37 protein-coding genes and 1 pseudogene are annotated in these 52,022 nt (G+C 68.7%); 14 read left to right on the top strand and 24 right to left on the bottom strand.

Translation table 11 applies throughout. The features are described from left to right. Nucleotides 1-102: 102 nt before the first annotated feature. Nucleotides 103-2,250: pseudogene (locus ACIBTS_RS44490) on the bottom strand (type ISP restriction/modification enzyme); the annotation flags it as partial. Between the two features lie 1,375 nt (nucleotides 2,251-3,625). Between ACIBTS_RS44490 and ACIBTS_RS44485 the strand changes: the two are divergent. Continuing rightward, the gene (locus ACIBTS_RS44485) at nucleotides 3,626-4,018 is read left to right on the top strand and encodes a hypothetical protein (RefSeq protein ID WP_399326998.1); all 393 of its coding nucleotides are present in this window, start codon (nucleotides 3,626-3,628) and stop codon (nucleotides 4,016-4,018) included. A 5-nt stretch (nucleotides 4,019-4,023) separates the two neighbouring features. After that, nucleotides 4,024-4,692, top strand: coding sequence for a nucleotidyl transferase AbiEii/AbiGii toxin family protein (locus ACIBTS_RS44480; RefSeq protein WP_399326996.1), 669 nt, complete (start codon nucleotides 4,024-4,026; stop codon nucleotides 4,690-4,692). Nucleotides 4,693-5,009: 317 nt separating this feature from the next. Here ACIBTS_RS44480 and ACIBTS_RS44475 read toward each other — a convergent pair whose 3' ends face one another. Next, nucleotides 5,010-9,515: a sacsin N-terminal ATP-binding-like domain-containing protein gene (locus tag ACIBTS_RS44475; RefSeq protein WP_399326994.1), complete on the bottom strand. Its 4,506-nt coding sequence runs from the start codon at nucleotides 9,513-9,515 to the stop codon at nucleotides 5,010-5,012. Between the two features lie 365 nt (nucleotides 9,516-9,880). Between ACIBTS_RS44475 and ACIBTS_RS44470 the strand changes: the two genes are divergently transcribed. Next, nucleotides 9,881-11,329, top strand: coding sequence for a hypothetical protein (locus ACIBTS_RS44470; protein WP_399326992.1), 1,449 nt, complete (start codon nucleotides 9,881-9,883; stop codon nucleotides 11,327-11,329). 50 nt (nucleotides 11,330-11,379) lie between these two features. On the opposite strand, the gene ACIBTS_RS44465 is transcribed toward ACIBTS_RS44470, so the two are convergent. The 7 genes from ACIBTS_RS44465 to ACIBTS_RS44435 all read right to left on the bottom strand — a co-directional run bounded on the left by ACIBTS_RS44465 (nucleotide 11,380) and on the right by ACIBTS_RS44435 (nucleotide 25,153). Further along, a complete protein-coding gene (locus ACIBTS_RS44465) occupies nucleotides 11,380-12,468 on the bottom strand; it encodes a tyrosine-type recombinase/integrase (RefSeq protein ID WP_399326990.1) in 1,089 nt (362 codons plus the stop codon). Between the two features lie 59 nt (nucleotides 12,469-12,527). Further along, complete coding sequence (locus tag ACIBTS_RS44460; RefSeq protein ID WP_399326988.1) at nucleotides 12,528-12,734, bottom strand: helix-turn-helix domain-containing protein; 207 nt, start codon at nucleotides 12,732-12,734, stop codon at nucleotides 12,528-12,530. Between the two features lie 235 nt (nucleotides 12,735-12,969). Continuing rightward, nucleotides 12,970-13,599 (bottom strand): tyrosine-type recombinase/integrase, encoded by a 630-nt coding sequence (locus tag ACIBTS_RS44455; protein WP_399326986.1) that lies wholly within the window; start codon nucleotides 13,597-13,599, stop codon nucleotides 12,970-12,972. 593 nt (nucleotides 13,600-14,192) lie between these two features. Next, on the bottom strand, nucleotides 14,193-14,546 hold the full coding sequence (locus ACIBTS_RS44450) for a hypothetical protein (protein WP_399326984.1): 354 nt from the start codon (nucleotides 14,544-14,546) through the stop codon (nucleotides 14,193-14,195). A 346-nt stretch (nucleotides 14,547-14,892) separates the two neighbouring features. Continuing rightward, nucleotides 14,893-21,183, bottom strand: a complete 6,291-nt coding sequence (locus ACIBTS_RS44445; protein WP_399326982.1) for an AAA family ATPase — start codon at nucleotides 21,181-21,183, stop codon at nucleotides 14,893-14,895. 335 nt (nucleotides 21,184-21,518) lie between these two features. Beyond that, a complete protein-coding gene (locus tag ACIBTS_RS44440; protein WP_399326980.1) occupies nucleotides 21,519-22,859 on the bottom strand; it encodes a class I SAM-dependent RNA methyltransferase in 1,341 nt (446 codons plus the stop codon). 146 nt (nucleotides 22,860-23,005) lie between these two features. Next, nucleotides 23,006-25,153 carry an APC family permease gene (locus tag ACIBTS_RS44435; RefSeq protein WP_399326977.1) on the bottom strand — a complete coding sequence of 716 codons (2,148 nt, stop codon included), beginning with the start codon at nucleotides 25,151-25,153 and terminating at the stop codon, nucleotides 23,006-23,008. 437 nt (nucleotides 25,154-25,590) lie between these two features. Between ACIBTS_RS44435 and ACIBTS_RS44430 the strand changes: the two genes are divergently transcribed. Together ACIBTS_RS44430 and ACIBTS_RS44425 are read left to right on the top strand one after the other, a co-directional pair. Further along, complete coding sequence (locus tag ACIBTS_RS44430; protein WP_399326975.1) at nucleotides 25,591-26,259, top strand: potassium channel family protein; 669 nt, start codon at nucleotides 25,591-25,593, stop codon at nucleotides 26,257-26,259. Then, nucleotides 26,259-26,936 (top strand): potassium channel family protein, encoded by a 678-nt coding sequence (locus ACIBTS_RS44425; protein ID WP_399326973.1) that lies wholly within the window; start codon nucleotides 26,259-26,261, stop codon nucleotides 26,934-26,936. The genes ACIBTS_RS44430 and ACIBTS_RS44425 overlap by 1 nt, the downstream gene beginning before the upstream one ends. A 172-nt stretch (nucleotides 26,937-27,108) precedes the next feature. Here the strand turns inward: ACIBTS_RS44425 and ACIBTS_RS44420 are convergent, their stop codons facing one another. The 7 genes from ACIBTS_RS44420 to ACIBTS_RS44390 all read right to left on the bottom strand — a co-directional run bounded on the left by ACIBTS_RS44420 (nucleotide 27,109) and on the right by ACIBTS_RS44390 (nucleotide 33,847). Next, on the bottom strand, nucleotides 27,109-27,873 hold the full coding sequence (locus tag ACIBTS_RS44420) for a DUF3159 domain-containing protein (RefSeq protein WP_399326971.1): 765 nt from the start codon (nucleotides 27,871-27,873) through the stop codon (nucleotides 27,109-27,111). Between the two features lie 3 nt (nucleotides 27,874-27,876). Then, on the bottom strand, nucleotides 27,877-28,275 hold the full coding sequence (locus tag ACIBTS_RS44415) for an OB-fold nucleic acid binding domain-containing protein (RefSeq protein ID WP_078890401.1): 399 nt from the start codon (nucleotides 28,273-28,275) through the stop codon (nucleotides 27,877-27,879). A gap of 90 nt (nucleotides 28,276-28,365) precedes the next feature. Next, nucleotides 28,366-29,082, bottom strand: a complete 717-nt coding sequence (locus ACIBTS_RS44410) for a response regulator (RefSeq protein WP_399326969.1) — start codon at nucleotides 29,080-29,082, stop codon at nucleotides 28,366-28,368. Then, entirely contained in the window at nucleotides 29,076-31,643 is a 2,568-nt protein-coding gene (locus ACIBTS_RS44405) for an ATP-binding protein (RefSeq protein WP_399326967.1), read from the bottom strand. The genes ACIBTS_RS44410 and ACIBTS_RS44405 overlap by 7 nt, the downstream gene beginning before the upstream one ends. Nucleotides 31,644-31,948: 305 nt before the next feature. Continuing rightward, nucleotides 31,949-32,713, bottom strand: a complete 765-nt coding sequence (locus ACIBTS_RS44400; RefSeq protein ID WP_079659015.1) for a DUF3710 domain-containing protein — start codon at nucleotides 32,711-32,713, stop codon at nucleotides 31,949-31,951. Nucleotide 32,714: 1 nt separating this feature from the next. Continuing rightward, a complete protein-coding gene (gene dut / locus ACIBTS_RS44395) occupies nucleotides 32,715-33,266 on the bottom strand; it encodes a dUTP diphosphatase (protein WP_319670379.1) in 552 nt (183 codons plus the stop codon). After that, complete coding sequence (locus ACIBTS_RS44390; protein WP_399326964.1) at nucleotides 33,263-33,847, bottom strand: PaaI family thioesterase; 585 nt, start codon at nucleotides 33,845-33,847, stop codon at nucleotides 33,263-33,265. Before ACIBTS_RS44390 ends, dut begins: the two co-directional genes overlap by 4 nt. A 58-nt stretch (nucleotides 33,848-33,905) precedes the next feature. Between ACIBTS_RS44390 and ACIBTS_RS44385 the strand changes: the two genes are divergently transcribed. After that, the gene (locus tag ACIBTS_RS44385; RefSeq protein WP_399326962.1) at nucleotides 33,906-34,370 is read left to right on the top strand and encodes a DUF3093 domain-containing protein; all 465 of its coding nucleotides are present in this window, start codon (nucleotides 33,906-33,908) and stop codon (nucleotides 34,368-34,370) included. Nucleotides 34,371-34,388: 18 nt separating this feature from the next. Here the strand turns inward: ACIBTS_RS44385 and ACIBTS_RS44380 are convergent, their stop codons facing one another. From ACIBTS_RS44380 to ACIBTS_RS44365, 4 genes are all read right to left on the bottom strand, one after another. Further along, nucleotides 34,389-35,453, bottom strand: coding sequence for a hypothetical protein (locus ACIBTS_RS44380; protein ID WP_399326960.1), 1,065 nt, complete (start codon nucleotides 35,451-35,453; stop codon nucleotides 34,389-34,391). Between the two features lie 13 nt (nucleotides 35,454-35,466). Then, the gene (locus ACIBTS_RS44375) at nucleotides 35,467-35,763 is read right to left on the bottom strand and encodes a DUF4193 domain-containing protein (protein WP_003993510.1); all 297 of its coding nucleotides are present in this window, start codon (nucleotides 35,761-35,763) and stop codon (nucleotides 35,467-35,469) included. Between the two features lie 396 nt (nucleotides 35,764-36,159). After that, nucleotides 36,160-37,392 carry a sensor histidine kinase gene (locus ACIBTS_RS44370; RefSeq protein ID WP_399326958.1) on the bottom strand — a complete coding sequence of 411 codons (1,233 nt, stop codon included), beginning with the start codon at nucleotides 37,390-37,392 and terminating at the stop codon, nucleotides 36,160-36,162. Between the two features lie 6 nt (nucleotides 37,393-37,398). Then, complete coding sequence (locus ACIBTS_RS44365; protein WP_003993508.1) at nucleotides 37,399-38,052, bottom strand: response regulator transcription factor; 654 nt, start codon at nucleotides 38,050-38,052, stop codon at nucleotides 37,399-37,401. 417 nt (nucleotides 38,053-38,469) lie between these two features. Between ACIBTS_RS44365 and ACIBTS_RS44360 the strand changes: the two genes are divergently transcribed. Next, complete coding sequence (locus ACIBTS_RS44360; RefSeq protein WP_173877665.1) at nucleotides 38,470-38,643, top strand: hypothetical protein; 174 nt, start codon at nucleotides 38,470-38,472, stop codon at nucleotides 38,641-38,643. A gap of 85 nt (nucleotides 38,644-38,728) precedes the next feature. Here ACIBTS_RS44360 and ACIBTS_RS44355 read toward each other — a convergent pair whose 3' ends face one another. Both ACIBTS_RS44355 and ACIBTS_RS44350 read right to left on the bottom strand, forming a co-directional pair. Next, the gene (locus ACIBTS_RS44355; protein ID WP_399326956.1) at nucleotides 38,729-39,544 is read right to left on the bottom strand and encodes an inositol monophosphatase family protein; all 816 of its coding nucleotides are present in this window, start codon (nucleotides 39,542-39,544) and stop codon (nucleotides 38,729-38,731) included. 8 nt (nucleotides 39,545-39,552) lie between these two features. Continuing rightward, complete coding sequence (locus ACIBTS_RS44350; RefSeq protein ID WP_399326954.1) at nucleotides 39,553-40,680, bottom strand: ferrochelatase; 1,128 nt, start codon at nucleotides 40,678-40,680, stop codon at nucleotides 39,553-39,555. Nucleotides 40,681-40,852: 172 nt separating this feature from the next. Between ACIBTS_RS44350 and ACIBTS_RS44345 the strand changes: the two genes are divergently transcribed. From ACIBTS_RS44345 to sepH, 3 genes are all read left to right on the top strand, one after another. Beyond that, nucleotides 40,853-42,091, top strand: coding sequence for an MFS transporter (locus tag ACIBTS_RS44345; protein ID WP_399327000.1), 1,239 nt, complete (start codon nucleotides 40,853-40,855; stop codon nucleotides 42,089-42,091). Continuing rightward, nucleotides 42,051-43,379 (top strand): D-arabinono-1,4-lactone oxidase, encoded by a 1,329-nt coding sequence (locus ACIBTS_RS44340; RefSeq protein WP_399326952.1) that lies wholly within the window; start codon nucleotides 42,051-42,053, stop codon nucleotides 43,377-43,379. Before ACIBTS_RS44345 ends, ACIBTS_RS44340 begins: the two co-directional genes overlap by 41 nt. 439 nt (nucleotides 43,380-43,818) lie before the next feature. Then, nucleotides 43,819-44,856 (top strand): septation protein SepH, encoded by a 1,038-nt coding sequence (gene sepH, locus ACIBTS_RS44335; protein WP_399326950.1) that lies wholly within the window; start codon nucleotides 43,819-43,821, stop codon nucleotides 44,854-44,856. Nucleotides 44,857-44,983: 127 nt separating this feature from the next. Here sepH and ACIBTS_RS44330 read toward each other — a convergent pair whose 3' ends face one another. Next, nucleotides 44,984-45,835, bottom strand: coding sequence for a sulfurtransferase (locus ACIBTS_RS44330; protein ID WP_399326948.1), 852 nt, complete (start codon nucleotides 45,833-45,835; stop codon nucleotides 44,984-44,986). A 220-nt stretch (nucleotides 45,836-46,055) separates the two neighbouring features. Between ACIBTS_RS44330 and ACIBTS_RS44325 the strand changes: the two genes are divergently transcribed. Together ACIBTS_RS44325 and ACIBTS_RS44320 are read left to right on the top strand one after the other, a co-directional pair. Beyond that, nucleotides 46,056-46,862 carry a VOC family protein gene (locus ACIBTS_RS44325; protein WP_399326947.1) on the top strand — a complete coding sequence of 269 codons (807 nt, stop codon included), beginning with the start codon at nucleotides 46,056-46,058 and terminating at the stop codon, nucleotides 46,860-46,862. Nucleotides 46,863-47,560: 698 nt separating this feature from the next. Next, the gene (locus ACIBTS_RS44320; protein ID WP_399326945.1) at nucleotides 47,561-48,586 is read left to right on the top strand and encodes a 6-phosphofructokinase; all 1,026 of its coding nucleotides are present in this window, start codon (nucleotides 47,561-47,563) and stop codon (nucleotides 48,584-48,586) included. A 66-nt stretch (nucleotides 48,587-48,652) separates the two neighbouring features. Here the strand turns inward: ACIBTS_RS44320 and ACIBTS_RS44315 are convergent, their stop codons facing one another. Continuing rightward, complete coding sequence (locus ACIBTS_RS44315) at nucleotides 48,653-49,543, bottom strand: universal stress protein (protein WP_399326943.1); 891 nt, start codon at nucleotides 49,541-49,543, stop codon at nucleotides 48,653-48,655. A 326-nt stretch (nucleotides 49,544-49,869) separates the two neighbouring features. Between ACIBTS_RS44315 and ACIBTS_RS44310 the strand changes: the two genes are divergently transcribed. Both ACIBTS_RS44310 and ACIBTS_RS44305 read left to right on the top strand, forming a co-directional pair. After that, the gene (locus ACIBTS_RS44310; RefSeq protein ID WP_319670366.1) at nucleotides 49,870-50,154 is read left to right on the top strand and encodes a DUF1540 domain-containing protein; all 285 of its coding nucleotides are present in this window, start codon (nucleotides 49,870-49,872) and stop codon (nucleotides 50,152-50,154) included. 215 nt (nucleotides 50,155-50,369) lie between these two features. Continuing rightward, nucleotides 50,370-51,422 carry a class I fructose-bisphosphate aldolase gene (locus ACIBTS_RS44305; protein ID WP_399326941.1) on the top strand — a complete coding sequence of 351 codons (1,053 nt, stop codon included), beginning with the start codon at nucleotides 50,370-50,372 and terminating at the stop codon, nucleotides 51,420-51,422. Nucleotides 51,423-52,022: the final 600 nt, after the last annotated feature.

The raw sequence follows: 52,022 nt of genomic DNA, 5'->3' as shown, positions 1-52,022 counted from the left end.
CCCCGCTACGACGTCGGCAAGACCGTCAAACGCCCCGAGACCCTCAAGGCCATCGGCCGCCCTGGCAGATCCTGGTAGATAAAGAACAAGCTGAGTTACCGCACCGAAAACTCCTTGGCCGAAGTGGAGTTCCAGACGGTCGGAGTCGTAGACGAAACTCTCGGGTAGTTCGTCCCTGCCGACCTGTCTCCGGTACGTGATCGCCGGCTGTGCGGTCGTCCAGACCTCCTGGGGTCCGCCGGGCCTCCCCGCCACCGGGTCCACGAGTCTCTCTCCGAAGGTGGAGGCCCAGATCACCTTCCGCCCGATGTGCAGCGCCTCCGACCACAGCGTGGCGTCACCGGTGAGCGGTACGCGGACGCCGACGGTGGTGAGTTCGTCATCGAAGCGGGACCGGAAACCAGGGTGGGCCGTGATCGCGGCGATGTACGCGAGCAAGTCCTCGGCGGAGACAGCCAGACCGCCGAAGGAGTTACGAAGGTGCTGGAGAAGGCCGGGGGTCACATTGGGGGTGCCGTCCTTCTGCAGGAAGGGGATCACCCTGCCACCACCCCAGCCGGCGAAGTGATGCATGTCCGGCATCAGCGCGGTGAACAGCGTGGCGGGGCCGTCACCGAACCGTTCTGAGTGCAGCTCCACGATGTGTATCTGGCCCTCGGCCCGGTTCTCCCACAGCTCCGGCGAGCACCTGTCAAGAACTCTGTTGTCCGGGATGATCCACTGCCGATCGAAAGGGCGGAAGGCCACAGGCACCGGCTCCGGACACTCGGGACCCGCCTCCAGCATCGACCGCCTTCGCTGTGCCGATCCCGGGAGCGGCTTGACCGGCCGGTCGATGGTACGGCCGCCTTTGGTCTCCCTGAACAAGGCACGCTTCTCGGCCAGGTCCGTCTCGGCGGTCAACCTCCCCCACCGGGAGCGCAGCGTATCGGGGTCCGCGGAGTAGACCCACGTCCGCTTGGGCAAAATGCCGGGCACTGTCCATGGCAGCAGATCATCCAATGCGGGATACGTATCCCATGCTCCGATGGCCGCAGGGGTGAACGGAGCATGGGCATCCTGACGCACCGGGCGCCACTGGTCACTGTCCGGCCCGAGAGCCTCGAGCTGTGCGTACTTCTCCTCACGAGTGCTGCCGTCCAGGGCGACGTACCTGATACGGGCAGGTTCGGTGTCGGCTCTGCTGCGGACGAACACGGCGATCGTCAGTTGCTGCTGAACGCCCTCGAAGAGGCGCGTCCGTAAAGGTGGCTGGATGCCCTCCGGGCTGAGGTCGATGATCCAGCCCTCGGAACAGGTCTCACGCAGGTACTTCCTCATCCCTCGGAATCCGGGCCCGCTGAGGAAGCCCGCGGTACTGATGAAGGCGACGATTCCGCGGTCCGACTCGGAACGGTGCTGTTCGAAGACTTTGAAGGTGGCCCAGCGCCAGAAGTAGACGTACAGGTTCTTGAGCTTGTTCTCGTGTACTCCGTTTCTGCCACCGAGGCGGAAGGCATCGAGCAGGGGTGCTTTGTCATCCCCCTCGCGCCCCTTCTCCACCCAACCGCCCTCCCCCTCGGCTCTCTCCCGGTCCGGGGGGTTACTGATCATGACAGTGACCTTCTGCTCGCGCTTGATCCAGTCCGCCTTGCGGGTGTTCTCGACCAGAGGATCCCCATCGGGCAGGAACGTGAAGAGCGTGGCCCTCTCGTAGGGGTCTGCGAGGGTGTCGGCGAGATGGAGCCGCAGATCGCCGAGTTGAGTGTCGGTGACTTGCTTACGGAGGGTCTGGGTGATTCTCATCTGGGCGACCGCGTAGGCGGCCATCTGACGCTCGAAGCCGATCAGCCGTCCCGCCAGCTGTTCCACCGCTTCGCCGCGGAAACCCTCCCCGCGGCGGGAGCGTTCTTCGGCGACCCTGTCGATAATCTCGCTGAGGAACGTGCCGGTGCCCATGGCAGGGTCAACGATCGTCACCTGCTCGTCCGCGAAGCCCTCCACACAGCCCAGGCGGGTACGCAGGACGGCGTCGGTGAAGCGAACCATCTCCTTCACCAGACGGGGCGGGGTGTAGTACGTGCCGGAGCGTTTACGCAGCTCGCGGTCGTACTCCTGGAGGAAATCCTCGTAGAGATGAACGTGGGCGTCGGGCGTCCGGGCTCGGATCGCCTCCCAGTCGACAGCGTCGATGACCTGCACGAGCGTGTCGATTCGGCGGGCGAACTCGGCGTCCACCGTCTCCGTCAGCAACTGCAGGGCCCGCCCCATGACCGTGTTCTCGGCCTTCAACTCACGTGCAACATCAACGAAGTTGCGGTCGGCGAGCGGTACGTTCTCGATACGGGCCAGCAGCAGGGCGAAGGCGATCGTCTGGGTGTAACGGTCGGCGAAGAGGTGATCGGGGTCTTGCCCATCGGTTGAGGGGAAGAGCACCTTGCTCCAGTGGTGTGCCAAGGCGGTGAACGGCTTGGGGACAAGTCGTCGGCTGCGAGTACCGTCTGGCGTTCTGCGTTCGAGGGCGAGCTGCTCCAGCACCTCCTCGCGCAAGTACTGACACAGCGGAGCGATAGACGACACCAACTGGCCAACAGTCGTGATGCGTCGGGGCTGCCACCCGAGAAATTCCCGCAACAGATCCCGAAACGCCGCTCCATCGGCTGCACTGATACGCAACCGGCTGCCGGACCGGTACAGATCACCTTCGAGCCGAACCGTGCGCAGAGGCCGCGACCCGCCTCGGTACAGACACCAGGTGTGACCGTTGCTATACAGCACGTTCGGCAGCCGGCGCATCAGCTCCCACTGCTCCCGGTCCCGCTTCGTGAAGCCGTCAGGCGTGACGTCGTGCCCCGGGGCCTTCAGCTCGAGGAACCCGGTGATGCGCCCCGATGTCTCCACCGCGTAATCCGGACGCACCCGGGCCTCGGGCAAGGAATACTCAGGATGAAGGCGAGGACGCAGCTTCCAGCGCGCCCCGAATGTCTCCACCAGCTTCGCCACCGGCAAGCTGATGGACGCCTCCGTGTCGCTGACCCGCAGACGCTCCCTGCACTCGGACCCAAAGTCCGACACGAGAGCCCGTATCCACTCCTCCGGCACCTTGTCCCCTCCAAGCTGTGGACGCGGACGGTGGATCACCGCAGACACAGCTTGTTGGAGGCGAAACGACCGGCTCAGTGCGCACGGGGGGCGCGCGAGGGGCACGGACGGCGCGTTCCGTGACCGCTGGGAAAAGAGGGGCGGATGTCGGTCGGGAAAAGACCGCCAGAGCCCCCTTGACCGCCCCCTCAGGCGGGAAGGCGCTCTCGGGACGCCATTCCCGATCTACTACGGAGGTGCTGGACTCCTTCCTTCATTCCGTCATCGCAGCGATTGACGGTGTGCGAACCACCGAAGGCGAGCGGACCCTCTGCCCCGCCTCTCGAAAGTCCTACCGATGCTTGCCGCCATACGCATCAACCCGCTGAACGGACGACCCCGAGGACGGGACCAGCACGCCCGGTGGACTGCCAGGAGTCAGCACCGCTCACGGAAGAGCAGACTGCGGGCAACCAGCTCACCGGGGGGATCCGCCCCCGCTCGCTCCGGACGCCGGCTCGCACTTCATGACTCTCGCAACGTCTCCGGCCGCCATAATGGAGTCATGCCCTCCAGCCCACAACACCCCGCACCCACCCCGAGGGACGTCTCGGACGCGGACGCCAAGGACCTCGCGCTGTACCGGGAGAAGTTCCGCCGCCGTCTGCCGGAGTCGCTGGACGAACTGCACGGGCCGGCCCACGGTGTCGTGGATCTGCCGCTGCACATGGCCTGGTCCGGGATGACCTCATACGACCTGGACAAGCCGCGCCAGCGTATGGGCCTGTACCGCACCGTCCTGCACGATGGCCTGCACGACGACCTGCCCCGCTACCTCAACCAGGACCTGCTCCTCCAGCTGTGGCCGGTGCTGCGCACCCTCGTCGGCCGCAGCGTGCGCGCGGTATGGGAAGACGCCTTCCCCCAGCTCGCCTCCCGCACCCGGGCAGCCGCGTGACGGACATGCCGGAGCTGCACACGCGGCTCCTGGCGGATGTGATCGCGCTCGGTTCCCCGTATCCACTGGTGCTCACCGGTGGATACGCCGTGCGGGCACACCGCCTCGTAAACCGCCCCAGCCAGGACCTCGACGTCGCCACCGAGAACCCGGCGCCCATGGCCGATATTGCGGCCACGCTCCGCGCCGGCCTGGAAGCCCGCGGCTGGAAGGTGCACGCGCTGGAGACTGCCCCGCTGTCCGCCCGCTTCACCGTGTCCGAACCGGCCACCGGGCAGGAATGCGAAGTCGACATCCTCAAGGAGATCTTCTGGCGGCCGGTCGCCCAGAGCCCGTACGGGCCCGTCCTCGCGGAGGAGGACGTGATCGGGACCAAGGTCCGCGCCCTCGCCGACCGTGGAGCGCCCCGTGATCTGATCGATGTGTTCGCAGCCTCCCGCCGCTGGACCAATGCCGAGCTCGAGGAGTTCGGCCGTCGGCACGCTCGTGGCCGCTTCGAGCGCGAGGATCTGCAGTCGAACCTCACGGGCGCCGAGTGGACCGACGACGAAGCCTTCGCCGCCTATGGACTCGATGACGCCAACATTACCGCTCTCCGCGCTTGGGCCGTGGAGTGGGCCGACGACCTCGCGACCCGTCTCCTCGAAGAGGTCGATGATCCGGACATCGACTGATCACGTCCGGATGAGATCGCATCTGCAAGCGATCAGGAGCCGAGAAGTGAGTAGGTGGGACAGCAGTAAGTTACGGGCTTTCCCACGCCAAGCACGCCGGGCAAACCCCGGAAGATCAGTCGGAGATCAGGCTGCCCCCCATTGGCGTCGCTGATCAGCTGGAGCCGACCCGCGTGCGTCCCCACGCGCTCCGCCTCCATGGTCTGGCCTGGAAGTCGGCGTGAACAGGTCAGCGTGCCGTGTGCGCCATGCTGCAGGCGCTGCGCCCCTGCCCGCCCCGTGGTCCCCCGGTTCCCGGGACGTCACGGCCAGCTGGCCTACCTCTCCTCCTCGAGTTGGTACACCCGGCTGTGCGCGCCCCTGACGCCCGTGACCGTCACACTGCTGCTCGGACGGCAAGTCAGTTGTTGGAGCGGCTGCGGGATGATGCGTACGGAGACGGGGCCGGTTCCGGCCTCCAATCCGGAGACGATGACGAGGAAGAAGTCGTCGCTCTCCGTTGCTCGCTGGAACTCCGCGGGTGTCAGCATCACCGTGTCCGGCTCGGCGTCCTTATATGCCTTGAGTTCGTAGAACCGCGAGAGTGCGTCCACCGCGTCGGCGCCGAGGCCGCGTTGGGCCCGTAGGTCACGCAGCCAGTCGTCGTCGGTGGCGAGTGCCTTGCGCACCACGTCCAGAGCCACCTTTTCCTGCTCCGTGCCCGTGTAGGGGCGCGGTGGCGTGTGCTGTTGAGGGATCGCCGATCCGGCGCGGGGCTGCGGCAGGCCGGACGTACCCGAGGTGTACCCGCTCGGCCGTGCGCTGGGCGCGCCCGCAGCCGAGGGCTTCGGCGGCGTGATGATACCGCTCGGATCGACGAGCCGGAGCCTGCCGGGGTCGACGAGCCTCCGCGGTGGAGCGGCGGGGGGCACAGGCGGGGCTGACGGCCCGGCGGGCGGTGGTGTGCTGGGGGCAGGCAGCAGGATCACTGCCGTCGGTGGGGTACCGGGCACTGTGCCGGCCTGCGCTTTGAACGCGGTACGGCGTTGGTCCACCTCGTTTCCGAGTTCCCGAAGCCGTCGTTCGCGTTCGGCCTCCGCCGCTTCCCGGTCGCGCCGCACCTGGTCGTCGGCAAGGCTCAGTTGTACGGCCGTACGGCCCTTCTCGGCCTGGTCACACGCTGCTCCCCAGGCGAGGGCCACCTCGCGGCGGCTGCCCGGAAACCGGGCGGCGATCGACCGGCCCACCCCAGATGTGCGTGTCAGAGCGGCAGTGTCACGGACGTACAACGTGCCCGAGGGCCAGTCGATCCCGGCGTCCACGGGTACGTGCACCGTCTCGCCCGTGTCCGGAAGATCGAGGCAGCAGGCCAGGTGAGGGGCGATGCATACAGTCAGGTCAGCCAGCTGGTCCCACGAGCAGTCCAGGGACTGGGCAACGCTCGCGGCGTTGCGCTGCAGGTCCTCGCGGAGGTGGGTGACGGCTGACCGGACCAGCGCTGTGGCGTCCGGGTCCGCCGGGGCCGGGCCAGGGCTGTACACGGTGACATGCTCTGCGGCGAGCTCGCTCACGCGCAGGGCTCCGATCAACGGTCGGAACTGCTCCAGTTCGGCTCCCGGGCACCACACCGCACGTTCCCGGCCCAGCGCCTCGGCTACCACCGGGTCTTCGACGGCGTACACGGGCCGCTTGCTTCGCCAGCCCTGGCTCGTCCAAAGGGGGAGGCGTCCCAGGTGCTTGGCCGTCAACGCGCCGGGATGGGTACGGCCCAGAGCGGCGAGCATCTTCAGGGTCTCCAGGACGATGGACTGGGTCGTCCCGTCCGGCTCGTCCCGACCCTGCTTCCGGTCCCGCTGGGCCAGCTCCTTGATCACGGCCGTGGCGTCGTCCACAGTCGGCAGGCGCACTGCGAGCCGCTGCCAGAACTCCTCGCTGCCTGGAAATGTGGGAGCGAACGCACGGAGCGGGCCGAAGAGCGGCGCTCCGCGCAGGCACTGGCTCGGCCGGCACCAGCCGGAGTCCGTGAGGACGAGGCCGCTCCCCTCGCCGAATGCCCGAAGGACCGAGCCCAGGGACATCTCCCCCGAGGCTCCCGCGCCACGGCCGAAGGCGCGCTCGGCCAGGGCTTGGTAGAGGATCAGTGCCGCGGGCACATCCCTGTCGCCGCCCTCTTCCTCCCGTCGGCGCAGGCGCTGCAGACATTCCACGAGGTCCTCGGTGCGGGCCTCCGCAGAAATGCCCAGGGCGCGCAGCACATCACTGCGTCTGCCGACCAGTTGCTGGACCTCGGGATGGAGGAATCGCTCGTCGTCCGCCCCGTACACCGCGACCGTGCCGGTGGTCCGCATGCGGAGTCGAGCCGGGGCAGACAGTGCGCCGTTTCCGGCGTCCAGCCATGGTGTGTCGCGCAACTGCCAGAGCCAGAACGCTGCAGTTCTGCCCCGGTTCTGCCATGCGTAGTAGTCGTAGACGGCATCCACCTCGTCGTGGTCGGAAAAGCGGCTCCATGCCCGCCCGAGGACGTGAAACAGCGCTGCCGCCCTGCGCCTGCGGAGCTGCGGGTCCTGCTCCGCCGCTATGCTAGAGGCGACGGCAAGTAGGTCGGGGCTTTCGTAGTCGTCGAGCGTGAAGGTCGCTTCCAGAACTCGCAGGGCATCAGTGCGTGCTCGAGGTCCCGAAATGACTTCCGCCGGCAGCCCCTTCGGGCTCTGCGTGAAGCGTTCCCGCGCCCCCGGGTGCCTGCGCAGCCTGGGCGCGGTCTCCGCGCCCAGGAGCCTCAGGAACTTACGGGCTCCCATCCCGGCGCCGCCGCGCTGCAGGACCTCGGCGTACCGGGGCCGCAGCCACACCAGCCCGGCCGTGCGACCGGCGGCGAAGGCGAAGCTCTCCTCGCGTTCCGAACTGTCCAGTCGGGCGGGTAGGTACGCCCGGGCGGGAGCGACGTCGATGTCTTCACGTTTTCCGGCCCGGTCGTAGCGATGCCCCTGCAGCCGGATTGCATGGCCCACGTCGCGCCCCAAGGTTTCACGTTCGTGGTCCGGCACGCGTGCGAAGCCGTCGCGTAGTTCGATGAGCTGGTCATCTGTGAGCCGCAGTACATTCGGGCCGCCGCTCCCCGCCGCGCCGATGGCCGCGAGGCGCCGGATCACGGCCACCGCGTCCGCGTCGGTCAGCAGCGCCTCCCGCTTACGGAGCCATGTCCTCACCGACCGCGCCTCGTCGGTGTCGGCGAGGAATACCGGATGGATTTCCCGGGAGAATCCGAGACTGGCGCCGAGGCCCCGCGGGGCGTCGGTGTACACCGCTGGTTCCGCGGGCCGGGGCACACGGTGGCGGCCCCCTGAGCTGTCTACGAGCCAGCGACTCGACAGCAAGGAGGAGTAGATATTCGAGGCAAGTCCCGCCGCGGCGAGGCGGATGTTCGCCTGCGGCGACCGGGTTTCGTCGTCGAGGAGGCGTAGCGCGTCGTAGAGGCCCACCGTCACGGGAACCGCACTGTCGTGGTTCTCCCAGTCCGCCAGCACCTCGCGCCATCGGCCGTCCTCGTCCCGCGCCACCTTGGGCAGCACGGCGGTCCGCTCGGCGACGCGGGAGATTTCTTCTTCGGTGACCACGCCCACCAGCGTCTCGTCCTCCACCGCGAGATCATCCAGGCCGAGCGGCCCGTACCCCGGGATGTCCAGGACGAGACCGTGGGACACGCCCGCCCTGGCACGGTCGAGGAGTAGTCGCTCCAGCGCGGCGACCGGGTCTCGGGAGTCGCGCATGTCGTCGGGGAGCGGCACGGCGCGCCAGGCCCGTGCCGGATCCCGCCGGAACTGCCACAGGGCGGCGGCCGTCCACAGGTCGCCCACCAGTTCATTCAGTGCGCGGTTCCACGGGGTGTCGTCGAGCGCCTGACGGCTGGCGATGGGATCGAACTGGGCGCTGATACAGAGGGACAGAGCGGTGTCCGCGACCGGAAGGCCGGCGTAGATCCGCCCGACGTCATCGGGTCCGAGAGGAAGAGCCACAGCGATTGCGGTGGTGGACCCCACCGCCTTGTGAGACCGGGTGATCCCGGAGGGGCTGGGAACGGTCGTACGGCAGACCAGCCACCGGGACCCGTCGCCGGCGCGTGCCTCGCCGGTCTCCACGTCGGCGCTCTGCCCGCCCACCACGGCCTCGAACGGCTCGCCGATCTCTCGGTCGAGCGCCAGCCGGTGCCGGACACAGCCTTGCTCGTCCAGGTGCGTGACGCTGCCGACACTGCCGAGGAAGAGCAGCGCGCTGTCCCCCCACTCGGCAAGCCACGCGTCCACCTCGTCCGCGCCGAGCACGCCCGGCTCCAGCGGAACCCGTAGAACCGTCCAAGTGTCGCTGGCGAACCAGTCGGGCGCCGGGAACGGCTCGGCCACGGAAATGTCCGGATCCCCGACGCGGAACCGGTAGTGCCCACAGTGAACTTCCAGATGCTGGGAGAGGGACTGGAGGGTCATCAGGCCAATCCCGAACCTGCCGGTGGAATCCGCCTGCTCTGCCTTGCTTGTCAGCCAGGGCATCGCCAGGGCCAGAACGTCCGGCAACCGTACGGGGCTGCCGTTGTGGGCGACGAGGAGTTCCCGTCCCCTCGTCAGAATGCGTACGTCCGTGGCGCCGAGGTCCTCGGCGTTCTGCACGATCTCCGAGAGTCCCTGGAGACGGTCGCTCGACAGATTGCCTGCGTGATCTCGGGTACGTCTCAGCGCGTGCCGCACTTGACCGTCCAGTCCGGCGAACCGGCTACCGAGTCGCTCGACCGCCGCCTCAGTCGCCGCCTCACCCTCCGGCTCCGGTACGACGGCTCCTTCTGGGATGCCTTCCATGGAGAAGAGCACATCGGCGGACGCAATTCCCCGCTCCTCCAAGGCCGTTCGACGCACCGCTTCCCCCGTGCTCATCCCTGTCCCCGCTTACCTCGGCGCTCCCCCACGACACAGGGTAATGAGCCCAGCGCAATCAGCGCATGCCAACGCAAGGACCCTGCCGCCATACGATCCGAGCCCAAAGAGCAGCCCCGGCACGCTGTTCGACGGGTTGAGCCCGGCAAGCCACCTACACCATTGGCTGACCTCAACACGACCAGGTTCGGGTGGTGGAACCCGAACGGGCGACGGGAAGCGCTCCGAGGCTATTCATCGGCCCTACCTTGGTGGTCTGCCCGCAGCTCGTCGAGGTGGAGCCGAAGCTCGTGAAGTACACGCTGACTGAACAGCAGGCTGCCATGCTCCGCCAGATCGCTGCAGCGTCCAGTGCCGTGCCCATCGCTCCCAAGAGTTCGAACACGGCTTGGGCCCTTGAGCAGCGTGGGCTGATCAAGCGGAGCTGGCGCGGTAGCGGGCACGTCGCAGTGGTGACGTCGGACGGCCGCTACTTCCTCAAACACGGCAAGCATCCCAAGGATGTCCAAGCCGAGAAGGAGCGCTTGGCCGGTGATGCCGAACAGGCCAAGCGTGCGCCTGCCGATGGAGCCGAGCTGATCACTCGACTGCAGTCCGCGACTACCTGGAAGCTCACCGTACCTGATCCGGGCCCGCAGACCCGGGGGCGGTGGCGGGCGGCCTTCTACGACGCGCTCCATCACGATCATGTGCCAGGAGAGCTCAAGCTACGCTGGACCGGACGGCAGCGTGGCGACTGCGTCTTCACGCTGGTCGACGAGGAAGCCGAGAGAGCTGCGCAACCGCCGCCGGTACCGACCATCGACGTCCCCGACGTGCTGGGCCGTCCCCATCAGCTCGTCCGTGCCACGCGCAAGGCCCTCGGCAGGTCCAAGACCGTAGTCGACACCCGCGGGACGCCCGAGGTCATCCCTCTGCACGTGTCACGGGAGCAGGCCGACCGCGCCCTGCGGATCATGCACGCGCTCCTGAGCGAGGCGGAAAGCCGCGGCTACCAGGTGGAGACCCGGACCGATCTCCATCGCGGCCAAGCCGAACACCAGATGGTCATCGTCATCCGCGGACACGCGCTCCCGCTCGCGATCACAGAGCAGACGACCAAGGTGCCACACGAGCCGACCGCTCAGGAGATCCGCCAACAGCAACGCAATCCCTGGACGCGTATCCCCAAGTACGACCACGAGTTCAACGGACGCCTCGAGCTCGGTGCGCCTGCCAGAAGCTGGTACCAGCATTCGTACACCTTCAGGGACAGTGCACGGTGGACACTGGAGTCCCGCCTGGGGCACCTTCTGCACGATCTCGAGCAGCGTGCCGCTGCGGCCGAACGCCGGCAGCGGGAAGAAGAACTCCGCAAGGCCGAGCAGCGACGCCGCTGGTACGCGGCTGTGGCACAGGCCCGGGAGCGTCAAGTCGAGCGACATCGAGCGAAAGTCCTGGTCGAGCAGGTGAAGGCACGGCATCGGGCCTACGAGATCCGCGCCTTCTGCCGCGCGGCCCGTACGAGAGCCGACGGCGCGTCCGCTGCGGCGGAGGAACTGGAGTGGCTGCAATGGGCCGAGGCGTACGCAGACCGGATTGATCCACTGTCCGCTCCGTTGGCCGCTCCGTTGGATCCGCCAGCCAGCCGTGAGGCTATGCGTGATTTCCTTCAGGGCGATCTCTACACCCATCCCTGGCCGTTCGACAGCAAGGGGTGCTGGACGCCGCCCGAAGAGGATGTTGCACGGCCCTCCTGATCAGGCAAGCGCCTCCGCCCTGTCCGTGAACGGACAGGGCGGAGGATCATTCATGCGGCGATGGTGAGTGGAACGTCCAAGCGCTCCCAGGCACCAAAAACGGCCTTGTGCGCGTCCGGTTGAAGGTGAGCGTAGCGCTGGGTCGTCTGGAAGCTCTCGTGGCCGAGGAGGTGCTGGACCTCGTAGAGCGAGACTCCCTTCTGGACCAGCCACGAGGCGCAGGTGTGGCGCATGGAGTGCGGCGGGTAGTGCGGGACGAGTTGCTGCTCGCCGTCGGTGTCGAAGTAGTGGGCGGCTTCGACTGTGGGCCACCAGGTCTGCCGGCGCCAGTTGCTGTCGGCGAGGAGCCGACCGACACGGCCCTTGGTGATGGTAGTGAACACCACGGCGTCCCGGTCGAGCCGGTGGATGTGGCGTTCGAGGGCCTCCAGGACGTGAGGCGGGAGCGGGACCTCTCTACGGCTCTTGGAGCTCTTGGGGTACTCCTTAATGCCGCTCTTGCTGTTGACCTCCACCACGAACAGGCGCGAGCGGCGCTGGTCGATGCGGTGGCGATGCAGGCCGGAGAGTTCTCCCCAGCGCAGTCCGGTATAGAAGCCGAGCAGGCACATCGTCCGCCACGCGGCGGGGAGTTCGTCCAGGATGCTCTGCGCCTGGTCTAGCGTGAACCACTGCGGCGGCTTGACCGCGATCTGGGGCAAGTCGATGTTGCGGCACGGGGTTACCGCCAGGACATCGTCGTCGACGGCCGCGCGCATCATGGAGGACGTCAGGTTGTAGGCCCGCTTGATCGCAGCGGCCCCCGCGCCCTTCTCGATTAGGGTCCGGATCCAGCTCTGGACGTCCATGCGGGTGATGGCCCGCAGCTCCCAGTCCGCCCAGTAGGGCATGACGTGGTTCTTGATGTTGGAGGCGTCGCCTCGCAGCGTGTGGGGCTCAACGACGCGGGCGTTCCACCACCGGTCGTGCCACTCGCGGAACGACGTTTCCCCGGCCCGCGGGTCGCGCATGCCTCCGCGGGCGAACTGGGTCTCCATCTCGATGCCCCAGGCGCGCGCCTGCGCCTTGAGGGGGAACGACTCGCTGAACCGGTCTCCTGTCCGGTTGCGTACGGTCGCCTGCCATTTGCCGGACTTCAACTTGCGGAGGTACGAGGCTCTACTCCTTGTTCAACGGTGACGGGCTGGGATGGCCAGGGTCAGCGGCGGGCGGCCGGCGGTACGACGGCGCGGCGGCTGATGAACTCGTCGAGGCTGGCCGGCCGGACCCGTACACGGGACCGGCCTGGTCCGGTACGGAGGTCGACGACAGGTAGGTCGCCGGCAGCGATGAAGCGGTAGACGGTGCGGCGGTCGACGTCCAAGGCGGCGGCGACGGCAGGGATGGACAGCAAGCGTGCAGGCATGTATGGGACCTTGAGATGGGGTGGGCTGGGCGCCCGGCGAGTCGGCAGCCGGAGCATCGTCCGGTCCAAGGCGGTCAACCAGCCCTGCCAGGACAGTGGGACCGCTTCACGGAGCGCCTCGACCAAAGGGAGGTTGATCACGTGACGGCTTCGTTGGGGGTGAGGACCACCGGTGCCGATGAGGATGAGCTGGTAGCTCCCGCGCTCTAGGTGCCAGCCAGAGCGCGGGCGGGAATCACGACCTGAGCGAGTCCGGAAGGGCCATGGCCAGGGCCAGACGGTCCCAGTCGATTTCGGCCTTGTCCGTGCGGAAGCAGTGCGGGTAACGCAACACCAGCCAACTCGGGGTCACGCCAGCCCACTCGGCAACCGTGACGGATGAGATGCCCATCCTGAGCCACTTCACCAGGCAGGACTCACGGAGGATGGAGATGGGCTCCCCCAGGCGCCACGAGTATCGCTCGTCCCTTGGCAGGACGGCCTCTTGGGCGTGCTGCCACATTCGCTGGTATATGGAGGCCGAGAGCGGCCCACCTCGCGTACCGGGAAACAGCAGATCGTCCCCCTGCAGGCCAGCCTCGCTGATCCACTCACGCAGGAACTCGACGAACTGCGACTGGAGGGGAATCTCCCTCGCCATCCCTTTGTGGCGGACCGTCAACTCACCCACGTCGCCCACCGGGAGCACCACGTCGCTCACTCGCAAAGCGCGAGCCTCGCTTGGACGCAGAGCCTGCTCGGCCACAATGCGCATGAATGGGGGCACAGAGAGATTGACACCCGCCTGCCCACGCATCCACTCGAGCAGCGATCGAACCTGGTCCTCGGTGTACAACCATTCTTCGTCCATGACCTCGACAGACATAGCTCTGAACTCCTCAGGGAAAATGACTGAATGCGTCACGCGGGGATCAGCGCGACAGGTTCAATGGTCTGCAGAATCGCCGGTTTGGCTAACCGGCGATCGTCGGCTATGTTTCGCCCGACACGGTGCTCACGACATCCAGGCGTATGCAGGAACAGCAGGGCGTAACCGCGCTTCTCCGGACCGCTCTAGGTTTGCTTGCTTCGCCGCTTCATTCCAGTCGTTGCGCCCTCAATTTGTCTGCCGTCGGCGAATCAGAACGCCCGAGCAGCACGAAGGGGCGCGCTGCCGGCGCGCTCGCCGTGCTGTCGCCGCCAGGGAAGAGAGCAGGCGCCTTCTAAACACTTGCTCTGCGTTCCTGCCTCAGCAGTCCCCTCTCCATCGGCGCGTTCGGCGGGCAGGCCAAGATCGCCCAAACCAAGGGTGAGATCGTCGAGGCCCGGGCCGTCGACAGTCTTGCCATCCTCAACGCCGCCGCCCCTACATCAAGGACGTGGCTGAACGTCCTCCCGCCCACGTCACCAGCTACGGCTTGAACACACCGCTTGCCTCCACGCCACCGGAATCGTCTTCAACGACCAGTGCCAGACCTTCTACAGAGGCACCTCTCCGGAGACAGCGGTCTCTTCCCCATCGATATCAGCGTCCTCGTCTGATGAAGTGGCCGACGGTCCGACCGCGCTCAAAAGCTCAGTGATGGTGTTTCTGTACCTCTCCGCGAGTTCGGCAAGCAGTCCGATGGCGGGCGTCGTACCGGATCCGCCTGCAGCAACATCGACGTCTGCAGAAGTCCCCGCCTCTTCTGTCCGTTGAAGGGCTACTTTCCTTCTCGGCAAGTGGGCCGCATATCGCAGGACGGCCGACTCCTCTTCGGTGAGGAGGTCGCCGAACCTGTTCAACCACTCTTCCTCGGCCTCCGGACAGTCGTCGGTCGTCAGGTCTACCAAGATGGCCAGGACATTGTGGTGAATCTCGTGTAGCCGAGCCAGGACCGTAGGCCGAGTCCACCTTTCATTTCCCGGTTCAGGAAGCGCATCGAGGGTCGCAGCCAGTTTCGCCGCGTACGGGGGCGGCCATCCGGAGGGCCACGAGGAGCGTGCCTGCCATAGTCGCAGGATCGCGTCCCGTGCTTCAGCGGTGCGGGCTGCGGCGTCCGGGGCATTCGTGTCGCGCGCTTGGTCGGCTTCCGTCACAAGGCGAGCTGTGTAATGAGCAAGCCAACGGATCAGGGTGTTGTTGGTGTGCTCGTCACCGAACTCGGCCAGGATGCGTTCACCGAGCTCCGCGGCGGGGTCAACTGGCGGTGAGGGCTCCGGTGGCGTCGAGGAGATAGATGCGGCTGACGGGGACCCGGTAGCCGTCGCGTCGTTGTCCGGTTCGGCGCCGTGCAATCTGAACCTCCGTGATCAGACTCTTCCCTGTGGTAGCGAGGTACCGCAGCAATGCGTCCCGCCTGACATGGACGCGGTAGCCGGATGATACGAACGAGGATGTCGAGTGATTCCCCGGGTCTGGGTCGGCCCATTGCTGAGCCTGTGCCACGACGCGTCCGTCGTGCGCTGTCAGCACGAGACGGGTCGCGTCGAGTGCTGTGCGACTCTGAGCCCTGAACGCCTTCCCGGGAAGTGGAAGCTCGCGACGCATTTCGTAGGCATATACGTCATGCCGGTCAAGGTACTCACTCGGCTCGTAAGGGTCCAGAATCCATCCGCTGAGGCGAAAGGCATCGGCGTCGACTTCGAAGTCTTCCTCGTCTTCGTCGGGCAGCTTCCAGTCCGTCGGGTTGGAAGCCGCAGCGAGCGCACGCTGCAGATCGGTGGCGTGGCGAGGATCGACGAGGGCCGAAGCCACTCTCACTGTCTCGTAGGCTTCTGGGCCGTGGAGTTGGACACTCGCCGCCACACGGATCATGTCCGATGCACCGTCGTCACCGGTCAGTCCGAGAGCGCTGTCGAAGTCAGCCGGCGATGTGGTGTCCCACGTCTTCGACCCCACCCGAGACAATAGGAACTCTGCCTCGGCCGGAACCGGCGTCCCGAGGTCTGCGAGCCAGCCTGTCGGGGCTGGGAGATGTGGCAGAAGCCAGTCTTCCCAGGAGTCAGCCTGCTCATGTGTCCAGGTTCCGGCACGGGCTGGACGGTTTTCGTCGACGAGACGTCCGGCCGTGGCCATCATGGCGTGATATTCGATGTAGAGTCGGAGGCTCTCCTCGCGCGGAATGATTCCCTGTCTGTGACTGGTTCGTTCCCAGGAGCGCTCGTCTCGTAGCTCTCGCGTATCTGTCCACCAGTCGTCATTGCTCAAGCCCCATTGGTCGAGGATGAAGCCTTCGGCAGTCTCGGCGATGACGTCGACTTCGACATCGAAGACCTGGGCCAACGGTGCGTACCAATAGGGGATGGTGTCCATGGAATCGAAGTTGTAGCGGCCTTTCCAGGAAATTCTGTCGCGTCCGTCGTAGCTGCGTCCGTAATGCACCAGCCAGCTGGAGGGCTGGTTGGCCAGGCGAAGCATCTCGACCTGAGTGGAATCGGCGCTGGCCGCTGCCGCGACCGCGAGGGCACTGCGGCGTGCGAGTTGACGGATTTGGGCATGAGGAAACACCCGGTCTGTAGCCAAGCGTGCGAACTCGTGGAAGTACGCCGCCAGTATGTCGGGACGCTCTGCTGCGACCCGCTCAAGAGCTGTGAGAAGTGCGGCTGTCGCCGAGAAGCGGTAGAAGTGCAGATTCTTATCCCTGAAGGCTCCCGGCTTATTGTCGTCCAGGCGTCCCATGAGGTCAGCCACCATCGACTTGGCGACAGCGATGGAGGCCGTGGACAGCAGCTCGCGAGTGGAATGCGCCGCGCGCCAGCGCAGTTCACGCCGGGGGTGGCCGAAAGCGCTCCACAGCAGTAGAGAAACGCCCATCTGCGGGCGTTGCCGTTCGACGGCGACGGCGTCCTGCGGAACACGGTCATCGAGGAGGCCCAAAAGGGCCGAACCCGCGTCGCCCGTAGGGCACAGATGGCCCAGGAGCTCTGCGATGCTCCGCCAGCCATGCGCCCGCAGATCCTGCCGTGCCTCTGGCAGGGCAGCCAGGACGGCCTGCCGGATGGCCGAGTCGTCCCCGAAAGCCCGCAGTCGTTCGATCGTGCGCCGCGTGTCATGCCCCCAGAACAGCTCGGTGAAGACTCGACTCACCAGGTCGGGAAGTGCTGCGGCAGCCCACGTCGCTATGGCTGGCTGAGAACTCCAGCGGCGTACGAGGTCGGATAGGACCGTCAACACATCGAGCGCGTCCAGGTCCGGTAGCGATGCGACGGTCGTGAGGGCATCCAGCCGCTGTCCGTAGGGGGTAGCTTGGAGGGCAGCTGTGATGAATGCACGCAGTTCGTCACTGTACACGCGAGCGTCGGCTAGCGTTCGCACGTCCTCCGCCAGCGACACCCAGCTGCGAGAAGCGGCATGGGACAGCAAGGCTTGCACCTCGGGAGCGTGACGCCTGCTGCCGCCCCAGTCTCGGCTGGTGGTGTGGCCAATGCCCAAGTCCCCTCGCGTATCACCCAGCTGGACCACCGCTTCGAGCGCCGACCGGACACTGCTTCCGTGTCCCAACTGCTCAGCAGCGTCTACAAGGCGTCGCGCCCTAGCTGGCTGATCCCGCGCGGGAACATGACGTCGCACCCATTCCGCGGCTCTCAGCAGGACTCGGCGGCACTCTTGCCTTTCCGCAGCACCGCTCGCCGCCAACCATTCGGCGATGTTGAGTTGCAGTTGCCAGCGGCCTCCGTCGTCTGTGATCAAGTGGTCCAGGGCGAGAACTTGCTGCGCGGGTGTCTCTCCGTTGTGGAGTACACCGGTCAGTGCGGCAGGCAACGTGGACGACAGTCCGATGCGATCTTGGTCGTCCCATCTGCTGGCTGCGGCGAGGCCGGTGAAGGGATTCAGTCGGGCCGCAGCTCCGGCGATCTCGGCGTAAGGAATTTCGGCGGCTTCGCTCACGTGAGGAGCCATCAGTTCCGCAGCTTGGACGAGACGTGCGGCGGTATGAGCCGGATCAAGGTTGGAGACGTCAGCGCGATGGGCGAGGTCTACGTGGACCTCCAGAAGGCGGGCCGCGTCGTCGTTGACTCCGGTCGCCGCTTCTACAGCCTGTTCGAAGAGTTGTCTTCCTAGGTCCACGTCTACCTTCGCTCCGAGCTCCGCCAAGCGCGCAAGGAGGTCGAGGCGTTCACTCGCCGGGTAGTCGTGGCTGTTGACGTAGTCGGCCGCCCGTGTGCACAGGTCGGCTGCCGTGCCCTTGCGATGCTGATATGGCAGAAGAAGGGCTGCCAGTTCCATCCACAGTTCAGGAGCGCCATCACGACGGACAGACTCGGCAGCCGCGGCGAGACGATCGACGACTTCCTCTGTCGCTTCGGTGTCCAGGGCAGCCGCGGCAACGAGGCTCGCCCAGGCCGCATAGGACCTGTCGTACGTGAACCACCGGCGTGTGGCGCGCTCCATACGTCCGGCGATTCCTCGATCACAAAACGCAAGGACCTCGTCGGCGTCCGCTTCCTCCAAGACCGCGCGTGCAGCCAGCACGGCAGCTTCGGCAATGGGCTTCACTAGCTGGAGCCATTCATCGCGTTCGCGCGCCCGGGCGTCCTTGGTGTGGCCCAATTCTTCGGTACGCGGCAGCAGTTCGGCGGGAACAAGTGCGACGACGTCCATGTCGTTGCCGCTGAGGACTGCGTCTGCGGCATGACAGCGCAGAATCGCAGTGCCTTGCCCGGCGGATCCCGCATAGTTCGAAAGTCCGTTGGGCAACGCCGTGGACCACTGTTTGGCCAGGTCGGCGGTCAGCTGGCGGTCACCGTGACGGAGCGCTATATCGAGCAGTCGTGCCTGCCAGGGCTGGGGCCCGGCAGGCGGGTCCAACAGCAATGCGGCAAGTATGGCGTCGAGCCACTCCTTGTCCGGTTCACCGGGAGGCGATACGACGGCGAGGAAGACGCGTGCCTGAGCCTCTGCCGGAACCCGGTACTTCTTCAGCAACCCTCGTACGACGGCAGGATCCACATCATTGGTGAGGCGTCCCGCCAGCGCCACGGCGGCGTCCAGCACGAGATCCACGGGGCGCCACCGCCGCAGTTCCCTGACCGCGGCCCTGACGCCGACAAGTCGATAGCATGCCTCCGCCGCTGCGGCGACGTCGTCCGGTGTGACATCCCAGTGCTCGCCCTCCTCTTCCCTCTGAGCCATCCAGCGACGCAGCCAGCCTCCGGCGCTGTCCAGGTCAGCCCGGGCGGCGTCGTGCCGTTCAGGTGTACGGGAAAACATTGCGGCCGTCTGTAGGAACACCGGGGCGAGCCAAGTCCCGCCCGGTCTCCGCAGTAGGTGGGCTCTTAGAAGATCCAGGTCCGTATAGCGGGCGACCAGATCCAGATGCGATCCGGTCAGACGCGCAAGGGTGTCGTGACGTGACGCTGTGTCACAGCCTCGAACAGCCAGTCGTACGGCGGCTGCTGCGTCGGCGGTCTGTGCTGCGGCCCGCAGGGCGAGGTCCAAGCGTCGGCCCTGGACCTCCTCGCGGCGAAAGCCGTCCGTGATGCCAACCGGACTGGCTTCTTCGAGGACAAGCTGCAACAGGACTTCCAAGCGGCCTGATGCTGCCAGATGGTCGGCGGCGTGCGTCGCGGCGTCCACATCGGTCGCCCGCGCGGCGAGACACAGATCAGCCAGTCGGCTGTGGGCCGCGATCACTTCGGAGGGATCCACGCAGTCCCTGACGTGCGTTTCGAAGTCTTCGTCCCGGAACTGGATCGAGTTGTCGACGATCCGGACGCCGGGGGTGAGCCCCGCAGCAAAGTTCCTGACGGCCGACAGGTCGACGTCCAGAGCGGTGGCGAGGGTCTGGAGCCGTACGGGGCGGGAAAGCGCCAGCATCAACGCGAGCCACTGCAGGCCGCCAGCGTCCGCGCCGCCCACCTGCAGAGCGGACTCGATTAGGTCGTCGAAGACCGCCTTGGGCGTCTGCTCCGACTTCGCCAGCAGGGTGGACATGTCCCAGGCATGCTCGGCTGCTTGCTGAAGCGTGTAGAACTGGGCTCTGGGATTGCCTTGAGTCCTGTCATGGAAGGTGTGTGCTTCCTCCTCGGAGGCGTCCGGCCGATGCCGGCGCAGATGCGCCGCGGACGTGGGGGCGTCGAAGACTGCGAGAGGAACCTCCTCGGCCGCCGTCGTGGCCTCCAACGAACCGACCCGATGGCTGCGCGCGGTGAGTACCACGGAGACTTGCTCGGGCAGGTCCAGGCGGACGAGCTCCGGCAGAAAGGAGCGATTTTGACACTCTCGAGCCGCTGTCGCGGCGTTGTCGGCAGCGTCGACCGCCAGGACCAGCACGGCGTTCGGTGGGAGCCCGGCGACGGCCCCGTCGAGCGTGCGGCGGAGCCGCCGCCAAAGGTCTTCCTGCCGCTGCGATCTCGAAATGAGCAGTGGAGTGCCGCACAACTGCGCGAGTTCGTTGACCACTTGGGGGACGAATCGCTGCGGTGTGTGCCGCTCTTCGCCCGCACTCAGGTAGTCTCCGCCGCCATAGCAGTCAAAGTGGACGACATGTGACCCCACTGGCAGGTGGTCCTTCATCTGGCGGATCGCCGTGGTTTTCCCAGCCCCGGCATCTCCGTGAGCCACCACAAGGCGTCCTGGATGCCTCACCACGGCGTCGGCGATGGAACGGGCACCGGGCGCGGGGAGCGGATCGCGAACTTCCGTGAACCGAGCAGGAGCCGGGTAGAGATCCAGCAGTTCGGGAGCCCCTAGTTCCGCAAGGACATCGCTTGCCGTCACTCCCTTTCGATTGCTGTCCGGCAGGGCCTGCGCACGGACCAGGTGGAACAGCTTCAGGGCTGAGTCGTGGCCCTTGCCCGGTGTCAGCTCCGCCGCACCGGATCGAACCGCGCGGGCCAGTGCGGCCCTGTCCATGACACCTGTCTGTGACAGGTCAAGGGCGCCTATGAAGGCGCAAAACTCCTGACTGCTCAGCCGACTGCGCACAGCCTCGTGCAGAGTCCGGACCGTCACAGCCTGGTCTGTAGAGAGCCCCGCGAGAAGTGCCTGGGTCTGCACCGTCGGCTTTTGGCCCTTGACCCACGCCGCCGCAGCCGTAACACAGGAGACCAGTTCGGGGGCGGCAGGCTGATTACTGACCAGCGCGATGCGAGCCCTCGAGGCGACATCGATCCCGTGATCATCCATGAGCCGGCGATAGGCAGCCGCCAAGTCCGCAATGACGGATCGTGCTGGCGTCGTTGTGCCGTCGGCTCGACGCCGCACGCTCTTCTTGCAGAGCCTGGCCGTTGTCCAAGCGGTGTCCGGATGACGAGAGCTGTACTTCAGCTGCGAAAGGACAAGCACCTCTGCCGAAGCAGCATCGTCGCCTCCCAGGTACTCGGCGACATCCACCGTTTCGTACTCATCGTCGGGGTCATCGACGTGGGCAAGACCTTCGAGGGTGACTCGCCGGAGAATGGTGCCCGGCTCGATCAGCTTCAGAGCCCGACTCGCCGCCCACCAAAAGTGGAAATCGTCTCCGGCATTCGACTCCGGCGCACCCACCCTGTTCCCCCTCACCGCAGCACCGGCCGAGACGACCGATGCGAGAGGCACAGGATAACCCCGAGAATTCCGGACAGATCCCCGACTGTTGGTGGATGCCTAGTCGTATCGTCGTTGCCCCCGGACCACGCGGAAACCAGCAGCTTTGCGCTCAGCATCACCGGCCGTCGGTGCTCCGTCGATACCCGCCACCTTCACCGGGCCCGACCTGCCCCGTAGCAACCTGACGCCCCATCAGAACGAGCGTCAAATGAGCGTCATGAGCGTCATTTCAGCGTCAAGATATCGCCCGTAACGCCCACACCGCACATAATGCGCACACACAAAACCGCAGGTCAGGAGCCCTTAACCACCGGTTCAAGGATCGCGACACACTCAACATGGTGCGTCATCGGAAACAGATCGAACGCCCGCAGCGTCCGCACCCGGTATCCGCCGTCCCGGAAGTACGCCAGGTCCCGTGCCAGTGCGGCCGGGTCGCATGCCACGTATGCGATCTTCCGGGCGCCCAGCGACGCCAGGTGCTCCACCGTCTTCTTGCCCGCCCCCGCCCGCGGCGGGTCCAGGACGATCAGGTCGACCTCGGTGATGCCGGTGCGCGGCAGGACGCTCTCCACCTTGCCCTGTTCGATCCGCACCCGGTCGAAGTCGGCGAGGTTGTGGCGGGCGTCCTCGACGGCGCGCTTGCCGGACTCGATGCCGAGGACCGCGCCCTTCTCGCCGAGGCGGTCGGCCAGCGCGCCGGCGAACAGGCCCACACCGCAGTACAGGTCGAGCGCCATGTCGCCCTTGCGCGGCAGCAGACCCTGCATGACGGCCTTGACGAGGGTGTCGGCGGCCTGCGGGTGGACCTGCCAGAAGCCGCCGCTGCCGACCCGGTACGTACGGCCGTCGGCCCGCTCGCGGACGAAGGCGCGGCCGTGGACGCGGTGGATGCCGCCGTCCTTCTCCTCGACGCGCATCACGGAGACGGGCTTGTCGAGCTCGACCAGGGGGAGCCGGGCGCCCGGCTGCGGCTCCAGGATCACCATGCGGTCCTGGGAGCCGGTCGCGGCGATCGCGTCCACCGACGCCATGCCGGACCAGTCGCGCTCCTCGATGCCCAGCTCGCTCACGCCCGGGGCCGCGATCATGCAGTGCTCGACGGGCTCGACCTCGTGCGAGCGGTGGCGTCGCAGACCGGCGTTGCCGTCGGCGTCCACCGCGTACTGCACGCGCGTGCGCCACTGGGGCACCTGACCCGCCGGAAGCTTGTCGCCCTCGGCCGGCATCACGGTGCCGTCCCAGCCGGCCTCCTCGGGTGTGAGGCCCGCCAGCCGCTGGAGCTGTTCGGCGATCACCTCGCCCTTGAGGCGGCGCTGCGCGCCCGGCTTGGCGTGCTGCCAGTCGCAGCCGCCGCAGCGGCCGGGGCCGGCGTACGGGCAGGGGGCCTCGACGCGGTCCTTGGACGCCTCCAGGATCCGTACGGCGTCCGCCCGCAGGTAACGCGCGCCCTCCTCGCCCTCGGTCACCCGGGCGACGACCCGCTCGCCGGGCAGCGTGTGCCGGACGAACAGCACCTGGCCGGATTCGGTACGGGCGATGCAGTGGCCGCCGTGGGCGACGGGGCCGATCTCGACCTCGTACTCCTCACCGACCAGGGATACCGCCTGCGACTTCTTCGGTTCTGCCTGCATGGCGGGGTGACTCCACAACGTCGAACGAGGAACGGCCGGACAACAGCCCACCAGTCTACGTGGCTGTCGTCCGGCCGTTCACCACGAGCCGGGACGCGGGGACGAACCAGGACGCGGGGCGCCGGGTGCGGAACCCGACGCCCGGGTCAGCTCTTCGCCTCCGGCCCCGAAGCGCCCGTCGAACCACCGGCCGTCGAACCACCGCCGGTCGAACCGCCGGTCGTCGCGCCGCCGGTCTTCGCGCCGCCGGTGTCCGACGGTTCCTTCGGCCGCCCCTCCTGCAGCGGACCGCGTCGTACCGAACCCGGAGCGTTCCACTCCTGACGCTTGCGGGCCCGGTTCTTCGCCGCCTCGGAGGACTGCAGCTGGTACGGGACCGACGTGACCATGACGCCCGGCGTGAACAGCAGCCGGCCCTTCAGCCGCAGCGCGCTCTGGTTGTGCAGCAGATGCTCGTACCAGTGGCCGACCACGTACTCGGGGATGATCACCGACACCGCGTCGCGCGGCGACTCCCGGCGCAGGCTCTTGACGTACTCGATGACCGGCCGCGTGACCTCCCGGTACGGCGAGTCCAGAACCTTCAGCGGTACGTCGATCCCGCGCCGTTCCCACTCCTCGCGCAGTGCCTTCGTCTCGGCCGGGTCGACGTTGACGGTGAGCGCCTCCAGGGTGTCGGAGCGCATCAGCTTGGCGTAGGCGAGGGCGCGCAGGGTCGGGCGGTGGATCTTGGAGATCAGCAGCACCGAGTGGACGCGCGAGGGCCGGACGCTGTCGTCGCTGGGACCCTCGGGGGCGACGAGTTCCGCGGCGACGCCGTCGTAGTGGCGGCGGATCGCGGTCATCGTCGCGTAGAAGATCACCATGCCGAGCAGGGCGACCCAGGCGCCGTGCGTGAACTTGGTGACCAGGACGACGACCAGGACCAGGCCGGTGAAGAAGGCGCCGAAGGTGTTGATCGCGCGGGAGCGGACCATGTGTCGGCGCTCGGCCGGGTCGGTCTCGGTGGCCAGGTGCCGGTTCCAGTGCCGGACCATGCCGGTCTGGCTGAGCGTGAAGGACACGAACACGCCGACGATGTACAGCTGGATCAGACGGGTGGAGTCGGCGCCGTAGATGACGACCAGCAGGGTGGCCGCGCCGGCGAGCAGCACGATGCCGTTCGAGAACGCCAGCCGGTCGCCGCGGGTGTGCAGCTGGCGGGGCAGGTAGCGGTCCTGCGCGAGGATCGAGCCGAGCACCGGGAAGCCGTTGTACGCCGTGTTGGCGGCGAGGAACAGCACCAGGGCCGTGGCCGCGGCGAGCACGATGAAGAAGAAGCTGCCCTTGCCGAAGACGGCCTCGGCGACCTGGGTGATCACCGGGTTCTGGACGTATCCGGAGCCGACGCCGACGCCGTTCTTGAGCAGGTCGGCGGCCGGGTTCTCGGCCATCCGGACCTTGGTCACCAGGGCCAGGACGATGATCCCGCAGAACATGGTGACGGCCAGCAGGCCCATCGCCGCCAGCGTGGTCGCCGCGTTCTTGGACTTGGGCTTGCGAAAGGCCGGGACGCCGTTGGAGATCGCCTCGACGCCGGTGAGGGCGGCACAGCCGGAGGAGAAGGCGCGCAGGAGGAGGAAGACGAGCGCGAAGCCCGCCAGGCCCTGATGCTCGGCCTTGATCGTGTACGCGGCCGTCGGCGCCCGCATCGTGTCGTCGAGGACCAGCCCGCGGAAGGCGCCCCACGCGATCATGATGAAGACGCCCGCGACGAACACGTACGTCGGGATCGCGAAGAGCTTGCCGGACTCCTTGACGCCCCGCAGGTTCATCAGCGTCAGGAGGACGATCACGGCGACCGCGCAGGCCACCTTGTGCTCGACGACGAACGGGATCGCCGAGCCGAGGTTCTCGATGCCGGAGGAGATGGAGACGGCGACGGTCAGGACGTAGTCGACGAGCAGCGCGCTCGCGACGGTCAGGCCGGCCCGGGGGCCGAGGTTGGTGGTGGCCACCTCGTAGTCGCCACCGCCACTGGGGTAGGCGTGGACGTTCTGCCGGTAGGAGGCGACCACCGTGAACATCAGCACCACGACCGCGACGGCGATCCACGGGCTGAAGTGGTAGGCCGACACGCCCGCGATGGACAGGACCAGCAGCACCTCCCCGGGCGCGTAGGCCACGGAGGACAGCGGGTCGGAAGCGAAGACGGGTAGGGCGATGCGCTTCGGCAGGAGCGTTTCCCCCAGCCGATCACTGCGCAGTGCGCGCCCGATCAAAATGCGTTTGGGCACGTCGGTCAGTTTGGACACAACAGAGAATCGTAAGCCTTCGAACACGGGACCGCCCACCCTCCCCCGCACTCGACCGGGTGATGGGCCGCCGCGTCTGCCTCCCGGGTGAATTCGGCCGGGCCCACGCTGCGGATTCCGCAGCCATGCCGGTCGTCATGTCTATATGACAATCCCCCGCCCGCTGCCGTCCTTCGGAGGGTCCATGCATACGACCGCGGAGCTCATCGGTGCCATCGGCAGCCTCGTCGGCCTCGGAATCCTTACCTTCCTCAGCCTCTGGAGCATCAGCCGCCGCTGATCGCTCGAACCGTGCGCGGAGTGTGCACAGGGGTCCCCGGCGAGGACCGCGCGTGTGTAGCTTGGACGACGGTCTGAGACCCTGGTCAAGGCCGAGCTCCATGCCCGGACCAGAAACTTATCGACTTCTTGAACTTCTTGACCTCGGAAGGACGGTCGTGCACATCGTCATCATGGGCTGCGGCAGAGTGGGTTCCGCTCTCGCCCAGACCCTGGAGCAACAGGGGCACACGGTCGCAGTGATCGACCAGGACCCCACCGCCTTCCGACGACTGGGCTCCGGTTTCGGCGGCCGTCGTGTCACCGGGGTCGGCTTCGACCAGGACACCCTGCGCGAGGCGGGCATCGAGGAGGCCGGCGCGTTCGCCGCGGTCTCCAGCGGTGACAACTCCAACATCATCGCCGCCCGCGTCGCCCGCGAGATGTTCGGCATCGAGAACGTCGCCGCCCGTATCTACGACCCGCGGCGCGCCGAGGTCTACCAGCGCCTGGGCATCCCGACCGTCGCCACCGTCCGCTGGACGGCCGACCAGATGCTGCGCCGGCTGCTCCCCTCGGGGGCCGAGCCGCTGTGGCGGGACCCGACCGGCGGCGTCCAGCTCGCCGAGGTGCACGCCGCCCCGTCCTGGGTCGGGCACAAGATCAGCAAGCTGCAGGAGGAGACGGGCGTCCGCGTGGCGTTCCTGACCCGCCTCGGCGAGGCGATCCTGCCCACCTCGCAGACGGTGTTGCAGGAGGGTGACCTGGTGCATGTGATGCTGCGCACCAACGAGGTCGAGAAGGTCGAGGCGTCGTTCGCCGAAGGCCCGAAGGAAGGCGGTCACTGATGAGGGTCGCCATTGCCGGAGCCGGGGCCGTCGGCCGCTCGATCGCGGGCGAACTGCTGGAGAACGGCCACGAGGTCCTGCTCGTCGACAACGCGCCGACCGCCATCTCGGTCGAGCGCGTCCCCCAGGCGGAGTGGCTGCTGGCCGACGCCTGCGAGATCACGTCGTTGGACGAGGCGGCGCTGCAGCGCTGCAACGTCGTCATCGCCGCGACCGGCGACGACAAGGTCAACCTGGTCGTCTCGCTGCTGGCGAAGACGGAGTACGGCGTCCCGCGCGTCGTGGCCCGCGTCAACAACCCCAAGAACGAGTGGCTCTTCAATGAGTCCTGGGGTGTCGACGTCGCCGTCTCGACGCCGCGTCTGATGTCCGCCCTGGTCGAGGAGGCGGTAAGCGTCGGTGACCTGGTCCGTCTGCTCCGCTTCAGCCACGGCGACGCCAACCTCGTCGAACTGACCCTCCCCGAGGAGTCGGCCCTGGCCGGCACCCAGGTCGGCGACGTGGAATGGCCCGAGGACACCTCGCTGGTCACCATCATCCGCGGCACCCGGGTCCTGACCCCGTCCCGCGAGGACTCCCTGGAACCCGGAGACGAGCTCCTCTTCGTCGCCGCCCAGGCGAGAGAGGAACAGCTGGAGGACCTGCTGTCGGTCCGCAAGGACGACACCACCGGCTGACCTTCGGGCGAGACGACGGCAAAGGGCGCCCTGAAATCTCAGGGCGCCCTTTCCGCACCAGCCCGTTGGGGGTCCCCCCTCTGGGGGAGCTTGAGGACGAGGCCCGTTCAGGGCCGAAGCGGGGGTCTGGGGGCGGCAGCCCCCAAAGGACGGTCACACCGACGCCGGGGAACTACCCTTCCCGACGGTGCCGCCCACCAACCTCCGACGCCTCCGACGCAGCCTTCCGCTCGGCCTCCGCCTTTTCCTCCGCCTCCATCTCCGCGAACACGTCGATCGGCGCGGGCGCCTTCGCGAGGAAGACCCACGTCAGCCACACGGCCAGCAGGAACGGCGGAATCTTCAGCGCCACCAGCACCCACCCCAGCTGCGCGGTGTTCGCCCACCAGTACAGCGGGAAGAGGATCGCGCACTTGGCGAGCAGGATCAGCCCCCACGCCCAACTGGCCTTGGCGTACGCCGTCTTGCGGCCGGGGTTGCGGGTGCGCCAGGAGAGGTTCTCCTTGAAGACCGGCCCGAGGATCAGCCCGATCAGCGGCACCCCGCACAGCGTCGTGATGATGTACGCCAGGGCCAGACCCAGCGTGTAGAGCATGCCCGGCAGATAGAAGTCCTTGGCGTTGCCGGTCATCATCGCGAAGACGACGCCGAACGCCACGCCGAAGACTCCGCTGAACGCGTGCTTGACGGTGTCCTTCATCGCCAGGCGGACCACGACCAGGACCAGCGACACCGCGAGCGCGGCGATCGCGGACATGTGCAGGTCCTTGTTGATCGTGAAGATCGTGACGAAGAGCAGGCCGGGCACCACCGTCTCGACCATGCCCCGCACGCCGCCGAACGCCTCGAACAGCGCGGCCTCGGTCACCGCCCGGGCGTCGGCCGCGGCGGTGTCTTCCGCAGTCGTGTCTTCGGTCGGCTTGTCGAGCGACGTCACCGGCTACTCCCTACCCAGGGGTCTCAGTTCGTACTTGGGGTTGAACAGCACCCGGCGGCCCCGGCTCATGGAGACCCGGCCCGATGCGATGAGCCTGCGCCCCGGTTCTATCCCCACGATGGAACGCCTGCCCAGCCACACCACGTCCAACGCGGCGCTGCCGTCGAACAGCTCGGCCTCCAGGGCCGGGACTCCGGCGCGCGGCCGCAGGGTGACCGTGCGCAAGGTACCAGTAACGGTGACTATCTGGCGGTCCTGACAGTCTCCGATGCGTGTACAACCGGCCGTCTCGGCGTCCTCGCGCAGCTCCTCGGACTCCAGGTCCTCCTGTGACGAGGAGAGCCGGTCGAGCATGCGCCGGAACCGGCCCACCGGCTTTTCGGAACGAGGAACAGCACTCATATCTGAAGCGTACCGGGGTGCACCGACAGAGCCGTAGCCGCCGCCGTAGCCGCCGCCGCACCGGTCGTCCCGGCCGTTCCGCCCTCCTTGCTAGCGCTCGAACCGGTACCCCATCCCGGGTTCCGTGACGAAGTGCTTGGGATGCGACGGGTCCGCCTCGAGCTTGCGTCTCAGTTGCGCCATGTACACCCGCAGATAGTTCGTCTCCGTCCCGTACGACGGCCCCCACACCTCCTGCAGCAGCTGTTTCTGGCTGACGAGACGGCCCGAATTGCGCACCAGCACCTCCAGCAGATGCCACTCCGTGGGCGTCAGCCGTACGTCCTTCCCGGCCCGGTTGACCTTCTTCGCGGCCAGATCGACGGTGAACTCGTCGGTCTCCACCAGCACCTCGTCCTCGCCGCCACCGGCGGGTTCGGCCCGGCGGACGGCGGCCCGCAGCCGTGCCAGCAGCTCGTCCATGCCGAAGGGCTTGGTGACGTAGTCGTCGGCGCCGGCGTCGAGCGCCTCCACCTTCTCGTCCGAGGTGTGCCGGGCGGACAGCACCAGGATCGGCACCCTGGTCCAGCCCCGCAGGCCCTTGATCACCTCGACGCCGTCCATGTCGGGCAGCCCCAGGTCGAGGACGATCACGTCCGGGTGGCGCGCGGCGGCGAGCCGGAGGGCGGTGGCGCCGTCGTGGGCGGCGTCGACCTCGTACTTGCGGGCCTTGAGATTGATCACGAGGGCGCGCACGATCTGCGGCTCGTCGTCGATCACGAGCACCCTCGTCGGAGCCTGGGATGTCTCCCCAGCCGGGCTCAGCATGAGGCCTGCCTTTCGGGTCGTACGGGTCGTGCGGGTTGTGCGGGCTGCGGCTCAGGGCGGGGTCCCGCCGCGCGGACGGTGAGGACCATGGTGAGGCCGCCACCGGGGGTGTCCTCGGCGTTGAGGGTGCCGCCCATGGCCTCGGCGAAGCCGCGCGCGACCGCCAGGCCGAGGCCCACCCCGGCCCCGCGCGGGGCGTCACCGTACCGCTGGAAGGGCGCGAATATCCGCTCCTTGGCTTCGTCGGGGACGCCCGGCCCGCGGTCCACGACCCGTACCTCGACCCGGTCGGACATGGCGCTCGCCGAGACCAGCACGGGCTCGCCGGCCGGACTGTACTTGACCGCGTTCTCCACGAGGTTGGCGACCGACCGCTCCAGCAATCCGGCGTCCACGGCGACCATGGGCAGCGTCTCCGGGATGTCCAGCTCCACGCTCTGCTCCGGATCCGGGACCCCGCCGAGCGCCATCGGCACCACCTCGTCGAGGTCGATCTCCCGGATGATCGGCGTGACCGTACCGGTCTGGAGGCGGGACATGTCCAGCAGGTTGCCCACCAGGTGGTCGAGGCGGTCCGCGCCCTCCTCGATGCCCTCGAGCAGCTCCGCCCGGTCCTCCTCGGACCAGGCCACGTCGTCGGACCTCAGGCTCGACACCGCGGCCTTGATCCCGGCCAGCGGCGTGCGCAGGTCGTGGCTGACGGCGGCCAGCAGGGCCGTGCGGATGCGGTTTCCCTCGGCCAGCGCGCGAGCCTGGTCGGCCTCCTCCTGCAGGCGCCGCCGGTCCAGCACCACGACCGCCTGCGCGGCGAACGCGGCCAGCACCCGCCGGTCCTCCGCGGGCAGCACCCGCCCGGTGAGGGCCAGCGCCAGGTGGTCGCCGACCGGCACGTCCACGTCGGCGTCCTCGGGCCGCGCGACCGGGCGCCCGAATCCGACGTGGCCCGCGCGGGTCCACGGCGTTATGCCGTCCGCCCGCTCCAGCAGCGCCGCCGACTCCATCCCGAAGGTCTCCCGGACCCGTTCCAGCAGCGCCTCCAGGCTGGTCTCGCCACGCAACACGTTGCCCGCCAGGTAGGAAAGGATCTCCGACTCGGCCCGCAGTCGGGCCGCCTGGTGCGTACGCCGCGCGGCCAGGTCCACCACCGACGCCACCGACACCCCCACCCCGACGAATATCACGATGGCGACGATGTTCTTCGGGTCGGCGATCGTCCATCTGTGCAGGGGCGGTGTGTAGAAGTAGTTCAACAGGAGCGAGCCCACGGCCGCCGAGGCCAGCGCGGGCAGCAGCCCGCCGAGCAGCGCCGCCGCCACTGTCACCGCCAGGAACAGCAGCATGTCGTTGGCGAGGCCGAGGTGGACGGTGTTCAGCAGCAGCGCCAGCAGTGCCGGACCCGCCACCCCGACCAGCCAGCCCCAGATGATGCGGGCCCGCCCGAGCCGGGCGCCCCGGGCCATCGGCAGCCCGCGTCCCTTGGCGACCTCGTCGTGGGTGACGATGTGCACGTCGAGGTCGGACCCCGACTCGCGGGCGACCGTCGCGCCGACCCCGGGTCCGAAGACGTACTGCCACGCCTTGCGGCGCGAGGAGCCGAGCACGATCTGCGTGGCGTTGACCCCGCGGGCGAAGTCGAGCAGCGCGGCCGGTATGTCGTCTCCGACCACGTGGTGGAAGGTGCCGCCCAGGTCCTCCACCAGGGTGCGCTGGACCGCCAGCTCCTTGGGCGAGGCCGAGGTCAGACCGTCGCTGCGCGCGATGTACACGGCCAGCACCTCGCCGCCGGCGCCCTTCTCCGCCAGTCGCGCCGCCCGCCGGATCAGGGTGCGTCCCTCCGGGCCGCCGGTCAGCCCGACCACGATCCGCTCGCGCGAACCCCAGATCGCCGACACCCGGTGCTCGCTGCGGTACTGCTTCAGGTACGCGTCGACCCGGTCGGCCACCCAGAGCAGGGCCAGCTCCCGCAGGGCGGTGAGGTTTCCGGGCCGGAAGTAGTTCGACAGGGCGGCGTCGACCTTGTCCGGTTTGTAGATGTTGCCGTGCGCCATCCGCCGGCGCAGTGCCTGGGGTGACATGTCCACCAGCTCGACCTGGTCGGCACGCCGGACGAACTCGTCGGGCACGGTCTCCTGCTGCCGTACCCCCGTGATCGACTCCACGACGTCGCCGAGGGATTCCAGGTGCTGGATGTTCACCGTCGAGACCACGTCGACGCCGGCGGCGAGCAGTTCCTCCACGTCCTGCCAGCGCTTGGCGTTGCGCGAGCCCGGGATGTTGGTGTGGGCGAGTTCGTCCACCAGGGCGACCTGTGGATGGCGGGCCAGAACCGCGTCCACGTCCATCTCGGTGAAGACGCCGCCGCGGTACTCCAGCTCGCGGCGTGTGACCTGCTCCAGGCCGTGCAGCATCACCTCGGTGCGCCGACGCCCGTGGTGCTCCACGAACGCCACCACGCAGTCCGTGCCGCGCTCCACCCGCCGGTGCCCCTCGGACAGCATCGCGTACGTCTTGCCCACGCCCGGTGCCGCACCGAGGTAGATCCGAAGCTTGCCGCGTGCCATGGCCTCATTGTCTTCCAGTAACTGCTGCGTACGCAGCGTCGACCTTACGGCCAACAGTTCCGACATAAAGGACGAGCTGAATCGCGAGAGACGCCTTTGACGCAACCCTGACGCGGTGAAGACGAACACCGGCGCCCCTCAACCCTTCATCGGATGAGCCCCCCGAATCGGTTCACGCCGGGTTCTCCCCGTGGGGCGGCGCCCGCGTGTCGGCCCTCGCGATGCCGCGTCGGTTGTGCGGCACGCCGAAGGGCCGCACCCCTGGACGGGATGCGGCCCTTTCAGCCGTAGGTTCTGTCGTGCCTCTAGCGGACCTCGGTGATCTCCGGTCCGCGCTGCAGCTGGCCCATGCCGCCGGAGAAGCGCGAGCCCTCCTCCTGCTGCTGAATGCCTTCGGGCACCATCTGCGCGTCGTTCGGCAGCTTCAGGACGATCGGGTCGCGCGGCGCCATCGGGCCCTCGCCGCGGACCACGACCGTGTCCCGGAAGATCTGCTCGAGCAGCCCGGCCGCTTGCGGCTGCACCGCGCCCTGGCCCGAGATCACGCCGCGCAGGAACCAGCGGGGGCCGTCCACGCCGACGAAGCGCACGACATGGAAGCCGCCCGTGCCGTCCGGCAGCTGCACCGGCACCTGGGCCCGCAGCTCCCAGCCCAGCGGGCCCTCGACCTCGTCGATGATGCCGCCCTGCTGGGTGATGCCGGAGCCGATCTCCTCGCGCACCTCGCCCCAGATGCCCTCGCGCTTGGGGGCGGCGAAGGCCTGCAGCTGGATGGCGCTGTCGCGCAGCACGACGGTCGCCGCGACGATCGCGTCACCGGCGACCTCGACCCGCAGCTCCATGCCGTCGACCCCCGGCACGAAGATCCCGCCGAGGTCCACGCGGCCCTCGGCCGGGTCGCGCACCTCGGAGTCGTCCCAGGGCCCGTCGGGCCGCGGTTCGGGCTCGAGCCGCACACGCTCGCGCTCACCCTCTACGTCGTCCGCCTCAGTGTCGACACTGTCGACGACCTGCTCGGCCTCGCCGGCCGCGTCCTCGGCGGCACCCTTCTTCTTGCGACGTCCGAACACGTCACTGTCCTTCCCGGTCGGATACGACCGAAGCGTATCGATTCCCACCCGTCGCGCCGCCTTCGGCGGCCTGACCGCTTGTACCGCCTGCGCCGCCCACAGCGGCATGCCCGCCGGTGGACCCGAAGCCCCCTGCGGCCCGTGCCGATCCGGGAAGCTCCGCGACCTCCTGGAAGCGGACCCTCTCGACCTGCTGGACGACCAGTTGGGCAATCCGGTCGAAGCGCTCGAACCGCACGCTCTCGCGCGGGTCGAGATTCACCACGATCACCTTGATCTCCCCACGGTACCCGGCATCAACCGTCCCCGGGGCATTCACGAGGGCGACACCGCACCGGGCGGCAAGCCCCGACCGCGGGTGCACGAAGGCCGCGTACCCCTCGGGCAGGGCGATGGAAACCCCCGTGGGCAGCACGGCCCGCTCCCCCGGCGCCAGTTCACGGCTCTGAGTGGTGCGCAGATCGGCGCCCGCGTCCCCCGGATGCTCGTACGTCGGAAGCGGTACGTCGGGGTCGACGCGCCGGATCAGGACGTTCAGGGTCTCGCGGCTCACGGGTTCACCTCGAAGGCGCGGGCGCGCCGGACCTGGTCCGGGTCGCTCATGGCGGCCCGGATCTCCTCCTGGCGGCCGTGGTTCACGAAGTGCTCGACCGCGACCTCCACGAAGAGCGCGTCGGCGCGGATGGCGACAGGCCCGTCGGGGCCGCCGATCCGGCCGGTGGCGGTCGAGTAGATCTTGCGGCCGGCCACGGCCGTCACCTCGGCCGCCAGGTGCAGCGTGACGCCCACGGGCACGGGCCGTACGAACTCGGTCTCCAGCCGTCCGGTCACGGCGATGGTCCGCAGCAGCCAGTTGAGCGAGCCGAGCGTCTCGTCGAGGGCCGAGGCGAGGATCCCACCGTGGGCGAGGCCCGGCGCGCCCTGGTGGGCGGACTGCACGGTGAACTCGGCGATGACGGTCACTCCCTCGCCGGCCCGCGCCTCCAGGTGCAGCCCGTGGGCCTGCCCGCCGCCACATCCGAAACAGTGTTCGTAGTGGGCGCCGAGAAGCTCGCCGGGCACGGGAGCATCGGGGTGCCGGACGGGTTTCACGGCATCGGCCGGAGGCTCGAGAGCTGCGGAAGTACCACTCACAGCCGCAGACCTTACCCGCGCGTCCGTGAAATCCGGACACCGTGCCAAGCTTGGCTCCATGCAGCTCTCCACCACCCCCTACGACGAACGACTCACCGCCCCCCGCTCGTGGTGGTTCATCTCGTTCCTCGTGGGCGTCTCCTGCGCCCTGATCCTGCTCCCCTTCGGCACCCTGCCGCTGCTCGGCGGCCTGGTCGGCGGCACCGCCGTGGCGGCCGTCATGGCGAGTGCCTACGGATCCCTGCGCATCCGCGTCGTGGGCGACTCCCTGATCGCGGGTGAGGCGAAGATCCCGGTCACGGCCCTGGGCGAGGCGGAGATCCTGGATGCGGAGGAGGCGCGCGCCTGGCGCACGTTCAAGGCCGACACCCGGGCCTTCCTCCTGCTGCGCGCGTACATCCCCACGGCGCTACGGGTGGAGGTCACCGACCCGGACGACCCCACGCCGTACCTGTACCTGTCGACGCGGGAGCCGGACCGCCTGGCCCAGGCTCTCAAGGCGGCGCGGGAGGCGACGGCGTAACGGCGACCTCGGCAGACCTCAGCGCCCGGGATCCCCAGGATTCTCGGACTTCTCGGGGTTCTCAGGCTTCTCGGGGTTCTCGGACTTCTCGGGGTTCTCGGACTTCTCGGGGTTCTTGGACTTCTCGGGGTTTTCGAGTCCCTGGAGGCTCAGCGGGTTCGCGGAGATCTCGCCCATGGCCAGTGGATCGGCGGGCTTCTCCAGCGGCGGCAGTTCCGGCAGCGCGTCCCACGGCACCTGCATCCTGCGCAGGTCGGCCCGGACCTTCGCGGCCAGTTTCCTGGTGTCCCGCCGGTTCATGACCGCGCCGACGGCGGCGCCCACCATGAAGGGCATGAGGTTCGGCAGGTCCCGGACCATGCGCTTCATGATCTGCTGACGCAGCTCGCGCTTCATCCGGCCGCCGAACGCCGAGTCGATCGAGGACGGCTTGAGGACGTCGACCCCGCGTTCGCCCGACCAGGAGCGCAGATACGCGGTACTGCGGTCCTTCAGGTTGCCCGCCGGCCGCACGCCGTAGACCTCGTGGAGTTCGGCGATCAGCTTGAGCTCGATCGCGGCGACCCCGGTGATCTCCGCGGCCAGTTCGGTCGGCATCGCGGGCGGTACGGGGAGCATGGCCGCCGCCCCGATGCCCGCCCCGACAGTGGACGTGGCGTTCGCCGCGCCCGCCACGAGCTTGTCCGCGACCTGCTCGGGCCCAAGGCCCGGGAACTGTCTGCGGAGCGTCCGGAGGTCCCGTACGGGGATCCTCGGGGCGATCTCGATGATCCGGTCGGCGAGGTGCGCCAGCCCCGCCCTGGCGCGACTCCCGCCCATACGGGCGCCTTCTCGGGCCAGCTCCGTGGCCTTGGCCCGGATGACCGCCGCCCTCCGCCTGGCGACGGGGGCGGCGCTCCGCGTCGGCGCCGGGAGGTCACTCCGGTCAGCCGCGGGTTCGAGCGAGGCCGATCCTGCAGGGACCGCTCCCTTGCCGGATGAGCCTCGCTCGTCGTCACGCACGCCGTGAGGGCCCCGGGAGGGCCCCTTGTCCGTTCCCCGCAGGGGGAAGCGGCGCTTCCGAGGAGGGGTCGAGCCAGTCACGGCCGACCCCGCCTCAGTCGCAGTCGCGGCAGATCGGCTGGCCGTTCTTCTCCCGGGCCAGCTGGCTGCGGTGGTGCACCAGGAAGCAGCTCATGCAGGTGAACTCGTCCTGCTGCTTCGGCAGCACCCGGACGGCCAGCTCCTCGTTCGAGAGGTCTGCGCCGGGCAGTTCAAGGCCCTCCGCGGCCTCGAACTCGTCAACGTCCACTGCCGAGGCGGACTTGTCGTTCCTCCGTGCCTTGAGCTCCTCAAGGCTGTCGGAATCGACGTCGTCGTCGGTCTTGCGTGGGGTGTCGTAATCGGTAGCCATTTCGCCTCTCCCCCTCTGGGTGTCTGCGGTGTCTCCAGCGCACGTAACGCGTGAGAGGCCGGACTTGTGCCCGCCTCGAGGCGGAGATTTTGCCTCACATCAAGGTCTGTTACTCAATCGACACCCAACCGAACTCCTCACGAGTGATCGGCTTGGATGGCGATCGGGACCGTACACGGTCCGATTGCCGCACTTCAAAGGCGTCTCACCGTGTACTTCCCGTGATCAGGACCCCCGAAAACCCGGATTTTCCGGGCCTTACGACAGCATTCATGATCACGGTGAGTAGATGGCCGGAAATTCGCCCCTGTGATCGATCACACACGGCCAGGCCGGGTCGAGGCCCAGAAAATTCCGCGCAAAGCGAACATCCCCGCGTGTGTCGGCGACATGATCTCAGACAGGCAAGGTAACTCGCATCACGAGCCCACCCCCCTCGCGCGGCTGGGCCGCGATATGACCGCCGTGCGCGCGGGCCACGGACCGCACGATGGACAGGCCGAGCCCGACGCCCTTGTCGCTGCCCGTCCGCTCCGTACGCAGCCGCCGGAAGGGCTCGAACAGGTTATCGATCTCGTACGCCGGCACGACCGGCCCGGTGTTCGACACCACCAGGACCGCCTGGCCGTGCTGAACCTCTGTGGTCACCTCGACCCAACCCCCCTCGGGCACGTTGTACCGCACGGCGTTCTGTACGAGGTTCAGGGCGATCCGCTCCAGCAGGACGCCGTTGCCCTGGACGACCGCGGGTTTCTGCTCGCCCCGGATCACCACGCCCTTGGCCGCAGCCTCCCCGTGCACCTGGTCGATGGCCTGCTCGGCGACCTCCGCGAGGTCCACCGGCTTGCGCTCGACGATCTGGTTGTCGCTGCGGGCGAGCAGCAGCAGACCCTCGACGAGCTGCTCGCTGCGCTCGTTGGTGGCCAGCAGCGTCTTGCCGAGCTGTTGCAGCTCCACCGGCGCGCCCGGGTCGGAGAGGTGCACTTCGAGCAGGGTGCGGTTGATCGCCAGCGGTGTTCTCAGTTCGTGCGAGGCGTTGCCGACGAAGCGCTGCTGGGCCGTGAAGGCCCGCTGCAGGCGCTCCAGCATGTCGTCGAAGGTGTCGGCGAGCTCCTTCAGCTCGTCGTCCGGGCCGTCCAGCTCGATCCGGCGGGACAGATCCGAGCCCGCCACCGCGCGCGCGGTGCGGGTGATCCGCCCCAGCGGGGACAGGACGCGTCCGGCCATGGCGTAGCCGAAGGCGAAGGCGATGATCGCCAGGCCGAGGAGGGCGAGCAGGGAGCGGCTGAGGAGGTTGTCGAGGGCGTGCTGGCGCTGTTCGTTCACGCACTCGTTCATGGCGTGGTTGAGCTCGGTCGCGGTCGGCTGGACCGGGAAGTTGCAGGTGTCGCTGCCGACCTGGCCCGAGAGGATCTTGAAGGGCAGGTCGCTGCCCACGTTCAGCGCGTTCGCCGCGAGCAGATAGATGATCGACAGCAGCAGGATGCCGGCGATCAGGAACATGCCGCCGTACAGCAGCGTGAGGCGTATGCGGATGGTGGGGCGCAGCCAGGGCAGGGCGGCCTGCGGCCTCCTGGGGTCCCAGGTGGGCTTCGGGGGCGCCTGGGGCGGCGCGGGCGTCGATGCCACGGCGGATCAGATCCGGTAGCCGGAACCGGGGACGGTGACGATCACCGGAGGTTCGCCCAGCTTGCGGCGCAGCGTCATGACGGTCACCCGCACGACGTTGGTGAACGGGTCGGTGTTCTCGTCCCAGGCCTTCTCAAGGAGCTGCTCCGCGGAGACCACCGCTCCCTCGCTGCGCATCAGGACCTCCAGGACGGCGAACTCCTTGGGCGCGAGCTGGACCTCCTTGCCGTCGCGGAAGACCTCGCGGCGGTTGGGGTCGAGCTTGATGCCGGCGCGCTCCAGGACCGGCGGCAGCGGCACGCTGGTGCGCCGGCCGAGGGCACGCACGCGTGCGATCAGCTCGCTGAAGGCGAAGGGCTTGGGGAGGTAGTCGTCGGCGCCGATCTCCAGGCCCTCGACACGGTCGCTGACGTCGCCGGACGCCGTGAGCATCAGCACGCGCGTGGGCATGCCGAGCTCGACGATCTTGCGGCAGACGTCGTCGCCGTGCACGAGGGGGAGGTCACGGTCGAGGACGACCACGTCGTAGTCGTTGACGCCGATGCGCTCCAGGGCGGCCGCACCGTCGTACACGACGTCGACGGCCATGGCCTCCCGGCGCAGTCCGGTGGCCACCGCATCGGCGAGCAGCTGCTCGTCCTCGACGACGAGTACGCGCACGTCGCTTGTCCTTCCTCTGTCCACCCGCGTAGCGCTCCGTGAGCGCACGCGGGTGGGGGCCTTGGTGAGTGTGTGCTTCCATCCTGCCCTTTTCGGCCATAAGTCGGCGGTAAGACGGGTGCGTGACAGATGAAGGAGCGGTGTGAAGCCCGGGAATGCGAGATTTTCTCGTCGGGTTGAGGTTTCCGCGGAAGGGAGCGGGGGGAGGACGGCTTTACACCCCGCGATCACGCTCTGCATGTGCCGCAGCACCATGTGGTACAGCACGTTCCGCTTCCCGCAGAGTGGGCGTGGGTGTCCGGCACCGTCGCCGCCCAGCAGGGCAGCGCTGGGCACCTGCTTGCAGACGTGATCGCCCCTTCCCAACCGGCACACCCCCGTGCCACCGACCCACGACCCAGGACGAGGGGGCGCAGCATGGACGCATTCACCACAGGACTTCTGCAGCGCATAAGGGCGACCGAGTCCGACCTGACGAGGGCTCGCGACGAGGGCGACGACTTCCTTGCCGAGGTGGAGCAGGCCGAACTCGACGACCTGCGTCGCCTCGCCGCCGAACACGGTGTGGAGGTCGGCGCGACGAGCGTCTGAGCAGTTCTGTGCAGTTCCCGTGCACGACGAAGGGGCCCCGGCGAATCCAGCGCCGGGGCCCCTTCGCGTGTCCGCGTCACGCGGGTCAGTCGTGCCAGGCGCCGAAGTCCTCCAGAAGCCGCTGGAGGGGCTCGAAGACGCCGGGCGTGGCCGCCACCGCCAGATCACGTGCCGGGCGCTCTCCGGGCCGTCCACCGGTCAGCACGCCCGCTTCCCGGGCGATCAGGTCGCCGGCGGCGAGGTCCCAGGGGTGCAGCCCGCGCTCGTAGTAGCCGTCGAGGCGGCCGACGGCCACGTCGCACAGGTCGACCGCGGCCGAGCCGCCGCGCCGGATGTCCCGCAGCAGCGGGATGAGCCGCTGCGCGACGTCGGCCTGGTGGGCGCGGACCTCGGTGACGTAGTTGAAGCCGGTGGAGACCAGGGCCTGGTCCAGCGGCGCCGTCGGACGGCAGGACAGCAAGCGCTCGCCCTCCCACGCACCCTTCCCGCGGGCCCCTGCGCCGCGCACCGCGTGGTACGTCTCACCGCGCATCGGGATCTCGACGACTCCGACGACCGTCTCGCCGCCTTGCTCGGCGGCGATGGAGACGGCCCAGGTGGGCAGCCCGTAGAGGTAGTTGACCGTGCCGTCCAGCGGGTCGATCACCCAGCGGATGCCGCTGTCGCCCTCGCTGGAGGCGCCCTCCTCGCCGAGGAAGCCGTCGTCGGGGCGGTGCTCGGAGATGAAGCCGGTGATGAGCTTCTCGGCGGCGATGTCCATCTCGGTGACCACGTCGATCGGGCTCGACTTGGTGGCGGCGACCGCGAGGTCGGCCGGGCGGCCGTCCCGCAGCAGCTCACCGGCCCGGCGGGCGGCTTCCTGGGCGAGCTCCAGCAGTTCGGTGTGCAGGGGGTCGGTCACGCCGCTCCTCACGCGTAGGGGCTGTCGGCGCCCGCGGCGGCGGGCTTGGGGGCGCGGGCGGGGCAGCAGCCGACCGGGCACACGTTGTGGCTCGCGCCGAGCGCCCCCAGGGCGCACGGGGTGATCTCCCGGCCGCTCTCCTGTCCGGCGCGCTCCAGGACGAGCTCGCGGATCGCGGCGGCGAAGCGCGGGTCGGCGCCCACGGTGGCCGAGCGGCGTACCGGCAGGCCGAGGTCCTGCGCCTTGGCCTTCGCCTCGGTGTCGAGGTCGTAGAGGACCTCCATGTGGTCGGAGACGAAGCCGATGGGGGCCATCACGACCGCGGGGGCGCCGGCCGCGTGTCGCTCCTCCAGGTGGTCGCAGATGTCGGGCTCCAGCCACGGGATGTGCGGGGCGCCGGAGCGGGACTGGTAGACGAGCTGCCAGGGATGGTCCACGCCGGTGCGCTCGCGGACGGCGTCGGCGATGAGCCGCGCGACGTCCAGGTGCTGCCGCACGTAGGCGCCGCCGTCGCCGTGGTCCTCCACGGGGCCGGAGGTGTCGGCCGAGGCCGTCGGGATCGAGTGGGTGGTGAAGGCGAGGTGCGCGCCCGCACGGACGTCGTCGGGCAGGTCGGCGAGGGACGCGACGACGCCGTCGATCATGGGCTCCAGGAAGCCCGGGTGGTTGAAGTAGTGCCGCAGCTTGTCGACCCTCGGCGGCTGGAGGCCCTCGGCCTCCAGCGCGGCCAGCGATTCGGCGAGGTTCTCGCGGTACTGGCGGCAGCCCGAGTAGGAGGCGTAGGCGCTGGTGGCGAGGACGAGGATGCGGCGGCGGCCGTCGGCGGCCATCTCGCGCAGGGTGTCCGTGAGGTACGGGGACCAGTTGCGGTTGCCCCAGTAGATCGGCAGGTCCAGGCCGTGGTCGGCGAAGTCCTTGCGCAGGGCGTCCAGCAGGGCGCGGTTCTGGTCGTTGATGGGGCTGACCCCGCCGAACAGGAAGTAGTGCTGACCGACTTCCTTGAGGCGTTCCTTGGGGATGCCTCGCCCGCGCGTCACGTTCTCCAGGAACGGAACCACGTCCTCCGGGCCTTCCGGGCCGCCGAAGGAGAGCAGGAGCAGGGCGTCGTAGGGGGTTGCATCGAGCGCGTCTCGCATGGGTCGATCCTGCCACCCGCCTCTGCCAGCCGGGAAACGGCGGGGTGGCGGACGGGGGCGTGCCGCCCGTGCGGCCCGCGGTCGCCGAACATACGTTAGGGTTGCCTAACTCGTAAGCCGTACGAGCTGTATTCACGCCTTACCGTGCGTGACCGGACCACCGGAGACCGCCGTGCCCAGCCCGTACCGCGCCCTGTTCGCCGCCCCCGGCTCCAAGGGTTTCTCCGCCGCGGGGTTCCTCGGCAGGATGCCGCTGTCGATGATGGGCATCGGCGTGGTCACGATGATCTCCCAGCTCACCGGGCGCTATGGGCTCGCGGGCGCGCTGTCGGCGACCATCGCGCTGGCGGCCGCGGTCTTCGGGCCGCAGATCTCGCGGCTGGTGGACCTGCGCGGGCAGCGCCGGGTGCTGCGCCCGGCGACGGTGGTCGCGCTCGCCGCGGCGGCCGGGCTGCTGCTGGCCGCGCACTTCGAGTGGCCGGACTGGGTGTTGTTCGTGTGCGCCGCCGGCATCGGGTCGGTGCCCAGCCTGGGCGCCATGATCCGGGCCCGCTGGGCGGCCCTGTACCGCGGCACACCCCAACTGCACACGGCGTACTCGTTCGAGTCCGTGGTGGACGAGGTGTGCTTCATCTTCGGGCCGATCATCTCCATCGGCCTGTCCACCGTCTGGTTCCCGGAGGCGGGACCGCTGCTGGCGGCCTGCTTCCTCGCCGTCGGCGTCTTCTGGCTGACCGCCCAGCGGGCCACCGAGCCGAAGCCGCACCCGCGCGAGCAGCGCAGCGGCGGCTCGGCACTGCGCTCGCCCGGGCTGCAGGTTCTGGTGGCCACCTTCGTGGCGACCGGAGCGATCTTCGGGGCGGTCGACGTGGTCACGGTCGCCTTCGCCGACGAGCAGGGCCACAAGGGCGCCGCCAGCCTCGTCCTCGCGATCTACGCGACCGGTTCGTGCGCGGCCGGGCTCGTGTTCGGCCTGCTGCGCCTCAAGGGGGCGCCGGAACGACGCTGGCTGCTGGGCGTGTTCATGATGGCCGTGAGTATGATCCCCCTCCTACTGGTCGGAAACTTGCCGTTTCTGGCCGTGGCGCTGTTCTTTGCGGGCCTGGCCATCGCTCCCACGATGATCACCACGATGTCCCTCATCGAAGAGCACGTACCACGCGCACATCTGACCGAGGGCATGACCTGGATCAGCACCGGGCTCGCGGTCGGGGTCGCGCTCGGCTCCTCTCTCGCCGGCTGGGTCATCGACGCGGCCGGGGCGCGGGCCGGGTACGGGGTTCCGGCGGTGTCCGGAGCCGTCGCGGTCGCGGTCGGTTTCCTGGGGTACCGCCGGCTGAGCAGACCGGCGCCGGGTCGGGGAGGCACCGTTGAGCAGCACAGCGAGCGGGAAGAACGGCACGTGGCGTAACTGGGGCGGCAATGTCGCCGCACGCCCCGCGCGTGAGGTCACACCCGCGTCCGTCGACGAGCTGGCGGCGGCCGTGCGCCGGGCCGCCGAGGACGGGCTGAAGGTGAAGGCGGTCGGCACCGGCCACTCCTTCACGTCGATCGCCGCCACGGACGGTGTGCTGATCCGCCCTCAGCTCCTGACCGGCATCCGCAAGATCGATCGCGACGACATGACCGTCACGGTCGAGGCAGGCACACCGCTCAAGAGACTCAACCTGGCCCTCGCGCGCGAGGGGCTGTCGCTCACGAACATGGGCGACATCATGGAGCAGACCGTCTCGGGGGCCATCAGCACCGGCACGCACGGCACCGGCCGCGAGTCCGCCTCGATCGCCGCCCAGATCAAGGGGCTCGAAGTCGTCACTGCGGACGGCTCGGTGCTCACCTGCTCCGAGAAGGGGACCGACGAGGAGCGCGCGCTCTTCGCCGCCGCCCGGATCGGCCTGGGCGCCCTCGGCATCGTCACCGCGATCACCTTCGCCGTGGAGCCGATCTTCCTGCTCACCGCGCGCGAGGAACCGATGCCCCTGGACAGGGTGCTCGCCGAGTTCGACGAACTGTGGGCCGAGAACGAGCACTTCGAGTTCTACTGGTTCCCGCACACCGGCAGCACCAACACCAAGCGCAACAACCGCAGCGCCGGCCCGCGCAAGCCGGTGAGCCCGGTCGCGGGCTGGATCGAGGACGAGTTCCTGTCCAACGGCGTCTTCCAGGCGGCCCAGTGGGTGGGCCGGGCGGCGCCCGCCACGATCCCGACGATCGCCCAGGTCTCCAGCAAGGCCCTGTCCGCGCGCACCTACACGGACATCCCCTACAAGGTGTTCACGTCCCCGCGCCGGGTGCGGTTCGTGGAAATGGAGTACGCCGTCCCGCGGGCGGCACTGACCGAGACGCTGCGCGAGCTGAAGACCGTGATCGAGCGCTCCGACCTCAGGATCAGTTTCCCGGTGGAGGTGCGTACCGCGCCCGCCGACGACATCACCCTGTCCACCGCCTCCGGCCGCGACAGCGCGTACATCGCCGTCCACATGGTCAAGGGCACGCCGTACCAGAGGTACTTCACCGCCGCCGAGCCCGTCTTCACCGCCCACGAGGGCCGGCCGCACTGGGGCAAGGTGCACACGCGGGACGCCGAGTACTTCGCCGGTGTGTATCCGCGCTTCGCCGAGTTCACGGAGTTGCGGGACCGGCTGGATCCCGACCGTCGGTTCCAGAACGACTACTTGCGGAGGGTTCTGGGGCCGTAGCGGACTCCGTCGGGGCCGGCGGGGGCGCGGAGCGAAACAGTCGCCTCCGTTTCGGGAGATTGCGTGAAATTTGCCGCGTCCAAGATCGCGAAAAGGCCGCCACGGAGGGCCAAGTCCCACTTCTCGCAAGAAGTTGGATGGCGCGCCAATCCACGCACGTGGCCCAAATGGAGTACTGTTGCGAGCCCTGGGCCCGGTCTCCCGCCAGGATGTCCGGGGCCTCGCTGGACCGCCTGAAGGAGGCTGGTTGCACAGGGTGACGACGTTGGTCACTCAGCGTGGCGAATGGGTAACCGTGCCATAACGGCGGCGCAGGGCCTGTGCCCGACACGCCGGGCAACTCGGCAAGGTTGTGGCAGGCTGCACCCGGGCAGGCCACACTCGACTAGCGGAAGCAGCGACGCACGTGACGTCGGCAGGCACCACCCGGGAGGTCCCCATGCCCGAACTGCGTGTCGTGGCCGTCTCGAATGACGGCACACGGCTGGTGCTGAAGGCTGCGGACAGCACGGAGTACACGCTTCCGATCGACGAGCGTCTGCGCGCCGCCGTACGCGGCGACCGTCCCCGCCTCGGCCAGATCGAGATCGAGGTGGAGAGCCATCTCCGCCCCCGCGATATCCAGGCGCGTATACGTGCTGGTGCGACCGCGGAAGAAGTCGCGCAGATGGCCGGCATCCCTGTCGACCGTGTGCGCCGCTTCGAAGGCCCCGTGCTGGCCGAGCGTGCCTTCATGGCCGAGCGGGCCCGGAAGACTCCGGTCCGTCGGCCCGGTGAGAACGCCGGGCCGCAGCTCGGCGAGGCGGTCCAGGAACGGCTGTTGCTGCGCGGCGCCGAGAAGGACACCGTCCAGTGGGACTCCTGGCGCCGCGACGACGGCACCTGGGAGGTCCTGCTGGTCTACCGGGTCGCGGGCGAACCGCACTCGGCGAGCTGGACGTACGACCCGCCCCGGCGGCTCGTCCAGGCCGTCGACGACGAGGCGCGTTCGCTGATCGGCGAGTCCGACGACCTGGCCGCTCCGGAGCCCAGCTTTCCGTTCGTTCCGCGTATCGCCCGGCTGCCGCGCGACCGGCCGCTGGACCGCACTCTCGACCGGCCGAGCCTGCCGGCCCAGCCGTCGGAGTCGGCCGAGGAGACCACCGGCGAGCGCGAACGGGACTCGCTGACCAGCCTGTTGGAGGCGGTGCCGAGCTTCCGTGGCGACATGGTCGTCCCGGAGCGCCCGGCGGAACCCGCCACGGAGGAGCCCGACGAGCAGGAGCCCGTCGCCGAGGAACCCCCGGCGCCGGCCGCCTCCGCCGGTTCCGCCTACGCGGACGTCCTCATGCCACGTTCCGTCGGCAGCCACCGCGACCGTCTCGTCGGCGCCACCGACCGGCAGGCCGAGGCGGACGGCGTCCGTCCGGGCCGCCGGGCCGCCGTACCGAGCTGGGACGAGATCGTGTTCGGGACGCGGCGCAAGAAGCAGGAGTAAACGGCCCCCGGGCAACTCGCCCGGGGCGTCCGTCTCTTCGCCGATGCCGGTTCGCACAGAGGTACATACGTGAGGGAGGGCCGCTCCTGTTCGGAGCGGCCCTCCCCCAACATGACCCCGCGGACGGTCACTGGGGATCGGGGCCCACCGCGACCGGCCGGGCCGGGTCCGCGGACCACTCCGACCACGACCCGACGTACAGAGCCGCCGGAATCCCGGCGACCGCCAGCGCCAGCACCTCGTGCGCCCCCGAGACGCCCGAGCCGCAGTACACGCCCACCTCGGCGCCGTCCTCCGCTCCCATCGCCTTGAACCGGGCCTTCAGCTCCTCGGCGCTCAGGAAACGGCCGTCCGGCGCCACGTTGTCGTTCGTGGGCGCGGACACGGCGCCCGGGATGTGCCCGCCGACCCGGTCGATCGGCTCAACCTCACCGCGGTACCGCTCCCCCGCGCGGGCGTCGAACAGCACTCCGGAGCGGGCGAGCGCCGCGGCCCCGTCCGCGTCGAGCAGGCCGTCGGCGCCCGGCTCGGGCACGAAGTCGCCCTGCACGCGCGCGGGGACGTCGACGGAGAGGTCCCCCTGCCACGAGGGCAACCCGCCGTCCAGGACCCGCACGTCCGGGTGCCCCGTCCAGCGCAGCAGCCACCACGCGCGCGCCGCCGCCCAGCCCTGCCCGCCGTCGTACACGACCACCGGCCGGCCGGCGAAGACACCCGCACGGCGCATCGTGGCGCCGAACTCCGCGAGGTCGGGCAGCGGATGACGACCGCGCCCGCCAGGCGCTCCCGCGAGCTCCCGGTCCAGGTCGACGTAGACCGCGCCGGGCACATGCCCTGCCTCGTACGCGGCCCGGCCGTCGAAGGCCGGCTCACCGGCCGCCTTCGCCACGCTGAGCTGCCAGCGGACGTCGAGGACGACGGGCGGATTCTCCCCCGCCAGGTCGCCGGCCAGTTCCGATGCGGTGATGATGGCGTTCATGGCCACCATCCTCGCGCACAAAGTGGCCCCATCGCTCATGTCCGGCTACTCTGCTCGGCCGGACAGGCTCGATCACGAGGCGTGCGGGATCGAGCACATGCCGTACAGGCGATCGACATACGGCGACAACCGCCCGTAAACCGATGAGAAACCCCCCATCAGGCATTCTCCGAGGGCGGAAGCGACGCGGCCCCCACGAGGGACCGAGGAGAGAGTGACGATGACCGAGGCAGGTGGGTCGGCCGGCCCGATCGGTGCAGCACACACTCGGTATGTGCCCGGCACACCCTGCTGGGTGAGTCTGATGGCGCACGGGTTGACCACGACGCAGGAGTTCTACGGTGAGCTGTTCGGTTGGGAATTCCAACCCGGTCCGCCGCAGCTCGGTCCCTACGCGCGGGCGCTGCTCGACGGCCGCGAGGTGGCCGGCATCGGCCAACTGCCCCCGGACCGCCATCTCCCCGTGGCCTGGACGCCGTATCTCGCCTCGGACGATGTGGACACGACGGCCGAAACGGTCCGGCTGTGCGGCGGCACGATCGGGGTGGGTCCCCTGGACGCCGCCGAGGACGGCCGTCTGGCGATCGGCTCCGATCCGTCCGGCGCCGTCTTCGGCATCTGGCAGGCGGCGGCCCACGTCGGCACGGCCGTCACCGGCGTGCCGGGCACGCCCGCCTGGTACGAACTGGCGACGTACGAGACCGCGAGCGTCCGCAAGTTCTACGAGACGGTGTTCGGCTACGACGAGGAGGCGATGGTGCTGTCCGCCGACTTCGACTATCTGACCCTGCACGTGGCGGGCCGTCCCGTCGCCGGCATCCACGGCGTGGGCGGCGCGCTGCCCCGGGACCTGGGGCCGCACTGGGCGACGTACTTCGAAGTGGCCGACACGGATGCGGCGCTCGCCCGTGTCGCCGCCCTCGGCGGGCAGGTCCTCGGACCGGCCCACGACAGCGCGCACGGCCGCGTGGCGACCGTGGCCGACCCCGAGGGCGCCCATTTCTCGCTGATCCAGGTGCTGCGGTGAAGGACCGTCCCTGAACCTTCCGCATCGGCAGCACGTCCGGTCACCTTTTCGGCATGGAGGTGCCGGTCGCGGATCCCGTCGGAATTGTCCATGGGCATTCGTAGCGTTTTCCGCCACAGCGGAGGATGAACCGGAGGAACTCGGCGAAGAATCGCAGGTGCTCGTTCTTTTCGTCGCGGAAATGCCGGCTGGCCGAGCACTGGGAGCCCCGCTGCGGCCGGATGACCGCCCCCGGCCCGAACGAGTGGCGGCACGGCGACGAACCCATCCACCGCCCCGACCACTACCCGCGTCCCGCTGAGAAACGGCGGGTCGTCCGCCACAAGTCCTTCTCCCCGCAAGGAAACACCGCACGAGGCGGTCTTTGAGAGGGAGTCGATGGACTACGGCTTCCGTCTGTTCACCGACGCCGATGCCGGTGAGGACAGCGTGCTCTGCTCCGCACGGGGTTGTCCTGGGCCCGGTCACACAGGTCGCCCCTCCGACACGGCCCGCACCTGTCCAGCGGGTCCAGGCCTCCTCGAGGGCCGGGCAGAAGTCCCCACGAACGAGCTGCCTGGATCTGGCGTCCGTCGAGTGGCCACTGTGGATCGAACGGAGGGAGGCTGGTAGCAGGCGATTCATGTACCCCGACAGCGGTTTTCGATCTCCGAGAAGGCCGCGAACAGGCGGGGTGACCAGCGGATGGGAGTAAGCCCATGAAGGTCGGAGTGCTGACCGGCGGCGGTGACTGTCCCGGCCTCAACGCCGTGATCCGCAGTGTCGTCCGCAAAGGCGTCCAGGAATACGCCTTCGACTTCGTCGGCGTGCGGGACGGCTGGCTCGGTTTGCTCCAGGGTGATGTCATGCCGCTGGACATCTCCAGCGTGCGGGGGATCCTCCCCCGCGGCGGGACCATCCTCGGCTCCTCCCGCACCAACCCGTTCAAGCACGAGGACGGGCTGCGACGCGTGCAGGACACCCTTGCCACGCACGACGTGGACGCGCTCGTCGTGATCGGCGGCGAGGACACGCTCGGTGTGGCCACTGAGCTGAGCCGGCAGGGGATCCATCTGGTCGGCGTGCCGAAGACCATCGACAACGACGTATCCGGCACCGACTACACCTTCGGCTTCGACACAGCCGTCGGTATCGCGACCGAGGCCATCGACCGTCTGCACACCACTGCCGAGTCCCACATGCGCGCCCTGGTGGTGGAGGTGATGGGGCGGCACTCCGGGTGGATCGCCCTGCACGCCGGCATCGCGGGCGGCGCCAACGTGATCCTCATCCCGGAGCGACCGTTCGACATCGATCAGGTCTGTGATCAGGTGAATAGCCGATTCGAGATCAACTATGCGCCGATCGTCGCCGTGGCCGAAGGGGCCGTCCCCAAAGAGGGGCAGATGATCCTCAAGGATCGGTCGCTGGACGAGTTCGGCCATGTGCGGCTGTCCGGCATCGGTGAATGGCTGGCCCAGGAGATCTCGGAACGTACCGGCAAGGATGCACGCACCACGGTGCTGGGTCACATCCAGCGCGGCGGAACCCCGAGCGCCTTCGACCGGTGGCTGGCCACGCGCTTCGGGCTGCACGCCATCGACGCGGTCAAGGACAGTGACTTCGGCGTCATGGTCGCCCTGCAGGGCACCCGGATCGTCCGCCTCCCCCTCGCCGATGCCACGGCGCAGACCAAGCTGGTCGATCCGTCGCTGTACGACGAGTTCGAGGTGTTCTTCGGCTGACCTGCCCCGGCGCTCACCGGATCGCTGCCGGACCTGCCGATCCGCCGCCAGACCTCTGGGCGGCCGTTATCCGGCGTGCGGTACGACCGCCACCGGGCAGCGGGCGTGGTGTAGTAGGGCATGCGTGACCGGGCCCAGTCGGCCTTCGGCCGCCTGCGGATCGGTGCGGCGGCCCACGACGAGCAGGGCCGCATCCCCGGACGCGTTCAAGAGCGCTTCCGCGGGGTGGAGCAGCACGACATCGGTGCGGACCGTCACACGGGGGTACTTCTCCCGCCAAACGCGCAGCGCGTCGGAGAGCTGCAAGACCTCCTGGTCCTCCCACGTGGCGCGGTCCTCCCCGGTCACCACCAGCGTCCGCGGAGAGACGGCCTCGGCAGGAAAGGCCCATGCCTGGACCACCCGCAGAGGTGCTCCGCGTGCCGCAGCGGCCGAGAACGCGAAGTCCGCCACCTCACCGACCGGCCGATGCGCGTCGAACCCCACCACGACCCGGGCAGCGCCGCGCGCCGCATGCACCCCTTCTCCGAAGGCGCCGGGCCGCTGGGGGACCAACACGACAGGACATGGGGCTGCTGCCGCCATCCGCAGGGCCACCGAGCCGACCGCGAGACCGTCGAAACCGCCTGTCCCCCGTGTGCCGACGACGAGGAGCCCGGCAGCGCGGGCCGCGACGAGGAGAGCCGCGGCGGGGGCGTCATCGGCCTGCTCGCCCCGCACCTCGACATCCGGGTAGCGCTCGCCGAGGTCTGCCACCACGCGTTCGAGCATCCGCGCACCCATGTGATGCAGCCTGTCCAGGGCCGGACCCGGCACGCTGGCGGGGCCAGGAAGCCGCGGGAAGGCATGGAACAGGCGCAGCGGAACGCCGCGCAGCGCAGCCTCCCTCGCCGCCCAGTCGGCTGCCGCCGAACTGCGTTCGGACCCGTCGATGCCCGCCAACACAGGGTGACTCATCGTGTCCTCCTTCGCCCGGCCTGCGCCTCCGCGGGCGTCACACGGCTCGTGTCTCCTCCTTTCCACTGTTCCACGGCAGGATCGCTCAGGCTCCCGGACCCGATGCGGGTTCCACGCAGGTCCTCGCGGCGCCCATCGCAGCCACATCCGTTCAGGGTCCGCAGGACGGCTCACGCGTGGTGTCCCCGTTCGGCGGAAGCCCGCTGGCCGTCGGTGGCGCCGCCGAACACGATGGACCTGTTGGGCCCACGCTCACGTCAGCCGCTCACCGCTCGCCGCTCGCCGCCGACGAGCCGGACAAACACCGACACCCGGAGACTGCCGCCATGGAAATGCCCGTCGTGACCGCGTGCGCGGTCGAGGACTGTGCCTACAACCGGGACCGCGCCTGTCACGCTCTGGCCATCACCGTGGGCGACATCCTGCACGCACACTGCGACACCTTCTTCACCTCCTCGGCCAAGGGCGGCGACCGGTCCGCCACCGGCCGGGTCGGCGCCTGCAAGATGTCCGACTGCCGGCACAACATCGACTTCGAATGCCGCGCCCCCGGCATCGCCGTGGGCTACCAGCAGACCGAGGTCGACTGCCTGACCTACGCACCCGCCTGAGCCCCATGGGCACCACTACCGGGCAAGACCGCTGGTGCTCCCGACGGGGAGGGGACAATGGCACGGGGCATGGATGATCACGGCTGTGCCCGCGTCGCCGCTGAAGCCGTCAAGACGCCGAACAGGCGCGTACGAACGGACGTACATGGGTCCGGCGGTTTACGGGACCCCCGGCCTCACCCCTCGGCATTCCGAACGACCGGAGAGGCGAGCCTATGACCGACATCCAAGCCTTGCTGGGCGACGAGGCCAAGGACCTACTGGCTCATGCCGCCCAAGGAATTCCCAAGGGAGACCTGGTACTGCCGGGCCATGACTTCGTCGACCGGACCGTGGCCGCAACCGACCGCTCGCCCCGGGTGCTGCGCAACCTGCAGTCCCTCTTCGACCACGGCCGTCTGGCCGGCACGGGGTACGTGTCGATCCTGCCGGTCGATCAGGGCATCGAGCACTCCGCGGCGTCGGCGTTCGCCGCGAACCCCCGCTACCTCGACCCACGGAACATCGTCGAACTCGCCATCGAGGGCGGTTGCAACGCGGTCGCGAGCACACTCGGCGTGCTGGGGGCCGTGTCGCGGCGCTACGTGCACAAGATCCCGTTCATCGTGAAGCTCAATCACAACGAGCTGCTGACCTACCCGAACCATTACGACCAGATCATGTTCGGCAACGTCGAGCAGTGCTTCGAACTCGGTGCGGCCGGTGTCGGCGCCACGGTCTACTTCGGTTCGGAGCAGTCGGACCGCCAGTTGCAGGAAGCCAGCGAAGTCTTTGCGCGGGCCCATGAATTGGGCATGTTCACCGTGCTGTGGTGCTACCTGCGCAACCCGGCGTTCAAGAAGGACGGCGTGGACTACTCGGTGTCGGCCGACCTCACCGGCCAGGCCAACCACCTCGGCGTGACCATCCAGGCCGACATCGTCAAGCAGAAGCAGCCGGAGAACAACGGCGGCTACACCGCACTGGACTTCGGCAGAACCGACAAGTTCCTGTACGACAGGCTCACCACCGATCACCCGATCGACCTCACCCGCTGGCAGGTGGCCAACTGCTACATGGGCAGGGTCGGGCTCATCAACAGCGGCGGTGCTTCGGCCGGCAAAGGGGACCTCGCGCAGGCCGTACGGACGGCAGTGATCAACAAGCGGGCCGGCGGCACCGGGCTCATCACCGGCCGCAAAGCCTTCCAGCGGCCCACCGACGAGGGCATCGAACTCCTCCACGCCGTCCAGGACGTCTACCTCGACGACAGCATCACTGTGGCCTGACCAGGTCCCAGTCCCCCGGCTTCCCCCGCGGTCACAGCTCGGCGCGGCCGCCTGCCCCTGTGCGTGCGCAGATCATCGGCCACCGGTTCTGCCATGGCGTCGCGATGGCGCCGTACCTCGTCCACAGGAATGGCGGCCGTGCCGGCCGTCGCCACGCCCGCCGCGGTCATCGCTATGTCCGCGTCCGCGCAGTTGCGCCAGCCTGCACCGGCCACAAATACGTCTCGACCTGATGCTCCGCACGACCGCTCTCGCCGCCCCGGGCCCCATTACGCTCTCGCCGCGAACCAACCCCGGGGATCAACCGCGCTGTGCGGCGGACAGGCAACCGTGATCAAGATCTGACCCAGCTCCCTTGTCGATCGCGTCCCCCACCATGCTCCGCGTCGTCTGGCGAGCAACGCGTGCCGTCCGGTGGCGTGTCATCGGTGGCGAGTACCGACAACCCATCGCCGGTGCAGCAGCCGCAGTTGGCGTAGGTGGTGGCCGTGGTGCCGGAGCTGCGTGGGGACGCCGTAGGCGCCGTTCGACATTTCGTGGATCTCCACGATGCTTGCGGCCAGGTCCTCGTCGGCCGCTCTGCGCGCCGCCCGGGCGGCC

Origin of the sequence: Streptomyces sp. NPDC050121 (genome assembly GCF_044460385.1) — a bacterium.
In the GTDB taxonomy this organism is placed as follows: domain Bacteria; phylum Actinomycetota; class Actinomycetes; order Streptomycetales; family Streptomycetaceae; genus Streptomyces; species Streptomyces soliscabiei.
Note: the sequence above shows the minus strand (reverse complement) of the source record. Positions and strands in the feature narration are given on the sequence as shown.

Coding starts and splice junctions, on each gene's coding strand:
- ACIBTS_RS44485 (WP_399326998.1), top strand. CDS start 3,626: ATGCCCTCCAGCCCACAACACCCCGCACCCACCCCGAGGGACGTCTCG.
- ACIBTS_RS44480 (WP_399326996.1), top strand. CDS start 4,024: ATGCCGGAGCTGCACACGCGGCTCCTGGCGGATGTGATCGCGCTCGGT.
- ACIBTS_RS44475 (WP_399326994.1), bottom strand. CDS start 9,515: ATGGAAGGCATCCCAGAAGGAGCCGTCGTACCGGAGCCGGAGGGTGAG.
- ACIBTS_RS44460 (WP_399326988.1), bottom strand. CDS start 12,734: ATGCCTGCACGCTTGCTGTCCATCCCTGCCGTCGCCGCCGCCTTGGAC.
- ACIBTS_RS44455 (WP_399326986.1), bottom strand. CDS start 13,599: ATGTCTGTCGAGGTCATGGACGAAGAATGGTTGTACACCGAGGACCAG.
- ACIBTS_RS44440 (WP_399326980.1), bottom strand. CDS start 22,859: ATGCAGGCAGAACCGAAGAAGTCGCAGGCGGTATCCCTGGTCGGTGAG.
- ACIBTS_RS44425 (WP_399326973.1), top strand. CDS start 26,259: ATGAGGGTCGCCATTGCCGGAGCCGGGGCCGTCGGCCGCTCGATCGCG.
- ACIBTS_RS44415 (WP_078890401.1), bottom strand. CDS start 28,275: ATGAGTGCTGTTCCTCGTTCCGAAAAGCCGGTGGGCCGGTTCCGGCGC.
- ACIBTS_RS44410 (WP_399326969.1), bottom strand. CDS start 29,082: ATGCTGAGCCCGGCTGGGGAGACATCCCAGGCTCCGACGAGGGTGCTC.
- ACIBTS_RS44405 (WP_399326967.1), bottom strand. CDS start 31,643: ATGGCACGCGGCAAGCTTCGGATCTACCTCGGTGCGGCACCGGGCGTG.
- ACIBTS_RS44385 (WP_399326962.1), top strand. CDS start 33,906: ATGCAGCTCTCCACCACCCCCTACGACGAACGACTCACCGCCCCCCGC.
- ACIBTS_RS44375 (WP_003993510.1), bottom strand. CDS start 35,763: ATGGCTACCGATTACGACACCCCACGCAAGACCGACGACGACGTCGAT.
- ACIBTS_RS44360 (WP_173877665.1), top strand. CDS start 38,470: ATGGACGCATTCACCACAGGACTTCTGCAGCGCATAAGGGCGACCGAG.
- ACIBTS_RS44350 (WP_399326954.1), bottom strand. CDS start 40,680: ATGCGAGACGCGCTCGATGCAACCCCCTACGACGCCCTGCTCCTGCTC.
- sepH (WP_399326950.1), top strand. CDS start 43,819: ATGCCCGAACTGCGTGTCGTGGCCGTCTCGAATGACGGCACACGGCTG.
- ACIBTS_RS44330 (WP_399326948.1), bottom strand. CDS start 45,835: ATGAACGCCATCATCACCGCATCGGAACTGGCCGGCGACCTGGCGGGG.
- ACIBTS_RS44325 (WP_399326947.1), top strand. CDS start 46,056: ATGACCGAGGCAGGTGGGTCGGCCGGCCCGATCGGTGCAGCACACACT.
- ACIBTS_RS44320 (WP_399326945.1), top strand. CDS start 47,561: ATGAAGGTCGGAGTGCTGACCGGCGGCGGTGACTGTCCCGGCCTCAAC.
- ACIBTS_RS44315 (WP_399326943.1), bottom strand. CDS start 49,543: ATGAGTCACCCTGTGTTGGCGGGCATCGACGGGTCCGAACGCAGTTCG.
- ACIBTS_RS44310 (WP_319670366.1), top strand. CDS start 49,870: ATGGAAATGCCCGTCGTGACCGCGTGCGCGGTCGAGGACTGTGCCTAC.
- ACIBTS_RS44305 (WP_399326941.1), top strand. CDS start 50,370: ATGACCGACATCCAAGCCTTGCTGGGCGACGAGGCCAAGGACCTACTG.